This is a genomic window from Metallosphaera sedula DSM 5348 (assembly GCF_000016605.1).
GTDB classification, from domain to species: Archaea; Thermoproteota; Thermoprotei_A; order Sulfolobales; family Sulfolobaceae; genus Metallosphaera; species Metallosphaera sedula.
Genome location: NC_009440.1, coordinates 621,540 through 676,955 on the forward strand (window position 1 = coordinate 621,540; position 55,416 = coordinate 676,955).

At 46.8% G+C, this 55,416-nt stretch carries 66 protein-coding genes (2 of these 66 running past the window's edge); 32 read left to right on the forward strand and 34 right to left on the reverse strand.

Annotated features, from left to right (window positions below; genetic code table 11):
- Both MSED_RS03450 and MSED_RS03455 read right to left on the reverse strand, forming a co-directional pair.
- Positions 1-331: the 5' portion of an HAD-IIA family hydrolase gene (locus MSED_RS03450; RefSeq protein WP_012020640.1), read on the reverse strand. 461 nt of this gene lie to the left of the window's left edge; only the first 331 of its 792 coding nucleotides appear in the window; it begins with the start codon at positions 329-331; its stop codon lies beyond the left edge, outside the window.
- Positions 322-606: a hypothetical protein gene (locus MSED_RS03455; protein WP_012020641.1), complete on the reverse strand. Its 285-nt coding sequence runs from the start codon at positions 604-606 to the stop codon at positions 322-324. The genes MSED_RS03450 and MSED_RS03455 overlap by 10 nt, the downstream gene beginning before the upstream one ends.
- 29 nt (positions 607-635) lie before the next feature.
- Between MSED_RS03455 and MSED_RS03460 the strand changes: the two genes are divergently transcribed.
- Positions 636-2,237, forward strand: coding sequence for a DUF2070 family protein (locus tag MSED_RS03460; protein ID WP_012020642.1), 1,602 nt, complete (start codon positions 636-638; stop codon positions 2,235-2,237).
- Here the strand turns inward: MSED_RS03460 and MSED_RS03465 are convergent.
- Both MSED_RS03465 and MSED_RS03470 read right to left on the reverse strand, forming a co-directional pair.
- The gene (locus MSED_RS03465; protein ID WP_012020643.1) at positions 2,208-3,569 is read right to left on the reverse strand and encodes a digeranylgeranylglycerophospholipid reductase; all 1,362 of its coding nucleotides are present in this window, start codon (positions 3,567-3,569) and stop codon (positions 2,208-2,210) included. The genes MSED_RS03460 and MSED_RS03465 overlap by 30 nt on opposite strands.
- A 40-nt stretch (positions 3,570-3,609) precedes the next feature.
- Positions 3,610-3,987, reverse strand: coding sequence for a DUF5751 family protein (locus MSED_RS03470; protein WP_012020644.1), 378 nt, complete (start codon positions 3,985-3,987; stop codon positions 3,610-3,612).
- Positions 3,988-4,073: 86 nt separating this feature from the next.
- Between MSED_RS03470 and MSED_RS03475 the strand changes: the two genes are divergently transcribed.
- Complete coding sequence (locus MSED_RS03475; protein ID WP_235579887.1) at positions 4,074-4,328, forward strand: hypothetical protein; 255 nt, start codon at positions 4,074-4,076, stop codon at positions 4,326-4,328.
- On the opposite strand, the gene MSED_RS03480 is transcribed toward MSED_RS03475, so the two are convergent.
- Positions 4,318-4,857: a phosphoesterase gene (locus tag MSED_RS03480; RefSeq protein ID WP_012020646.1), complete on the reverse strand. Its 540-nt coding sequence runs from the start codon at positions 4,855-4,857 to the stop codon at positions 4,318-4,320. The genes MSED_RS03475 and MSED_RS03480 overlap by 11 nt on opposite strands.
- Entirely contained in the window at positions 4,854-5,669 is an 816-nt protein-coding gene (locus tag MSED_RS03485; RefSeq protein ID WP_012020647.1) for an isoaspartyl peptidase/L-asparaginase, read from the reverse strand. The genes MSED_RS03480 and MSED_RS03485 overlap by 4 nt, the downstream gene beginning before the upstream one ends.
- A 58-nt stretch (positions 5,670-5,727) precedes the next feature.
- On the opposite strand from MSED_RS03485, the gene MSED_RS03490 reads away from it, so the two are divergent.
- From MSED_RS03490 to MSED_RS03520, 7 genes are read left to right on the forward strand one after another with little or no spacing between them, the layout of a single operon-like run.
- Positions 5,728-6,228, forward strand: coding sequence for a hypothetical protein (locus MSED_RS03490; RefSeq protein WP_012020648.1), 501 nt, complete (start codon positions 5,728-5,730; stop codon positions 6,226-6,228).
- Between the two features lie 9 nt (positions 6,229-6,237).
- The gene (locus tag MSED_RS03495) at positions 6,238-7,227 is read left to right on the forward strand and encodes an NAD(P)/FAD-dependent oxidoreductase (protein WP_012020649.1); all 990 of its coding nucleotides are present in this window, start codon (positions 6,238-6,240) and stop codon (positions 7,225-7,227) included.
- Entirely contained in the window at positions 7,224-7,691 is a 468-nt protein-coding gene (locus MSED_RS03500) for an Lrp/AsnC family transcriptional regulator (RefSeq protein WP_012020650.1), read from the forward strand. The genes MSED_RS03495 and MSED_RS03500 overlap by 4 nt, the downstream gene beginning before the upstream one ends.
- A 33-nt stretch (positions 7,692-7,724) precedes the next feature.
- Positions 7,725-8,534: an S-methyl-5'-thioadenosine phosphorylase gene (locus MSED_RS03505; RefSeq protein ID WP_012020651.1), complete on the forward strand. Its 810-nt coding sequence runs from the start codon at positions 7,725-7,727 to the stop codon at positions 8,532-8,534.
- Positions 8,504-9,274, forward strand: a complete 771-nt coding sequence (locus MSED_RS03510) for a hypothetical protein (protein WP_144418733.1) — start codon at positions 8,504-8,506, stop codon at positions 9,272-9,274. Before MSED_RS03505 ends, MSED_RS03510 begins: the two co-directional genes overlap by 31 nt.
- Before the next feature lie 6 nt (positions 9,275-9,280).
- Complete coding sequence (gene gdS-2 / locus MSED_RS03515; protein ID WP_048059993.1) at positions 9,281-10,129, forward strand: hexaprenyl pyrophosphate synthase; 849 nt, start codon at positions 9,281-9,283, stop codon at positions 10,127-10,129.
- A 24-nt stretch (positions 10,130-10,153) separates the two neighbouring features.
- The gene (locus MSED_RS03520) at positions 10,154-11,044 is read left to right on the forward strand and encodes a RimK family alpha-L-glutamate ligase (protein WP_012020654.1); all 891 of its coding nucleotides are present in this window, start codon (positions 10,154-10,156) and stop codon (positions 11,042-11,044) included.
- A gap of 192 nt (positions 11,045-11,236) precedes the next feature.
- Here the strand turns inward: MSED_RS03520 and MSED_RS03525 are convergent, their stop codons facing one another.
- The 4 genes from MSED_RS03525 to MSED_RS03540 are packed head-to-tail and all read right to left on the reverse strand — an operon-like array spanning position 11,237 to position 14,651.
- Entirely contained in the window at positions 11,237-11,755 is a 519-nt protein-coding gene (locus tag MSED_RS03525) for an SAM-dependent methyltransferase (RefSeq protein WP_012020655.1), read from the reverse strand.
- A complete protein-coding gene (locus tag MSED_RS03530; protein WP_012020656.1) occupies positions 11,752-12,495 on the reverse strand; it encodes a cobalt-precorrin-4/precorrin-4 C(11)-methyltransferase in 744 nt (247 codons plus the stop codon). Before MSED_RS03530 ends, MSED_RS03525 begins: the two co-directional genes overlap by 4 nt.
- Positions 12,492-13,304 (reverse strand): slipin family protein, encoded by an 813-nt coding sequence (locus tag MSED_RS03535; RefSeq protein WP_012020657.1) that lies wholly within the window; start codon positions 13,302-13,304, stop codon positions 12,492-12,494. Before MSED_RS03535 ends, MSED_RS03530 begins: the two co-directional genes overlap by 4 nt.
- A gap of 54 nt (positions 13,305-13,358) precedes the next feature.
- The gene (locus MSED_RS03540; RefSeq protein ID WP_012020658.1) at positions 13,359-14,651 is read right to left on the reverse strand and encodes a thermopsin family protease; all 1,293 of its coding nucleotides are present in this window, start codon (positions 14,649-14,651) and stop codon (positions 13,359-13,361) included.
- A 32-nt stretch (positions 14,652-14,683) separates the two neighbouring features.
- On the opposite strand from MSED_RS03540, the gene MSED_RS03545 reads away from it, so the two are divergent.
- The 3 genes from MSED_RS03545 to MSED_RS03555 are packed head-to-tail and all read left to right on the forward strand — an operon-like array spanning position 14,684 to position 16,117.
- Positions 14,684-15,049, forward strand: coding sequence for an NfeD family protein (locus MSED_RS03545; RefSeq protein ID WP_048060259.1), 366 nt, complete (start codon positions 14,684-14,686; stop codon positions 15,047-15,049).
- Positions 15,033-15,308: a hypothetical protein gene (locus MSED_RS03550; protein WP_012020660.1), complete on the forward strand. Its 276-nt coding sequence runs from the start codon at positions 15,033-15,035 to the stop codon at positions 15,306-15,308. Before MSED_RS03545 ends, MSED_RS03550 begins: the two co-directional genes overlap by 17 nt.
- Positions 15,309-15,310: 2 nt before the next feature.
- On the forward strand, positions 15,311-16,117 hold the full coding sequence (locus tag MSED_RS03555) for a gamma-glutamylcyclotransferase (RefSeq protein ID WP_012020661.1): 807 nt from the start codon (positions 15,311-15,313) through the stop codon (positions 16,115-16,117).
- 62 nt (positions 16,118-16,179) lie between these two features.
- Here MSED_RS03555 and MSED_RS03560 read toward each other — a convergent pair whose 3' ends face one another.
- Positions 16,180-16,470: a 4a-hydroxytetrahydrobiopterin dehydratase gene (locus MSED_RS03560; RefSeq protein WP_012020662.1), complete on the reverse strand. Its 291-nt coding sequence runs from the start codon at positions 16,468-16,470 to the stop codon at positions 16,180-16,182.
- Positions 16,471-16,905: 435 nt separating this feature from the next.
- Here MSED_RS03560 and MSED_RS03565 point away from each other — a divergent pair, with 435 nt between their 5' ends.
- Positions 16,906-18,138, forward strand: a complete 1,233-nt coding sequence (locus tag MSED_RS03565; protein ID WP_012020663.1) for a Cdc6/Cdc18 family protein — start codon at positions 16,906-16,908, stop codon at positions 18,136-18,138.
- A complete protein-coding gene (locus MSED_RS03570) occupies positions 18,101-18,439 on the forward strand; it encodes a hypothetical protein (protein WP_144418734.1) in 339 nt (112 codons plus the stop codon). Before MSED_RS03565 ends, MSED_RS03570 begins: the two co-directional genes overlap by 38 nt.
- On the opposite strand, the gene MSED_RS03575 is transcribed toward MSED_RS03570, so the two are convergent.
- Positions 18,436-19,671, reverse strand: a complete 1,236-nt coding sequence (locus tag MSED_RS03575; protein ID WP_048059994.1) for an NADP-dependent isocitrate dehydrogenase — start codon at positions 19,669-19,671, stop codon at positions 18,436-18,438. The two genes, MSED_RS03570 and MSED_RS03575, sit on opposite strands and share 4 nt — an antisense overlap.
- Before the next feature lie 78 nt (positions 19,672-19,749).
- Positions 19,750-20,262, reverse strand: coding sequence for a class I SAM-dependent methyltransferase (locus MSED_RS03580; RefSeq protein ID WP_012020666.1), 513 nt, complete (start codon positions 20,260-20,262; stop codon positions 19,750-19,752).
- A 132-nt stretch (positions 20,263-20,394) separates the two neighbouring features.
- On the opposite strand from MSED_RS03580, the gene MSED_RS03585 reads away from it, so the two are divergent.
- Positions 20,395-23,613 (forward strand): S53 family peptidase, encoded by a 3,219-nt coding sequence (locus tag MSED_RS03585; protein ID WP_012020667.1) that lies wholly within the window; start codon positions 20,395-20,397, stop codon positions 23,611-23,613.
- 96 nt (positions 23,614-23,709) lie between these two features.
- Here MSED_RS03585 and MSED_RS03590 read toward each other — a convergent pair whose 3' ends face one another.
- From MSED_RS03590 to ilvD, 6 genes are all read right to left on the reverse strand, one after another.
- Complete coding sequence (locus tag MSED_RS03590; RefSeq protein ID WP_012020668.1) at positions 23,710-24,063, reverse strand: hypothetical protein; 354 nt, start codon at positions 24,061-24,063, stop codon at positions 23,710-23,712.
- A 40-nt stretch (positions 24,064-24,103) separates the two neighbouring features.
- Complete coding sequence (locus MSED_RS03595) at positions 24,104-25,453, reverse strand: coiled-coil domain-containing protein (protein ID WP_012020669.1); 1,350 nt, start codon at positions 25,451-25,453, stop codon at positions 24,104-24,106.
- A gap of 53 nt (positions 25,454-25,506) precedes the next feature.
- Positions 25,507-26,292 carry a hypothetical protein gene (locus MSED_RS03600; RefSeq protein ID WP_012020670.1) on the reverse strand — a complete coding sequence of 262 codons (786 nt, stop codon included), beginning with the start codon at positions 26,290-26,292 and terminating at the stop codon, positions 25,507-25,509.
- A 34-nt stretch (positions 26,293-26,326) separates the two neighbouring features.
- Positions 26,327-27,400: an aspartate-semialdehyde dehydrogenase gene (asd, locus tag MSED_RS03605; RefSeq protein WP_012020671.1), complete on the reverse strand. Its 1,074-nt coding sequence runs from the start codon at positions 27,398-27,400 to the stop codon at positions 26,327-26,329.
- A gap of 65 nt (positions 27,401-27,465) precedes the next feature.
- Positions 27,466-27,984, reverse strand: coding sequence for a hypothetical protein (locus MSED_RS03610; protein ID WP_012020672.1), 519 nt, complete (start codon positions 27,982-27,984; stop codon positions 27,466-27,468).
- Positions 27,985-28,068: 84 nt separating this feature from the next.
- Positions 28,069-29,742, reverse strand: coding sequence for a dihydroxy-acid dehydratase (ilvD, locus tag MSED_RS03615; protein WP_012020673.1), 1,674 nt, complete (start codon positions 29,740-29,742; stop codon positions 28,069-28,071).
- A gap of 205 nt (positions 29,743-29,947) precedes the next feature.
- Between ilvD and msrA the strand changes: the two genes are divergently transcribed.
- Complete coding sequence (gene msrA, locus MSED_RS03620) at positions 29,948-30,487, forward strand: peptide-methionine (S)-S-oxide reductase MsrA (RefSeq protein WP_012020674.1); 540 nt, start codon at positions 29,948-29,950, stop codon at positions 30,485-30,487.
- On the opposite strand, the gene MSED_RS03625 is transcribed toward msrA, so the two are convergent.
- Together MSED_RS03625 and MSED_RS03630 are read right to left on the reverse strand one after the other, a co-directional pair.
- Positions 30,484-31,014, reverse strand: coding sequence for a hypothetical protein (locus tag MSED_RS03625; RefSeq protein WP_012020675.1), 531 nt, complete (start codon positions 31,012-31,014; stop codon positions 30,484-30,486). The genes msrA and MSED_RS03625 overlap by 4 nt on opposite strands.
- On the reverse strand, positions 31,011-31,709 hold the full coding sequence (locus tag MSED_RS03630; protein WP_048059995.1) for a hypothetical protein: 699 nt from the start codon (positions 31,707-31,709) through the stop codon (positions 31,011-31,013). Before MSED_RS03630 ends, MSED_RS03625 begins: the two co-directional genes overlap by 4 nt.
- A gap of 436 nt (positions 31,710-32,145) precedes the next feature.
- On the opposite strand from MSED_RS03630, the gene MSED_RS03635 reads away from it, so the two are divergent.
- The 5 genes from MSED_RS03635 (at position 32,146) to MSED_RS03660 (ending at position 35,800) form a co-directional block, all read left to right on the forward strand.
- Positions 32,146-32,505, forward strand: coding sequence for a PadR family transcriptional regulator (locus tag MSED_RS03635; protein ID WP_012020677.1), 360 nt, complete (start codon positions 32,146-32,148; stop codon positions 32,503-32,505).
- 26 nt (positions 32,506-32,531) lie between these two features.
- The gene (locus MSED_RS03640; protein ID WP_012020678.1) at positions 32,532-33,326 is read left to right on the forward strand and encodes an NAD+ synthase; all 795 of its coding nucleotides are present in this window, start codon (positions 32,532-32,534) and stop codon (positions 33,324-33,326) included.
- Between the two features lie 453 nt (positions 33,327-33,779).
- Positions 33,780-34,025 (forward strand): ArsR/SmtB family transcription factor, encoded by a 246-nt coding sequence (locus MSED_RS03650; RefSeq protein WP_012020679.1) that lies wholly within the window; start codon positions 33,780-33,782, stop codon positions 34,023-34,025.
- 46 nt (positions 34,026-34,071) lie between these two features.
- Positions 34,072-34,920 carry a lysine exporter LysO family protein gene (locus MSED_RS03655; protein WP_012020680.1) on the forward strand — a complete coding sequence of 283 codons (849 nt, stop codon included), beginning with the start codon at positions 34,072-34,074 and terminating at the stop codon, positions 34,918-34,920.
- A 136-nt stretch (positions 34,921-35,056) separates the two neighbouring features.
- Entirely contained in the window at positions 35,057-35,800 is a 744-nt protein-coding gene (locus MSED_RS03660) for a class I SAM-dependent methyltransferase (RefSeq protein ID WP_012020681.1), read from the forward strand.
- Here the strand turns inward: MSED_RS03660 and MSED_RS03665 are convergent.
- Together MSED_RS03665 and MSED_RS03670 are read right to left on the reverse strand one after the other, a co-directional pair.
- Positions 35,797-36,450, reverse strand: coding sequence for a uracil-DNA glycosylase (locus MSED_RS03665; RefSeq protein ID WP_012020682.1), 654 nt, complete (start codon positions 36,448-36,450; stop codon positions 35,797-35,799). The two genes, MSED_RS03660 and MSED_RS03665, sit on opposite strands and share 4 nt — an antisense overlap.
- Complete coding sequence (locus tag MSED_RS03670; protein WP_012020683.1) at positions 36,401-36,943, reverse strand: nucleoside-triphosphatase; 543 nt, start codon at positions 36,941-36,943, stop codon at positions 36,401-36,403. Before MSED_RS03670 ends, MSED_RS03665 begins: the two co-directional genes overlap by 50 nt.
- Before the next feature lie 81 nt (positions 36,944-37,024).
- Between MSED_RS03670 and MSED_RS03675 the strand changes: the two genes are divergently transcribed.
- Together MSED_RS03675 and MSED_RS03680 are read left to right on the forward strand one after the other, a co-directional pair.
- Complete coding sequence (locus tag MSED_RS03675) at positions 37,025-38,266, forward strand: hypothetical protein (protein ID WP_048059998.1); 1,242 nt, start codon at positions 37,025-37,027, stop codon at positions 38,264-38,266.
- Positions 38,267-38,273: 7 nt separating this feature from the next.
- Positions 38,274-38,921: a chlorite dismutase family protein gene (locus MSED_RS03680; RefSeq protein WP_012020685.1), complete on the forward strand. Its 648-nt coding sequence runs from the start codon at positions 38,274-38,276 to the stop codon at positions 38,919-38,921.
- On the opposite strand, the gene MSED_RS03685 is transcribed toward MSED_RS03680, so the two are convergent.
- On the reverse strand, positions 38,893-39,402 hold the full coding sequence (locus tag MSED_RS03685) for an NUDIX hydrolase (RefSeq protein ID WP_012020686.1): 510 nt from the start codon (positions 39,400-39,402) through the stop codon (positions 38,893-38,895). The genes MSED_RS03680 and MSED_RS03685 overlap by 29 nt on opposite strands.
- Positions 39,399-40,001, reverse strand: a complete 603-nt coding sequence (locus tag MSED_RS03690; RefSeq protein ID WP_012020687.1) for a hypothetical protein — start codon at positions 39,999-40,001, stop codon at positions 39,399-39,401. Before MSED_RS03690 ends, MSED_RS03685 begins: the two co-directional genes overlap by 4 nt.
- Before the next feature lie 54 nt (positions 40,002-40,055).
- On the opposite strand from MSED_RS03690, the gene MSED_RS03695 reads away from it, so the two are divergent.
- The 6 genes from MSED_RS03695 (at position 40,056) to MSED_RS03720 (ending at position 46,986) form a co-directional block, all read left to right on the forward strand.
- A complete protein-coding gene (locus tag MSED_RS03695) occupies positions 40,056-40,274 on the forward strand; it encodes a hypothetical protein (RefSeq protein WP_048059999.1) in 219 nt (72 codons plus the stop codon).
- Positions 40,275-40,381: 107 nt separating this feature from the next.
- Entirely contained in the window at positions 40,382-40,819 is a 438-nt protein-coding gene (locus MSED_RS03700) for an HIT family protein (protein ID WP_012020688.1), read from the forward strand.
- Between the two features lie 10 nt (positions 40,820-40,829).
- Complete coding sequence (locus MSED_RS03705) at positions 40,830-43,799, forward strand: FAD-binding protein (RefSeq protein WP_012020689.1); 2,970 nt, start codon at positions 40,830-40,832, stop codon at positions 43,797-43,799.
- A gap of 54 nt (positions 43,800-43,853) precedes the next feature.
- Entirely contained in the window at positions 43,854-45,338 is a 1,485-nt protein-coding gene (locus MSED_RS03710) for a M61 family metallopeptidase (RefSeq protein WP_012020690.1), read from the forward strand.
- 144 nt (positions 45,339-45,482) lie between these two features.
- On the forward strand, positions 45,483-46,313 hold the full coding sequence (locus MSED_RS03715) for a TIM barrel protein (protein WP_012020691.1): 831 nt from the start codon (positions 45,483-45,485) through the stop codon (positions 46,311-46,313).
- A gap of 64 nt (positions 46,314-46,377) precedes the next feature.
- On the forward strand, positions 46,378-46,986 hold the full coding sequence (locus tag MSED_RS03720; RefSeq protein WP_080512786.1) for an HAD family hydrolase: 609 nt from the start codon (positions 46,378-46,380) through the stop codon (positions 46,984-46,986).
- Here MSED_RS03720 and MSED_RS11945 read toward each other — a convergent pair.
- From MSED_RS11945 to cobT, 5 genes are read right to left on the reverse strand one after another with little or no spacing between them, the layout of a single operon-like run.
- Positions 46,948-47,526: an METTL5 family protein gene (locus MSED_RS11945; protein ID WP_012020693.1), complete on the reverse strand. Its 579-nt coding sequence runs from the start codon at positions 47,524-47,526 to the stop codon at positions 46,948-46,950. The genes MSED_RS03720 and MSED_RS11945 overlap by 39 nt on opposite strands.
- Positions 47,526-48,191, reverse strand: a complete 666-nt coding sequence (locus MSED_RS03730) for an HAD family hydrolase (protein WP_048060001.1) — start codon at positions 48,189-48,191, stop codon at positions 47,526-47,528. The genes MSED_RS11945 and MSED_RS03730 overlap by 1 nt, the downstream gene beginning before the upstream one ends.
- 1 nt (position 48,192) lies before the next feature.
- Positions 48,193-48,507 (reverse strand): transcriptional regulator, encoded by a 315-nt coding sequence (locus MSED_RS03735; RefSeq protein WP_048060002.1) that lies wholly within the window; start codon positions 48,505-48,507, stop codon positions 48,193-48,195.
- Positions 48,458-49,237, reverse strand: a complete 780-nt coding sequence (locus tag MSED_RS03740) for a sugar nucleotide-binding protein (RefSeq protein ID WP_012020696.1) — start codon at positions 49,235-49,237, stop codon at positions 48,458-48,460. Before MSED_RS03740 ends, MSED_RS03735 begins: the two co-directional genes overlap by 50 nt.
- Positions 49,238-49,246: 9 nt before the next feature.
- Positions 49,247-50,278, reverse strand: a complete 1,032-nt coding sequence (gene cobT / locus MSED_RS03745; protein ID WP_012020697.1) for a nicotinate mononucleotide-dependent phosphoribosyltransferase CobT — start codon at positions 50,276-50,278, stop codon at positions 49,247-49,249.
- 40 nt (positions 50,279-50,318) lie between these two features.
- On the opposite strand from cobT, the gene MSED_RS03750 reads away from it, so the two are divergent.
- The gene (locus tag MSED_RS03750; protein WP_225938874.1) at positions 50,319-50,666 is read left to right on the forward strand and encodes a hypothetical protein; all 348 of its coding nucleotides are present in this window, start codon (positions 50,319-50,321) and stop codon (positions 50,664-50,666) included.
- Here the strand turns inward: MSED_RS03750 and MSED_RS03755 are convergent.
- On the reverse strand, positions 50,647-51,753 hold the full coding sequence (locus tag MSED_RS03755; RefSeq protein WP_012020699.1) for an aminotransferase class V-fold PLP-dependent enzyme: 1,107 nt from the start codon (positions 51,751-51,753) through the stop codon (positions 50,647-50,649). The genes MSED_RS03750 and MSED_RS03755 overlap by 20 nt on opposite strands.
- Positions 51,754-51,922: 169 nt before the next feature.
- On the opposite strand from MSED_RS03755, the gene MSED_RS03760 reads away from it, so the two are divergent.
- Complete coding sequence (locus MSED_RS03760; RefSeq protein WP_048060003.1) at positions 51,923-52,816, forward strand: hypothetical protein; 894 nt, start codon at positions 51,923-51,925, stop codon at positions 52,814-52,816.
- 6 nt (positions 52,817-52,822) lie between these two features.
- Here MSED_RS03760 and MSED_RS03765 read toward each other — a convergent pair whose 3' ends face one another.
- Both MSED_RS03765 and MSED_RS03770 read right to left on the reverse strand, forming a co-directional pair.
- Positions 52,823-53,308: an NOB1 family endonuclease gene (locus tag MSED_RS03765; protein WP_225938907.1), complete on the reverse strand. Its 486-nt coding sequence runs from the start codon at positions 53,306-53,308 to the stop codon at positions 52,823-52,825.
- The gene (locus MSED_RS03770; protein WP_012020702.1) at positions 53,305-54,045 is read right to left on the reverse strand and encodes an NAD(+)/NADH kinase; all 741 of its coding nucleotides are present in this window, start codon (positions 54,043-54,045) and stop codon (positions 53,305-53,307) included. The genes MSED_RS03765 and MSED_RS03770 overlap by 4 nt, the downstream gene beginning before the upstream one ends.
- 53 nt (positions 54,046-54,098) lie before the next feature.
- Here MSED_RS03770 and MSED_RS03775 point away from each other — a divergent pair, with 53 nt between their 5' ends.
- On the forward strand, positions 54,099-55,166 hold the full coding sequence (locus tag MSED_RS03775) for an MFS transporter (protein WP_012020703.1): 1,068 nt from the start codon (positions 54,099-54,101) through the stop codon (positions 55,164-55,166).
- Here the strand turns inward: MSED_RS03775 and MSED_RS03780 are convergent.
- Positions 55,150-55,416, reverse strand: the 3' portion of a protein-coding gene (locus MSED_RS03780) for a hypothetical protein (RefSeq protein WP_225938873.1). 81 nt of this gene lie beyond the right edge of the window; only the last 267 of its 348 coding nucleotides appear in the window; the start codon falls outside the window, past its right edge — the gene reads right to left on this strand; its stop codon occupies positions 55,150-55,152. The two genes, MSED_RS03775 and MSED_RS03780, sit on opposite strands and share 17 nt — an antisense overlap.

Below are 55,416 nucleotides of genomic sequence, written 5' to 3' on the forward strand. Positions count from 1 at the left end.
TCAATACCTCGTATCCTGCATTTCTAATCTCCTCCACAAGACCTTCCTCGCCAATAACGAAAACCTTCTTCACGTCCCAACTCTTTTTCATGTAAAGTACTGCAGCTAATCCGCTGGTAATTATATCCTTAGGCTCTATTGGTAACCCTAGGTAGTTGAGTTGCCTTGAGAGAAGAACTCTGCTGAACCCAGAGTTGTTGGTCACTAGGATAACTTTCTTTCCATGTTCAATCATTTGCCTGAGCGAATTTATGTTGTCCCAGATGGGATCACCTTCCATGAGGATAACGCCATCAACGTCGCTTATTATTAGATCATAATCTAGTACCATTTTGCAATCATCTCCATCTTGTTCCTTATTGCATCAGAGGTTATACCCTGACCGAGATCAAAGAGGAAGAGTCCTTGAGGGTTGTAAAGGGCGGATTCACATGACCATTTCCCGGGAAAGGGCCTCATGATCTTTACGTAATTGACTCTCCCTTCGAACGCGAACAACAGAAATTCACCAAGATCCTTAACATCAACGTAAAACATGGTACACTCTCCCAAATTATTCCTGATCACTTTCTGTGGACTTATTCCACCTAGATCGATTTCAATCATTTTTTTATCCACTCCTCTCGTGTAAACTCGTGGATTCGGAAAAACTAACTAGGAATTACTATTCCAAGCTCATAAGGTTACCATCAACAGAGGCCCTTTCAATCTGGGTGGGAGCGGAAGTAGGTCTATCCTTTCTGAGGTCGCTATCTGACGGATTCACGTATTTGACAGGCTTCCTAGTGTACTTGTCCTTGTCCCTAATATCCCTTCACAGAAGAGTTAGAACTTTCCTTGCAATGGCGGGAATGTTTGGTATTATCTACTTGATAATCTCGTTCTTTCCTTTGGTAATACCCCTCTCCTTTGGCCTCTTTATTCCCCTTATGACTTACGTTATGTTAATAGATTACGGGGATTTCACTTCGCCGGGCCTAACCACGCTAATAGGCCTGATCTCGGCACTTTCCACGTTTCCAAGGAATATTGAACTAGTTATTGCCTTCTACTTGATCGTGGGGCTATTTTCCTACTTATACTTGATCCTTGTTAACAGAAAAGGGAAAAGCGTCACAGGCATTCCATCTCTGAACATTGTTAGACCTTTCCTGAAGGCTATGAGCTACAGGAGGGACGAGGAAGTTGAAAACTTCCTGGAAAAGATATCTACCGAATTTCACTCAAGCACACTTGTACTGAAACTTGGAGACGTTCTTCTAGTTTTACCCAGAATACACTTTGGTATGTACGGAAAGGTGGGGAGTTCCCTATTTCCCTATCAGCTGGAGGAGTTAGTGAACAACAAGGTAATGGTATTTCACGGTCCTGGAAGCCACGAGATAGATCTGGCCTCAAGCAAGGAGTCACGTAAGCTTGCACAGATAATCTCCTCGAAGATCAGGGAGGGGAATTGGAAGGAGTTAAGGTTTGAGGGGATAAAGTTCCTATCTGAGGACAGGTTTAGGATGACCTCCCTCGTGTTCGACCATATAACGCTGAACTTCAGCGAGAGACCGGGCTACGGAATAGATGATCTTCCTGGAGGGTTATGGGACGAATCACTGAAGACAGGTAATTTCCTAGTTGATTGCCACAACGAGTCTCTAAAGGAGGAAATAGGGCACAGGGATGAAAGAGCCTTAAGGGAATTCGTATCCAAGAAGATTCCAGCTACCGAGGAGAGACCTCTCCTAGTGGGATACGGTGAGTCTGAAATTAACTCAACATGTGAGGGGATCTGTAGTCGTAAAGTTAAGGCACTTATAGTTGGAGATGGGGACAAAAAGATAGTAATTGCCTACGTGTTTGCCAATAACGCCAATGAGGAGACTGGGAAGTTATTACGCGAGAAGTTTGGTAACCTTTACGAGAAGGTCATCCTCGTCACACCTGACGATCATTCATGTACAGGAACATCCTTTGGAAACCTCTACACTCCAGCAGAGCCTTGCCCACAGATACTGGAAGCCCTGGAGAAAGCGATCAAAAATGCTGAAGCAAACCTCAAGAAAGTAGAGGCAAGCTACATGATAGTGGATGCGAAAGTGAAGGTAATTGGAAAATTTATTTCGTTGATGGTGGAGGGGCTGGAGCAGGTAGGGAGCTTTGCTATGAGAACGTTCTGGATCCCTGTGATCTTTCCATACGTAGCCCTTATAATTCTTCTACTTGGAAATTACCTTGTCAAATTCTAAGATGAGTTGCTTTACTTGCCCTTTCCACTTTGGTAGCTGATCTGGACCTGCTGGGTAAGCTCTGTAGAGAGCCTTTATCTCCTTCATATACTCCGCCACATTCTTGAGTTTGTATAGCAGAGAAGGTCTTCCTAAACCTGCAATTACCCTCATTGCCTTATCCGCTACGGATAGCTGAAGGTCTCCGGTCATACTTGCCTCTAGAAGATCCTCCTCCCTAATGACTTTCTTCCTCATTCCATAATTTATGTCGTCATCTGACAGCTTCTGAAGGAACCTTCGGAAGAGCTCTAAGCTAGCCTGTTTTGCACCATAACGCTCGTTATAACATAGGTTAGTTTCCCAGAGGGATTGCGCCGAGAAGTCTCCCTTCTCAAAGGAGTTAAGCGTCGCCCTAGCTGCGCAGAAGCCTGATATCATTGCCGATCCTTTCCCGCCTCCGTGGACTGGGTTGGCCGTGTATCCAGAATCGCCTATGACTATTATACCGTTCCAAACCAGGGTGTCCAGGGGCCTCCTGGTGGGCACAAGGGCTCCTCCCTTTACTATCATTCTGTTCCTGTCTACGTCAGCACCATATTCTTTCCAATATTTCTCATAGAAGGTGTAGATGCTGGGGTAGCCCATTCCTCCCTGTATTCCCAGTCCTATGTTTACCTTATCCTTCCCCTTTGGGAAATACCACCAATATCCTCCAGGTGAGGTGGTCTGGTTGATGAAGATTTTCAAGTATCCAGGTTCATCTATGTCCTCCCTAGTATAGGCCACTTCCCTATAGGCGATGTCCGCGTCCCTCTCATCCATGTCCTCAGAGACGGGGATTTCCTGAGGGAGTTTGCTCCTGAAGCTTCTTGAGTATCCAGTAGCCTCTATGACCATCTTGGCCCTTACCTCTATCTGTTCCTCCTTCCTCCTGTCAAATATCACCGCACCTTTTACGAAGCCGTCCTCTAGAATAGGCTTCATGGCAGTGGTTAAGTCCATCACTTCAACTCCCCTGTCCCTGGCTTCCCTCAATATCCTCTGCGTATAGGCTGGGGCATTTATCTCAAATCCTTCGCCCTTAACGGTCCACTCTGTGGACATATCGGGGCTATATAACTTGATTCCATCGATCTTCTGTTCAAGTTGTTCTCCCTCTGGGTAGGGCATACCAAGGTTGTCAAAGTGTTCCTTGCTAACTGCGTCTCCGCAAGGCTTGTCCCCAATTCTATTCCACGGCTTACTGTCTATTAGAAGTATCTTAAGTCCCTTATTCGCCAGGTGCCATGCCGCGGTGGAACCTGCGAATCCTCCACCAATTATTAATACATCGTAGGTTAGTTGTTTCAAAAATATCCCCTGCCAGCTTTTCTCCGTCTAAAATAAAAATCTACTTACAATTATCCTTTATCATGGAGATCTTTAGAGAATCTGGGAGAGATGACATTAACTTGCTCATGGAGTACTTATTATCCTCATCACAATACGTCATTAGACCGTCAACGCTGAGCTGAGAGGCTTTCTCAAACATCTTCTTTACGTCCTCCGGTTTCCAGGTATAGACTTCAAGACCTAGGTCAATGTTGTCCAGTATAGCTTCCCTAGCGCTAGCGAGTACCTGCCAATGGGGAAGAGGCGATATAACGTTGATGATGACCTTCCTGAAGCCTGAAGTCCTTGCATCCTTCATGAGTTTCCTGAAAACCTCAGCGAGGGTCTCCTCCCTAACCTGCACAAGAACTAGGACTGCCTTATTTCTCAAGTCCATGGGTTATTCCTGTTTGGCTCAGTTAATATTAGTAATGTGGCCCAGTCCGAGGTGATACTAAAAACCCCATTCCTTTGTTTTTTAACTTGAGGGAACAATATAATATTGTGATAGTCCAGATAATTTACAGAAAGTTTACCCCTGAGATCAAAAAACTCGTGAATAGGCTGAGAAGGATAAGGGCAGTTGAGGACATTATTTTCAGTAAGGGAGAGAGAAACATGTTAATAGTCGACGGGCTAGTCGCATGGAAGGAAGGAGACGGCGATCCCATGGAGGGGTTTTATGACATTAGAATAATTAAAAGCATGTTAGAAATAAATCCTGAGGTCAGTGCGTGAGACTTCTAGTGTAATGGGAGGAGTCCGTGATAACAACGTATCCGCGACTCTCTGGGGGGAACTCCCTGGTTATACCCCCAGCATAAATCACCCTGGCCAGCTTGTCCACTTCTAGTCTTTTATGCTGGCCAATCACGAGCCAGTCCCAGGGTCCTGCCCCCACAGTTTTTCTCAGCTGATCAATGTCACCCTGATGCCCGTGAATGATGTAGTATTTTATCGAAGATGCGTCCGCTATATACATTGTCGTTCCTATGATCTCCTCCCTGTACCTAGGTTCAGCCATGATACACTTCAGCGCGTGGGGATCCATGTCTCCCTGTATATACACGAGCTGTGCCCATGGAGCAATACTCCTTATAACGTAAAGTACGTCTATAACCCTAGGGCACTCGTAGTCCCAGTAACACTGGGTTGTGTCACCGTTCAGGACTATGACCTCTGGTTCCTCCTTCTTTATCACGTTTGACAGTACGCTCTCTATGTGGGGCTCAGGGAACCTAATGTTACTGAGAACTAGTATCTTCATAGCTGATCTACCTCATCAAAGAACACTTTCTCTCCTCCGTTCCACATTATTCCTCTTGGCATTGCGCCGGTATTAAATGATGCTGAGGCGTAACCCTGATGGTCGAGTGCGATCAAACCGAGGTTGTCCTTACCGAAGGTTTCAGTGAACTTTCCCATGACAGCCCTAACAGATTCCTCCAGTGGATATCCCATGGCCCTTAACATGTCTATTTCCTTTGCTGGAAGTAGTTTGAGGATGAGCTCCCCTATTCCAGTACAGGAAACAGCTACCCTGGCCGTGGCGTAGAATCCAGCCCCGGGTATTGGTGAGTCGCCCACTCGTCCTGGCAATTTACCCCTTATTCCACCGGTGCTGGTTCCAGCGGAGAGATTTCCCTGTTCATCCAACGCTACGGCCCCCACGGTATCCCCATCCCTGGAGCTATCTCCCTCCTCCGTTTCCTCCCAAACAGTCCTGACCATGAGAACGTGTCTTCCCTGTTTCAGAACCTCATAGGCTCTCCTTATGGGGTTTCTGGCCCTAATGGAGGCCACAGATCCCACGGACATGGTCTTACCGTGCATCAGTCCAGCATCCATCTCCACTCCTCCCTCTGCGTTCTTCACGCTCCCCCTTCCAGCGTTGAATACTCCGCTATCTTCCATGGAAGCTATGGCCTCCACCACGGCCTCTAAGGAGCTCCCGGTCCTGAATTCCCTATATCCCCTCTCCAAGGACTCCCTCAAGGCCTTCAGAGCCCTATCCCTCTCCATGTTTTTCCAAGAGCCCGCTCCTCCGTGAATGACAAGAACTGGCGAATTGTATCTCATTGAGTCAATGTTACCATTAGATATTTTTATCTTTGATAACAGGTTTAAGATGGTTCAAATGAAGGACTGGCAAGTTGCTGGCGTCTCCCTGGTACTTATCCTGTTACCTGTGTTGCCTGCGTTGGCCAATAATTTTCCAGCTTTCCTGGGAGCATCCATCGTGGGCTTTGCCATGGTACTCTACCTTTTCTGGACTTACAAGCCGTGGAGCGGAAAGGACAACGCGGTGGTCTCCCTCTATTTCACTGGGATATTCTCCTTCGGCCTAGCCCTGGGAGTCTTCTTCGTGTTACCCCTCCAACCTAGGTTGTACGGTGTCGTATCCGTCGTGGAATCAATACCCTTCTTCATCTCGTTCTTCTTTGCCACTAGGGAAATATGGAGGGCACTCTTTAAGAAGGATATCCTCTATCTCGCTGACGGTTATTTCGCCTTTGTGCTCACGGTCTTGATAGGGGCGATCATAGGCAGATTTCTTCACAACTTCTACGAGTTAATTGTCCTTTATACAGGGTTTCTTACAATGGGCTTTATACTGATGCTCTACTTTAGAAAGTAAGGTGTTTACATGAAGGTGGCCGTGGTAGGAGGGGGCCCGGCTGGAATATCACTGGGATGGTTCTTAAGGGGAACCAAGATTGACGTCACGGTTTATGAAGGACTGGATGATGTGGGGAAGAAACCATGTGCGTGGGGAGTTCTCAAGGGGATAGAGAACTACTTGGACATCCCAAAGGAGGCAATCTACAGTGAGATAAAGGGGTTCAGGATCTACCTAGACAACAAGCTCATCTCAGAGGTTAGGGAGAGGGAGAGGCTTGGGTATATCGTGGATAAGCCACTCCTACTAAGGAAACTGGGGGAGAAGATTGATCTGAGACTTAACTCCAAGGTAGTCCTGAACAAGGGCAAGCTCGTGGTGAACGGGAAGGAGGAGGAGGCTGACAAGGTGATAATTGCCACTGGCCACTATTCCCTCTCCAAGGATGTCACAATTCCCGCACTCCAATACATTACTGACCTAAATTACGATCCAGAAATGGTGGACATGTACTTCTACTCTGACCTCCTTGGATATGGATGGATATTCCCTGATCCAAAGGGGGCTAAGATTGGGGTAGGGGGTTATGCTTCCGTGGACTTCATAAGGGAGAAACTAAAGACCATCACGTCAGGTAGGATCATAACCCAACATGGAGCGAGAGTCGCTGACTACGGAGTTTTCGAGGATAGATTGAACGGCTCATACATTGGCGAGGCCTTGGGAACAGTGTACGCGGTCACGGGGGAGGGGATAAGGCCATCAATCATCTCCTCAAGGATTATGGCAGACTCCCTCTTGGAGGGGAAGGACTTCTCTAGGGAGTTCAAGAGGAGCAAGCTTCACTGGACCCTTCAGGTGCACGCGGAAGTGATAAAGAGAGCTAAGGCATCCAACTCGGTAAAAGGATTGGAGAGGGTATTACTAAGGGCAGATCCAAAACTGGTTGTGAAGTTCGCCATGGGCGATTTCGGAAAGTTAGACCTTATTAAACTGTTCGGGAGTGCTATATTATGACAGATTATTATTACCTAGATAACGTGGACAGGAAAATTCTAAACATATTGCAGAGGGATTCGAGGACTCCCTTCTCTAGACTGGCAAAGATGCTTGACTTAAGCGAGTCCACAATACATATGCGTGTAAAGAGACTTGTAAAGGAAGGCGTCATCAAGAACTTTGGAATAGAGATCGACCTGGATAGGATAGGCCTAAACGTCTTGGCCTTCGTCCTCATTAAGGCAGAGCCTAAAAAGTACGAGGAAATACTCAAGAAGCTAGTGGAGATGAATGAGATCTACGATATATACGACGTGACTGGGGAGTACTATGCCCTGCTGAAGGTCAGGGTTAGGTCCAGGGAAGAGCTGGCCAAGGTTTTGGACTATATAGGCAAGCTTGAGGGCGTTACCTCAACCTACACAATGGTGGCCCTGAGAACCATAAAGGAGAAAAAGTACCTAGACGAGGAAGATCAATAAATACTTTTTAACGCTCCCCGCTTTTTATGTCCGATGAGCTCGGAAAATAGGGCACAGATTGCAGTAATAGGAGGGTCGGGCCTATACGATCCCGGAATCTTCTCAAACACGAGGGAGATCAAGGTTTACACGCCGTATGGAGAGCCCAGCGATTTGATCACGTTGGGGGAACTGGAGGGGAAGGTAGTCGCGTTCCTCCCAAGGCATGGGAGAAGGCACAGGATCCCTCCGCACAAGATTAACTACAGGGCGAACATATGGGCGTTGAAGGAACTAGGGGTAAAATGGGTAATTTCAGTCTCAGCAGTGGGGAGCCTTAACCTGGGATATAAGCCGGGCGAATTCGTCATACCGGATCAGTTCATTGACATGACCAAGAGAAGGGAATACACCTTCTATGACGGTCCAGTTGTGGCCCACGTATCCATGGCAGAGCCGTTCTGCAACTCCCTTAGGAAAGTGATTATAGAGAGCGCCAAGAGACTGAACATAACAACGCATCCCAAGGGAACTTACATCTGCATCGAGGGACCTAGATTCTCAACGAGGGCCGAAAGCTTGGTCTGGAAGGATGTTTTCAAGGCAGACATAATTGGTATGACCCTCGTCCCTGAAGTTAATCTAGCTTGTGAGGCAGAGATGTGTTACTCCACAATAGCAATGATCACGGATTACGACGTGTTCGCGGAGGTTCCTGTGACAGCCGAGGAGGTTACCAAGGTAATGTCGGAGAACACGGCTAAGGCGAAGGCCCTGCTAAGGGAAGTAATAAGGTCGCTTCCTGAGAAGCCTGACGAGAGAGAGTGTTCCTGTTGTCACTCCCTGAAGACAGCTCTAGTGTGATAGGCCTTCTTAGGCCCCCCAAAATCTCCTTGCCTACCTTCTCCACGATAGTTTACGGGTACGGGATGGAGCTACCAGCGTTCACCCTGGCCAGGGGATACGTGGCGTTTTCAGGAGAGCCTGTGAAGCTCCTGGGGGTGTACGACTTCACCTTCCTTGACTCTCCCTACACCGAGGACAGCGAGGTCGTGTTCTTCGTGAACGATGAGGCTGAGCTGAAGGACCTTGAGAACGTGGTTAAGACCCTCGGTATCAGAGGAACTCTCCTGACCTGTGGGGGCAAGAAGTTTCCCTTAAGGACTCAGGTATTCGAGGGGGATCTATGCGAGGTCAACCTTGCCCTTTCAACCCTATCCTGGCTAACCAAGTTTTCTTCGCCTAGATCTAAGCATATTTCAGAGGAGCTTGATACGTCTGACCTGAAGGATTGGATATCTAGCAAGCTCCAGGATGTGGATCCCTCCCTGGATCTGGTTATCTCTCCTGTGCTTCTACCTTCCATAACCCTGCTGAAACAAAACCTGGGAAAGAAAGTAAAACCATTTTACGAAAAGGACTTTTCCGACTCTAACGTAGTATATACTGGTGTTGACTCCTTGATTGGGAAAAGAGTGGCGTACCAGTTGAGAAATCAAGGCAAGAGGGTGAAGGAGGTCCTCCTTGACACTGACCCGCTAACGGCTCCCATATATTTAAGTATAATGTCTTACATTTTTAAGATAAGAACTAAAGGAAGCTGATCGAGATTGGACCTGATGGAATTCTGGTTTAGGAGCAGGGCCGTCATTGACGAGCTTGTGGAGAAATTCCTCGACGAGTCGAAGGAATGGGAAACCATGGAGATGTCGAAGTACATAATGAGGGATGGTAAAAGATTCAGAGGAACTCTCATGTTTCTCTTCAATGGAGCCCTAGGAGGGGAGGAGAAGGATGCTTATCCTGGTGCCCTCGCAACTGAAATTCTCCACTCCGCCTCCCTAGCCCTGGATGACATAGTGGATTATGACGAAATAAGGAGAGGAATGAAGGCTGCTTGGGCAGTCTACACGAACAGGAAGGTAATATTCGTGTCCAATTACCTTATTCCCACGGCCCTGAGCATAATCTCGGGCTACGGAGATAAGGCCCTGAGGATCAGCGTGGATCTGTGGAAAGACACTGCGGTGGGAGCCCTTAAGGATATGTACGGAAAAGACGAGGACTACGTGAGGACCATTGAACTCAAGACTGCCTCCCTCTTTAAACTTCCAACAATGCTCTCCTCCTTTTCTTCAGGAAGGAGCGAGTTCCTTGATACTCTCATGGAGGCTGGTAAGGACCTGGGTATAATATACCAGCTAATAGACGATTACGTGGATTGCGTTACGCAGGACAAGGACAAGCTAGTGGGGAGCGCGAGGCAACTATTTTCCTTGACCTCGGGGAAGTTCGAGTCCTTCGTTAGGATGAAGTATAGGGAATACAAGGAACATTACGAGACTCTCCTAAGATCGCTTCCAGTTAAGCACGATTACCTAGACCAGCTTGTTGCTCTCCCTGACTTTTTGGCCTTCGGTCTCATGGGGGAAGCCGGAATAAAGAATAAAATATTTTAGGATTACCCCCTTCAGGAGAGAAATTTGGCAAAAATAGCGGTTGTTCATGAATCACAGAAGGTTACTGAAGCCTCCAAACAACTGCTACTGGAAATAAAGGCGAGGGGTCATACGGCCTACTACATTAGGGTTTCCAGGATAAATTCGTCCATCGGTGGAGACCTTGGAATATCCTACGCTGGAAAGAAACTGGAATTAGATGGGGCCCTTATCAGGAACCTGGGCTTCCTCACAACCATAGAGCAGATGATAAGGAGAGTGGACGTGCTTAGGGAAATAGAGAGCCGTGGGGTTATTACCATGAATAATGTGGGGTCAATGTTGCTGGCTAGGGACAAGTACGCGAGCATTTCAAGGCTCCACAAGGCCGGAATTCCCGTTCCCTACACGGCTCTAGTTGAGGATCCCTTTGAGGTCATGAGACTTGTGGAGGAATGGGGAGAGGTCGTGATAAAGCCCCTTGTGGGGAGCTTAGGTTTGGGATCCGTGAAGGTATCAGACCCTGATATAGCCTTCAGGGTAGCTAAGTCTATCCTGTCAGTAAATCAGCCTGTTTACGTTCAAAAATACGTGAAAAAGCCCAATAGGGACATCAGGGCCTTCGTGGTCGGTGATAGACTGTTGGGGAGCATCTACAGGATATCCCAAGAAAACTGGAAAACAAACGTCGCACAGGGCGCACTGGTGCAGGCAATATCCTCAGCAGATCTCAGGGAGATCGAGGAAATTAGCGTAAAGGCCACTAAGGCACTGGGACTGGACTACTCGGGTGTAGACATAGTGGAGGATCTGGAGGGAGGTTACAAGGTGCTGGAGGTGAATGGAGCTCCCATGTGGAAGGGGTTCCAGACTGCAACCTCCCTAAATCCCGCAAAATACATTGTGAACCTTCTCCTTGAGAAGATCAGGAAATGAGGAGAAGCAAAACCGGCTGAACAGTGATGTTGAGCTCTCGCCCTGATCCTCTATAGATTATTGTCTATAGGTCCCCCTTGCAAACCCTTTTATTGGTAGTGGGGGTATAGACAATTAGAGGAGTCTGGAATGATGTATGTGAGATATTATAGGTCAACACTTGACCTGGACGAATACGTGACAATGTCTGCACTAACTTAACCTTTTTATGGAGACTGTGAAGTAGCCGTTTCCGCACCTTATGGGTGAGTCTGCCTCGCCCTTCATGAGTACCAGTGTGTCGGCCTTGAACTCGCTTACTGGCTCAGGTGATATTAAGACCTTCTCCTTCCCCAGTGCAATAGGGACTTTGTGAAGGGCGGAACACCACGAAAACGAAGTTATTCCAGGTACCACATCCCTAATCTCGGTGAACTGACCAAGCCTATACAGGGAGCTGTAGAAGGCCGGATCCCCCAAGGTTACGTATACCACGTTATTGTAGGACTTGATCTGGTCCAGCAAGCTCTGGTAGGCAGACCTGTCCCTTCTGACGGGTAGTGGAAACTGTAATACGTCCTTTCCCTGCACATGTGGTAAAACAGCGTTAAGGGTTAACCTCTTTGAGGAAGTGGGAATCACTACCAGGTCTGCCTCCCTGATCAGCCTGAGGGCCTTGAGGGTGAGCAGTTCCGGGTCGCCAGGGCCTACTCCAACTCCGTAAAGGTTCATTTCGATCCCCTATATGAGTGAACGAAGTCCGGGGAGTAGAGGTTGCTTCTCCTGTCCCCACGGAACCTAAGGCATTCGCTCACCACGATAAGTGCAGTCTTCGTTATCCTACTCTCCTTGACCATTCGTTCTAGCTCCTCAAGTTTACCGCGAAGGATTAACTGGTCTCTCCAACCTGCCCTATACACCACTGCAACCGGTTGGTCGGGAGGAAACACCTTGAGTAGCTCCTCCTGAACCAGGTTTATCAAGTGGATTGACAGGAATATGACCACGGTCGAGTTCCTGTCCAGGACCATCCGTCTCTCATATGACGTTCTATACGGCAATCGCGTGATTATGATTGACTGAGGACCTCCAGGGCACGTTAGCTCTATCCCAAGGAGGGATGCAGAGAGTTGAAAGGAACTTATCCCAGGTATTATCTCGGCGTTTATTCCCTCCCTCTCCAGAAAGGAGATCTCCTCGCTGATGGCCCCGTAAATTGAGGGATCGCCGTCGTGGGCTATGCACACCTTCTTACCCTGTTCAACTTCCTCCTTCACTTTCCTGACTATCTCCTCCATGGTCATGGTAGCTGTATCGTAAGTTGTCTTATCCTGAAAAAGTTTCTTCACGTCCTCACTAATCAGGGAACCTGTGTAAAAAACGATATCACATTCCCTTAACCTGTTCAATGCCTTGAGGGTGAGCAGTTCCGGGTCGCCAGGGCCTACTCCCAAGATCGTGACGCTAGTCAACTTCCTCCCTTACTGGTACCGCTCTCCATTTTTTTAAGGCTGTTTACTAGGGCAAGCGAAGTCGAGAGAGTTGGATATATCTCCTTCTCTGCCGGGACAACCACTATCAGTCCTCCCCTCTGAGATATGTCTGACAGGGTTTCAAGGAACCTCAGCTGAAGGGCCATGGGATTACTCTGATAAGACTTCGAGGCCTCTGCCAATATCGTGGAGGCCTGTCTCTCACCCTCGCTGAGAATGACCTTGGCCCTCCTTAACCTCTCTGCCTCAGCCTGCTTGGCAATCGCTGTTAACAGGTCTGGGGACAGCTTTATGTCCCTCACGGTGACAGCTGTGACCTTGACTCCCCAAGCCTCGGTATAGGAATCTAATATTTCTTGTAACTTTTTGTTTATTTCCTCCCTCTTGCTCAGGACCTCGTCTAACTCCATTTGTCCTATTATATCCCTCAAGGAGGTCTGGGAAATGTTTAGGACTGCCATATTGTAGTTGGCAACCATGGAGACAGCCTTCATGGGGTCCACAACTTTGTAGTAAACCACCGCGTCTATGGATACGGTAACGTTATCCCGCGTAATTGTGGTCTGCGGTGGAATATCCACAGTTCTAACCCTAAGATCCACAACTATTGGCTTATCCACGAAGGGTATCAGGAAAATTATCCCTGGCCCCTTCATTGCGAGGATTCTACCTAGCCTAAGGACAACTGCCCTTTCCCATTCCCTGACTATCCTGAAGGAGAGAGCAACGAAGATCAGGATAATAATCAGGAGAAAGACTATTCCAACTACGTCTGCTATCAGAGACATGTGATATATGGGAGTTACAAAGTTAAAAACATTGGTTTCAAATATTTTCTACGATTAAGTGTACTTCCTAACCAGGAACGCTGATATCAGAATTCCCGCTGTCAGTCCCCCTATCACCTCTAGCAGGAGGTAGTTCACGGAGGTTTCCCCGTGATACTTGATGTGATTGAAGTCAGAACTTAGAGCCTTCTTAAAGTTGTAAGTCTCAAGGAAATGAACCAGGGAGTCGAAGGTGGACGTTGTCACGTTAATCAAGTGGTTCAATTGAGGGGATGACAGGGCATAGGACTGCGAGAGGGAGTAATTTCCAGGAAAATACACTTCATAAAATGATTGGGTAACATTGGTGAAGGTAACCTCTCCAGAGGAGTTGGTTACACCACGACTTAGGGTGACTAAGTTCAGACCTTTCAACACCTTTATCTCAACTTCCTGCCCCGAGAAGGTGTAATTTCCATAGTATAGCTTCACGTGAACGGTACTGTTCACCTGTGTAACGTTTATATTTGGTGGAACGGGCCAAAGAACAGATGGAGTATTAACTCCCCGGTTAATGTCAGCGAAAGGTTTCTTGATGTTTTCCAGATTTGTGGACGAGGCCACCCCGTAGGCCGACTCGGCGGTGTCTAGCCCCACAGAGAGCGCAGAGGGAACTATGGTTAAGTTGTTACCCTGAAGGAAGTAGAGCTCCTCGGATCCCTGGGCTATCATGTCCACAACGCTTCCTCCATCTGGGCCACCCCATACCATCTCTAGATCGTTGGGAAGTCCGTTCACGGAGAGGCCACCTAACTTGAACAGGCCGTGGAAGGGCAAGGTCAGGTACACCCTCTTTACCCCGTTAATTGAGTACCCGAACTGAAGATGCTGGGAGGAATTCATGAATAGGGACAGCGAGACTGGTAAAGTGATGTTGAAGGTTGGTCCCTGATAACAGTAAACCCCAAGGCCGTCGAAGGTGGTTGTGTTTTGAACCAGGGAGACGAAGGGACCTGTGAGGTTCCAGAAGTTAATCACCATGTAAACCTGGAAGGTCCTGTTATTGATTTCGTGGAAAAGCATAACGTCCTGGGCCCAATAAGTACCGTTCAACATAGCGTTGAGCTGGAGGGATGCATTTCCGTACTCAAAGGGCTGACCGGATATGTAGGACCTCCCAATTTGAAGGGATGAAAGGTTCATGACTCCCATTACGTATGGCGTGTAATAGGTGGAGAAGAGCGAGAAGAAGCTGATTCCCACGGGAAAAGAGATTCCTGTCTGTGCTGTGGTCACTAGTTCAAGGGGTGAGATCAAGGAGAGAGCTAGAAGCAGTAAAATACTCACGGAAACGTAATACATGAACATGTTTTATAATGCCCGACATCAATAAAATTTTTGTGGCTCATGGTTATGTAATTCCGGTTATAATTATCCTTGTTCTAATTATAGCGTTGATTCTCACAGGGTACATCTACGATCCCATCGTGGTTGTGCCCTCCGTGGCTATCATAGGGTTCCTCTCCTACAGGATAGTCTACGTGATTGCAAAGACGAGGAAGAGGAACCTTTACACTTACAAGGGTAAGATAGGAAAGGCGATAGAGGACATTCCCAAGGGAAAGATGGGCTATGTCCTCGTAGAGGGCGAGTACTGGGAGGCGGTAGCACTCGAGGACATTAAGAAGGATGAAACTGTGGTTGTAGAGGACATGAGGGATTTAAAGCTTCTAGTCAAGAAGAATATCAATGAAACTATCGTTTGAAACAGTGAGGAGGCTAGAGGACTCTGGAAAGTACAAGATAGTGGAGAGCGATGGAGAGATCCATCTTGTGTACTATCCTCCTTCTGTGGAGGAGGCCTCTGGTGAAAGCGCTGACATTGTGAGGACGATGGAGATTAGGCTGAGGAAAGTGGAGGACGGATACGAGATACTTGGGGGAGAGGTAAAGGAAAATGGTGAGGTTTTAAGGGAGATCAAGCTAGATGAGTTGGAACTCTGGTTCCAATTCCTTGAGGGATGAACATGTACATCATGGCCTACGGGAGCCTAAGGTATGGGTTTGAACTTCATCATTACCTGAGGAAAGCTAGGTTTGTTGGCCTTGGCTACGCGGAGAATTACGACATGTATGATCTGGGCGGTTACCCAGGCGTGGTGAAGGGTGAAGGCAGAATATGGGGTGAAGTTTATGAGATCGATAGGGCCACACTTAACGTTCTGGATCAAGTTGAGGACTATAAGGGAGAGGAGGACGACCTATACATTAGGGAAAAGACGACAGTTTACTTTGACGAGAAGAGGCTCCACAGACTAGATGGGGTATACATATACAGGTACAATCAAAGCATCAAGGATAGGGAGCTCATCCCATCGGGGGATTACTCCCGCTGGATAGGGATGCCGGTCATAACGAATCTATTTGCCTACGCCGAGAACACAAACTATGACGTACTAAGTGAGAGGGGAGTTAAGGAGATACTTAGGGAGGTTAATGGGATACTCAAGGGTTATAGGATGGTATTCAATGTACCGTGTAAGTACGGCCTGTGCGCTAATCTTAGGGAGGATCCAAATGGGAAAGTGTGCGGTTATGTTTACACGCTTCTAGAGGATTACCTTAACACGCTGGATAAGGCAGAGGGCCATCTCATAAGATACGTGAGGAGAACCTTGAAGGTGGTGGATGAACAGGAAAGGGAATACTTTGCTGTGGCATATGTGGCTGATCTAGACAAGGGGGAGGGGAATCCCACAGAAGAGTATAAAAATATCATTTTGAAAGGCCTAAGCAGAAGATGGAAGTCCGGCTGTGTTAGCACGGGCCTATGATGATTACTTCCCAGGCCTATTGGTGACGAGTCCTTTAAGTGCTGAGGGGTTTAACCCCCCGGTTAATGCACCATCTTCTCGAGCTCATCCAGCTTTTGGGCCAGTTTTAGATCCAGATCTGTGACCCCGCCCTCATCATGGGTAGTAAGGTGAACTATTACCCTGTTATAATACACGCAAAGGTCAGGGTGATGATCTAGGGAGTCAGCAACTGGCTGAACCATGTTCAAGAACCTGATGGATGAATCGAAGTCCGCGAACTTGAATTCCTTGACCAATTCCCCGTTCTCAAATCTCCAGTTACGTAAACCCTTAAGGGCCTGATCTATTTCTTGGACAGAGAGTCTAGGCATGTCCGTCTATAGCACCGGAAGTTCTTATGTCTTAGTATTGAACGGAGTTACAGTATAGATGCAATGTTTCATTCCTTGATATTCCCTAAAATTCCACAAGCGAGTAATTAACTGAACGATAGTTTTCTATACGTTCAAGGATAATACCATCGAGAATGGTATTATTTGAATGTGTGACTGTCACTGTGAAAATGCAATGTTTCTCAAGAGAAAGTTCTTGTTCTTCTACTTCACGTGTTTGGCTAATTTATAACTAAAACTGATCGTTAGGGGTGAATTGAATAAACGGAAGAAACTCTGCACACTCGCAGTCTCTCTACACGTTAAATTCACGATTAGGGTAAGCAGATAATGGAAACACTGCACATATACTGTAAAGCCTTCATCCCTGTTTTGCACGGTAATAACATCGTGACACTTAAACGCGATAATACTATGCCACAAAGTGAAACTCAATTTAACTATGGAAACTTAGGAAACTCTGTGATCAGAGAGGCACTAAAGGGGGGTAAGGGTGAGGTAATTAAGAACCCTAAGGTCTTCATTGACCCCCTGTCTGTCTTCACGGATATCCCTTTTAGGGAGGATATAATTAGGGAGACCGCGATAGCGGTCAGGTACTTCGTGAAGAACGACGTTAAGTTTTCGAACCTATTTCTAGGTTTAACTGGGACCGGGAAAACCTTTGTGGTCAAGTACATCTATAACGAGATTGAGGAGGTCAAGAAGGAGGATCCAGATTACAGTGGGGTAAAACAGGTTTACCTGAACTCAAGGGAGGTTGGGGGAACCCCTCAAGCGGTCCTTTCAGTGATAGCTGAAAAGCTCACAAATAGCCTCGTTCCAAGACACGGAGTTAATCTGGGCGAGTATATTGACAAGATAAAGAGCGTCCTAAGAGGAAAGAAGGCCATCATCTACCTCGACGAGGTTGATACCCTCGTGAAAAGAAGGGGAGGAGATATTGTGCTCTATCAGCTGTTGAGGGCAGACGCGGACGTGTCAGTGATCATGATCAGTAACGATATCAACGTCAGGGATTACATGGAGCCCAGGGTTTTATCGTCGCTAGGTCCGTCGGTCATTTTCAAGCCCTATGACGCTGTACAGCTAAAGGAGATCCTCGCGAAGTATGCGGAGTATGGCTTGATTGACGGAACTTTCAATGACGAGATCCTCTCCTATATTGCTGCTATATCGGCGAGGGAACATGGGGATGCGAGAAAGGCGGTCAATCTTCTCTTCAGATCGGCCCAATTAGCCTCAGGGATAGGTTTCATTAAGAAGGAGCATGTGGATAAGGCCATCGTAGAGTATGAGCAGGAGAGGTTGTTTGAGGCCGTCAAGTCGCTCCCCTTCCACTATAAGCTCGCATTAAGGGCCATAGTTACGACGGAGGATGTGGTCACGGCGCACAAGGTTTACTCTAAGTATTGCGACAAGCTCAAGCAGAAGCCCCTATCCTACAGGAGGTTCTCGGACATTGTGTCGGAGCTTGATATGTTTGGAATAGTGAAGATAAAGATCATGAACAGGGGAAGGGCAGGGGGAATAAGGAAGTACGTGGAGGTTCATGACAAGGAAAAGATAATGAAAGCACTTGACGAGAACCTAGCGGAAGAGATGGGTTATGAGTACGACGAAGGGTCCGATGTGGAAACGAGTTAAGGAACTTGAGGACAGGCTACTGCAACTGGAGGAACGGAGGAAAAATATAGAGGCGGAATTGAACGCGTTACCAAACGGTCACCTTGAGTCCAAGATCATCAACGGCAACGTGTATTACTACCTTAGGTACTGGGAGGAAGGGAAGCTAAAGAGCAGGTATTTGGGGAGGGAGGCCACCAAGATCAAGGAACAGGTGGAGAGGGCCTCAGAGCTAAAGAGGGAGCTCTCAATGCTCAAGGAGGAGGAGAGAAGAATAAGAAAAGTCTTGGACAGAATATCTCTAGCCCTAGGCATAGATTAGAGGGTGTCCATGATATTGATAAGTTCCTTTGTGAACTCAGTGGTACTCAAGGCCTTAACTCCCATAAACCTAGCAAGATCCTGAGTAACCCTCTTGGCGGAGACGGCCCTCAACACGGACTTCTCCACTAGATCTGCAGCCTCGTTCCACCCCATGAATCTTAACATAAGTTCGCATCCCTTAATTATTCCCGTGGGATTCGCCATGTTCTTTCCTGCGTACTTGGGGGCAGTGCCGTGTATTGCCTCAAACATTCCACCCGAGTCGCCTATGTTGGCCCCGCCAAGCATACCAATGTTTCCTATAAGAGCTCCGGCCGCGTCGGATATGTAATCTCCATTAAGGTTGGGAGCTAGAATGACGTCGTACTCATCTGGTCTCGTGATAATCTGTTGGAACATGTTGTCAGCTATCCTGTCATTCACCACTATTTTTCCCTCAGGAGCTTTACCGTTGTAGTCCTTCATGATTTCCTCCTCCGTCACTACCTTGTCCCTGTACTCTCTCTTGATAAGGTCGTAGGCCCAATCCCTAAAAGCTCCCTCAGTGTACTTGAGCACGTTCCCCTTGTGCATTATGGTTAACTTTCTCCTTCCGTGTTCAATGGCGTAATTCATGGCCATCCTCGTGATCCTCTCGGTCTTGAACTTGCTTATTACCTTGATACCAATTCCAGTATCGTCCTCTACATCAACGTGTAACTCGTTCTTAAGGAATGACCTTATCTTCTTGGCCTCCTCGCTGTCGTATGTGTACTCTATACCCCTATATAGGTCGTCTGTGTTTTCCCTGAAAATGATCATGTCCACCTTGTTTGGTTCCTTTAGCGGAGACTCGAGTCCATCTATATACTTCACCGGCCTAATGTTTGCGTAAAGGTCCAGCATGAGCCTGATGGCCACGTTCACGGATTTCCATCCCTTTCCAATGGGAGTCTCGAGGGGACCCTTAACCACTACCCTGTAGTTCAGGAGCATCTCCTGGGTCTCCTTGGGAAACCTATCCCCTGTCTTCGCGAAGGCCTTATCGCCAGCTAGTACCTCAACCCACTTGATCTCCCTCTTGGAGCCATAGGCCTTTTCCACAGCCTTGTCCACTACTTGTCTCGCAGAGGTCACAATCTCGGGTCCTATACCGTCTCCCTCGATATAGAGAATGACAGGTTTGTTGGGAACTATCCATCTCCCGTTTTGGAACGAGATTTTTTCACCATCGTCCGGGACATGCGACATGAAAGTTAGGTAGTTCGAACAACTTTTAACTTTTTGGATGATGAGGGGTTCGGACATTAACCGGGGAGTTAAAACAGCTCACTCCTTTCTAGCTAGGTAGTAGAAGAGTGCGTTCTCCTCCCTGTAGGAGACCTCCTTGAAGCCCTTTAGCTCCGTCCTCTCCCTCCTCACTATGACCGGGTCCACGAGGAGGAACAATCCCCCGTCTCTTAACACCCTCCTGATCTCGGTAAAGAGGGCCTCCCTCTCATGTTTCCTAAGGTTATAAACGAACATCACGGAGTAGACGAAGGAGAAAGAAGAATCAGGAAACGGTAACTTCAGGGTCGGCCTCTCTATCTTTAGGAACTCCACGTCAGCCCCCTCCTCCTTAGCGTTTTTGATTGCCGTCTCAAGGGGGAATTCGTCCCATATATCAAGGGCAACTATCTTTCTGTTCCAAGCCTTAGACAACTGAATGGGAATGAGCGAGTTACCGCACCCCACGTCTAGCACTTCCCCTTCTACCTTGAGCTGTGCTAGTCTCCTTAGAATGAAGTTCTGTTCGTCTAGGGTAATGCCCATTCTTCTTACTGGGTAGTAAGTTGGCATATTACGATCCTAAGTTAAGAGGAAATGTTAATATTTAAAGATAAATATTAAAAGAGTCTCAAGATAGGGCAGGCCTAAAAATCAAAAACTATCACGAAAAAGTTTTTGATATTACACGTTCATGGAGAACCTATGATTAAGGAACTTCTGCTCATAGCACTTATCTTAAGCCAAGGAATACCGCTGTTTCACATGGGACAGGATCAGGTATCAACCCTTCCTCCCTCTCAACTGGTTACCGTGTCGATAGTCGAAAAACCGCAGAACTTGGCGTTACTCCAGTTATACGTACAGGAACACAAGGTACTCACCAAGGATCAGGTTGAGTCACTCTTTGTCCCAACCGAGAAAATACAACAGCTAGTAAACTACCTACACGGGTACGGGATTGCCACCAGCGTATCACTGAACGTTATCACCGCAACGGGCACAGTTTCTCAGTTCGAGAAGGCGTTAGGTGGCTCCTTTTACGTTGAAAAGTTTCACAACCTAACCTTTTATCAGTACGTTGACGTAAGCTCGCCCCTAGTTTCCAACGCATTGGTGTTTTCAACCAACGTTACTACCTCGCTCCTTCAGAGGCCAAGCACTCTCATCAATGTGACCCAGGCTGTCGCGTTCTCCCAGGTAACTCCATCACAACTTAGGTATGCCTACAATGTAACCCCCCTCCTTCATAAGGGAATAAACGGGACTAACGTAACCATTGGGATAGTGGACTTCTATGGGGATCCCTACATTCAGCAACAACTGCAGGAGTTTGACTCGAACTATAACATAAGTAACCCCCCGTTCTTTAAGGTCGAGAGCATAGGGGCCTATAACCCAAATGACGGGATCTCCAGCGGATGGGCACTTGAGATTTCACTTGACGTGGAGTACGCCCACGTGCTAGCTCCAGGCGCTGGAATAATACTGTACGTAGCTAACCCCAACGCCTCCCTTCCGCAGGTCATTGCTTACATAGACCAACAGGATCAGGTCTCAGTGGTTTCACAGAGCTTTGGCATCCCTGAGTTATATGTGGCCCTAGGATTGATACCCCTGTCCATGGTACAATCCCTCACCTACGAGTATTGGTTAGGCGAGGTTGAGGGAATCACGTTCGTGGCCAGTAGCGGTGACGCGGGAGGGAACGGGTATAATTTCTACCTTTCTCCCCTTGGTAACCTGGTGCTCCCCGCCTCTGACCCCTATGTGCTCGCTGTTGGAGGCACATCGGTGTACTACTCCAATGGAAGCGTCAAGCAGACTGCATGGAGTGGCGAAAGCTTGTTCGGGGCGTCCACTGGTGGATACAGCGTGATATTCCCCAGTCCGTGGTATCAGGGCTCTCACGGTTTTAGGATGGTACCAGACGTGGCTGCTGACGCCAATCCGTATACGGGAGTTCCAGTCACATACTATTACAATATCTCTGAACTGGTAGGGGGGACCTCAGTTGCCTCACCTCTAGTAGCTGGAATTCTAGCTCTAGCTGTTCAAGTTCACGGCAAACTTGGCTTCATAAACCCACTGATCTACTCACTGAACGGTACTAAGGCCATTTCTCCAGTTGAGTACGGATATAACACCCCATACATCGTGAATGGAACTCCAAACCCTGTTACTGGGCTAGGTTACATAAACGCAGGTTACTTCGTGTCCATGATAGAGCCAGGGAATGGGATATCTGTGGCTGTCCAGAACACCACCTACCTAGATGGTCAGGAGGTTAATGTTGTGGTGAAGGCACCCCCATCACCTCAACCGGTGGCTCAAATCTACAATGGATCTGCAATCGTGGGACAGGTTCCCCTCACGTACAACGGGACTTACTGGGTTGGTCACTTCCAGGCTACAGGATCGGGAGTCGAGGAAGTAATAGTGACACAGGGCAACCTGGTGTCGGGTTCCTATTTCACCGTAGGTCTACAGGCTCAGTACCTCCTTCCACAGGTAGCACTCTACCCGAGCCCAGGAAACTTGCCGGTCCTGGTTCACTTGACATATCCCAACGGGACTACTGCACATCCCAACTCCCAATTTTCTGCAAACCTATACAGCTATAACCCTGAGACGGGACAGGAGAGACTGATCTCCACGATACAGCTTAGCCATCCTCTTGTCCTCAACTTCAGCCAGTACGGGATTACCATAACTAACGCATCCGATTACGTGTTTGGAACCTTCCCGTTGAATTCCTCCATGGTGAGCGGAATATACCTCGTTAAGGTCCCAGGTACTTATGGGTTCGACGAGATAGTTGCAGGAATTTATGTTGTCCCCTACATAGTTCCTGGGATAGCCACAGAACCGCTAGTGGTTACCCCAGGCGAGAACTTTACACTTGCTGTGTTCGCGGAGACCCTGGGTTCGCCCAATATAACGGTGAGCTTCGTTAAGGACGGAGTGTCCTACTTTAACACAACCGTAAACTCCGTGGAGACATCGCTGGGACAGTTCTACGTTCAGGAGATCTCCCTGCCCAAGGGAATACCCGCCGGGTACTACGACGTCGTGGCGTATGCCAGTTACAATTTCAGCAATTACACGGCGTCTGGGATTGGCTTGACGCAAATTTACGTTTCCCCTTCCCCTGTGCAGGTTACGCTGAGCGGTCTACAGGAGACCATGCTCCAGAACTCCACGCTGGTTATAAACGCCTCCGTAACCTATCCCAACGGAACTCCTGTGAAGTACGGCACCTTCACAGCCATCGTTATTCCCTCGTATATGCAGGGCTCCTTCGATACACTTGCGATCTCCAACGCAGTTCCCCTGGAATACAGGAACGGGTCGTGGATAGGTTACTTCAACCTTCCCTCAGGTGGGGGTTCCAACGGATTGGGTCTATCACCCTATGGACTGGCAGGTTCCTGGCAGATATATATCGACGGGGTAACCTATGACGGGCATCCCACTGCCCTTAAGTCTTCGCTTGACTACAGCACGCTTACGGTAACGCCTCAACCCTACACTAACTTCGTTCTCCTACCCTACGTTCTAACTCCGACCTTTAATGGGACCTCCGGGTACAACCTTTACATACTTAACGCCACCATAATAAACCATAACGCAACCCTGGTAAACTCGGTTATCTACAATCTAACTGCCGTGAATGCAACAGTAAGCTTGATAAATAGCCAGGTCTTCCATTACACGCTAACCAACAGCACCCTCCTCAATAACACCGCAATAACTCCTGTTCAAATCCTGACCACCAGTGTGGGTCACCACAGTGTCGTAATTCCCTCCACAGTTACGAAGAACGTTACATCAACATCTTCTCAAAGCGGAACAGCTATGGTAGCGTTGGTAATCCTCGCGTTTGGCCTCGTCCTAGCTGTGTATGTATGGAGAAGAAAATAGCATGTCGGAAGCCTTTGTCAGGAATTAAGATAACTCTTTACCACATCCTCACGAACCAAAGGAGAAGAACTAGCCAAGTAAAACCTCTCATAGATTTCAAGAGATCTCAGTGATCATTCCAACCCATCCTTCTTGGTCATACATTATGTACTGGACCCTCACCTGAATCCTCTTTACCCCCGCCTTGGTTCTAACCCTTAGGTTGTAGGTGAAATAATATATGTTGCCGTCTGTCTCAACCTCTGCCTTCTTGGGAAACTCGATCACGTAATCGTATTTCTCTGAAAGCTCCTGGATCTTCGTGGTTAACCTCGTTATTATGTCCTTTACAGAATCTCCATAAATGGGTTCAAAGGTTATGGCCCTTAACTCCTCCTTGAAGGCTGAAATACTTTCGGTCATTCTTATCTTTCTTGTTTTTCCTCTAGTTTTTGCATCCACGGTATTCATTGTGTTGCTCGGGAATAAAAATGTCCCTGGTTCGTTCGGACTAGAAATAGAAGTCCTCAAACAATTTCCTAACCTTCCAGCCCTCCTCATCTAACCAGTCTATTCCCCTCTCTATCTCATGCCTGAGCCCCCTCACGTTGTCCCGTAGGTCCACGCTGGGAATTGAGAATGAGGTCATCCTCTCCTCGTCAATGATGGAGTACATGTTATCCAATCTGCTACCTAACCCTAGCAAAGACCTATTCCTCCCCCTATACATGAGCGGTGAAACCACCTGGGTGAAGCCGTAATCATCTTTTACCACAAGGAAAGGAATTATTACCTCGAGTTTCTCGTCAATGTAGATGGTTCTTCTGGCTAGGGAAGATAACTCATTAAGCTCCCTCTTCTTTAACTCCTTTACGCTTTCCAACGCGGATTTAACCTCATTCACGATCTTCCTAGAGGCCTCCAGTTTACTATCCACCTGAGCAAGTTCTTGGTTCTTCTTCGCAACAAGTGAGTCTATCTTCTCCCTGTAAACTCTCACCTCGGCCCTATAAGGCTCGAGGACCTGATTCACCTGAGCCTCAAGGTCTTTCATTAGCTTATCCTTTGCAGACTCAAGGGAGGAAATCTGCTTCTGGGACACGGATCCACCCTCCAAATCCAATCGGGTCTTGGCTATAACCCCATAAATCTCCGAGAGCCTAGGAGCGAATTCAGATACCTTCTTTTTAACTTCCTCGTAGGCAATCGGCTTCCTTTGTTTCAGTAGTTGTTCCATCTCCGCCTTAGTTTTCTCTATTTCCTGGTCGTATAGGGACTCTATCCTCCGCCTTTCCTCCGCTATTTTTCCGATGAAAGTATCCGATATTGCAATGAAGCTCTTAACGTATTCATCTATCTTGTTTAGCTCAGAGTTTACAATTTCCTGGAGTCTCTTCCACTCCTCAACCTCTAGGGAAGCCACATCCTCCGTAATCCTTCTCTCAAGGATATACACAGGCAAGGACATGGAAGGATTCTTTAAAAGCGAGGTAATGTCGTCACTTATTACTCCCTTAAGCCTAACGCTCTCCTTCCCCCTGGGCTCAGTCCAGGGAATCCTTTTAACCAGGTTCAGAAATTCATCTGGGGAGGTAATCTTTGAAAAGGAATTGAGGTAATGCTCGTAGTCAGCTAGAACTGTCCTATTAAACGTGCTATCTATCCTCCCAGTTTCGTCAAAGAGAAGGTAACCGCCCGAATCCTCCATTCTCATCAGGAGGATGGGCCAGCCCACTAGGGTAATGGAGTTAACTCTGGTCCTCTTGGAGAGGGCCTTAGAGATAGCCACGGCCAGCTGTTTCTCGGGAGAGAGAGGAGAACCGTTGGCATCCACCACTAGGGCGAGTTGAACAGTCTTCATGTGGGAACTTTAAAGTAACTCACAACTATAACTCTTTAAGCTTATGACCAACACTAAACGTAGTTGGAGACCTCAAGCACCATTTTCTTGACTTTCTCGACGCTCTCCACGAAATCTGGATCCAGTTCCTCAAGATGACCAAGTAACTTCACAGTTCCAGAAATTCCCTTTTCCACTAGGAGTCTGTCGATGTGAAGGTTCCTCTGGCCCATTAGTATGACAAGCCTTGACTCCTCAGCCTTAAGGAATTCCTCCAATTTTCCCGCCAAACCCAGGGCCTTGAGAGAGTCCTCCCGGTTAACAGTTTTTGCCCACGGATACTTCCTCCTTACCTCCTCCAAGGCCTCACTCTCGTATGCTATGTCGTTCAGAACCTCAACAATGTTCTTGGAGTCGTCCTCCTTTCTCTTCCTCACAAGGTCAGTGATGAAGGGGAAGAAGTCCTGAGTTATTTTAACTTCTCCCTCTTCAGGGAAAGGGTAAATCGAATTCTCCATTGCATCGTCCTTAATTGCTGAGAATGCCTCCTCTATATCCCCCCTAGTTAATTCTAAGGGAAGAGGCCTGTTCAAGATCATGGATGACATTCCGATGATGGATATCACATCCAGGCCAATCAGTAGTTGTACAGCCTCCCTGTAGCCAGGTTCAGCCAGTTTTGGGTAGAACTTCCTTCTTAGATAGAGGTTGGGCCAGTTCATTAAGTTATAGAGTATGGGAGACTTGGAGTAGTAGATTTTCATGTAATAACCGCCATTAAGTCTCCTGTACACGTACACTGCCTTGTCCTTCTCAATTCCAGCTCTAACTGCAAGCTCGATAAAATCCAAGATTATCAAGAGAAAAAGAACGCATGGATTAAAAAGTAGAGCTTCATCTCTTGTCTATGTAGCCCTTCTCCACTAAGAGCTCAGCTGTCAGCACACCGCCTCCAGCTGCTCCCCTAACTGTGTTATGGATTAGCGAAACGAACCTTATGGTCCTTGGGTTAACCTGCTTTAGCCTTCCCACAACAACGCTCATTCCGGGCGGATTTCCAGCCCACCTATCGAAGAATACCTGTGGTCTAGCGTCCTGTGTCGTAACTATGATTGGCTTCTCTGGTGCTGTTGGTAACTTCAGGTCCTGGGGTTCTCCCTTGAAGGACTCCATCGACTCCATTACCTTTCTAACGTCTGTGTCCTCCTTGAAGGTTACGTATGCTACCTCGTAGTGACCGTGAATTGTTGCAATTCTATGGGTAGTAGCATCCAGGGTTATCTCGTTGACGCCGGGCTCCTGAACGTTCCTCTTAACCTCTGATAGTATTCTTGTTATCTCCTTCACGGTCTTGGCGTCGTACCCATCTCCCAGGGGGAGAGCGTTGTCCACAATATCCAGGGAAGCGATTCCCGGATAGCCAGCACCTGACAAGGATTGCATTGTGGTTATCATTACACCGCTCATCTTGAAGTTCTGATAAATGGGCGTTAGGGGTATTGCAGCTCCCTGGGCCGTGCATAAGGGAGTGGTAACTATGAATCCCTTCCAGTCCCTCCTCTTCCTTTGCTCGTCAATTAAGGTCACGGTATGCGGATTGACCTCCGGTATTATCATGGGAACGTCCATATCAAACCTGTGATCCGGAGAATTGCTGATCACGTTGAAGCCTAGCTTTGCGAACTGCTCCTCGACAGGTCCCGCTGCGCCCTGCGGTAGCGGAGAGAAAATTATGTCAACGTCATCCATTAGCTTCGGATCCGTTGGTTTTACCTCTTGGTTGGCTACCTCTTTGGGCACGTTCCCAACTGTTTGCCATCTAACTATTTCGCCATAGGGCTTTCCCACGGAACCCTTTCCTGCAAGATATGTTGGCTTGATGTAGGGATGATCAGCTAACATTCTCACGTATTCTATTCCAACCAGACCTGTGGCCCCGAGAATTGCGGCCTTTAGCGTTCTCCTCATAAGTATCACTAACTATTCTACACTTGTAGAATATAAACTTACTTTAACCGTATAAGTTCTACAGTTTATACTCCTATAGAAATAAAAAATGCCTCAACGAATCCGCTAACCATTAGGGTAACGGCCACTAACCCTATTACAAGGGCGTAATTGGGAAGTTCCTTCCTCCAGTTACCGTCGAGAATGGCCTTAGTCATGAAGTAACTCTCGGTCATCATTGCTGAATAGGAAGCGAATTCCATCCAGAAAAATGGTAGAAACGCCTCTAGCGTTGGAAGCGATACCCCAGGGATTCCCTCAAAGGAACCTATAGCCGAGAAAGCGTAACCTGTATCGGCCATGATGAACAATCCCACGGGTATACCGACGAAGGGAAGGGACATGAACAGGGAGAGCAAGAAGTTATGTCCTGCAATGGAGGTCCCCATTCCCACTAGGCCTTGGCTGGGGGAAACGGTTGAGTTAAGCGAGTTCATTATCTGCTGGCCCACCTGTGGAGAGCTTGGAAGCGCAGCCACAACGAAGAGGAGCGTGACATTGACTATTAGTAGTATAAAGTAAATCTTTATCCTGGTGATGTTCATAAAAGTAGTTTGTCTTTGAGGGAAAAAAGACTTTTCAATAGTTAACTAAACCCTTCGTTCAGCTAAGTGCACCCACGGGCAGGGTTAAACTAGAACGGCTCCCCTCGCCGATGAGGTAACTAATTTGGCGTACTGCGCCAAGAGACCGGTCTTGTACCTAGGTTCTGGGGGTGTCCAATCCTTGGCCCTACTCTTAAGTTCCTGGTCTGAGAGTTCCACATCAAGTCTACCCTTCTCGCCATCTATCACAATGGTGTCGCCATCCCTGATAAGCGCTATGGGACCGCCGACCGCCGCCTCAGGGGCTACGTGACCTACCATGAGACCCCTGGTTGCTCCCGAGAACCTACCGTCAGTGACCAGGGCAACCTTCTCTCCTAGTCCCTGTCCCACTATTGCGCTAGTGACTGCAAGCATTTCCCTCATACCTGGACCTCCCTTTGGACCCTCATACCTTATTACCACGACATCTCCCTCGTTTATCTTCTTCTTCAGAACTGTCTCAAATGCCTCCTCCTCTGAGTTGAACACCCTGGCCGGTCCCCTATGGTACTTGATCTTTGAAGCGGACAGTTTCACCACAGAACCTTCTGGTGCTAAACTACCCTTCAGAATCCTTATTCCGCCTGAAGGAAGGAAGGGATTGGAGAGGTCTCTGACTATATGGTCGTGTTTAAACTCAGGTATCTTGTACTCGGACAAGTTTTGGGCCATAGTCTTTCCAGTTACCGTGATAGTGTCACCGTGAAGTAGTCCGCGATCCAATAGCTTCTTCAGGATAACGGGAGTTCCTCCAACCCTGTAGAGGTCAGCCATAACGTAGTCCCCTCCAGGCTTCATGTTAACTATCTCTGGAACCTTCTTGCTTATTCTATCAAAGTCGTCCAGGGTTAGGGACACGCCTGCCTCATGGGCAATGGCCAAAAGGTGGAGAACTCCGTTTGTGGAACCTCCACTGGCCATGAGTAGGGCAATCCCGTTCTCAAAGGCCTCAAAGGTTAGGATGTCCCTAGGCTTGAGACCAATCTCCATAACCTTCATCAACGTTCTGCCTGTCTCCTTGGCGAATTTGGTTCTATCGGAGCTTACTGCTGGAGGGGCTGAGCTTCCGGGAAGTGAAAGTCCGAGGGCCTCAGATAGCATAGCCATTGTGTTAGCTGTGTATAACCCTCCACAGGCTCCAGGCCCGGGAATAGCGTTGTCTTCCATGATCCTAAGATCTTCCGCGGTTATCTTCCCAGCAGAGAAAGCTCCCACTGCCTCATACACGTCTCCAATCGCTATATCCCTACCCCTGAAATTCCCTGGCAAGGTAGTTCCTCCATACATGTAAACCGAGGGTATATTCAGTCTGGCCATTGACATCATGAGGCCTGGTTGGGTCTTGTCACATCCGCCCAGTGCCACGAACCCGTCGTAGCCGTGCCCATTCACAGTTAACTCCACAGTGTTCGCAATCACTTCCCTGCTCACCAGAGAGTACTTCATGCTCTCGCTTCCCATGGCTATTCCATCTATTAGGACAGGGGCCGTGAAAGTCCTGGGGGTACCGCCAAGTTCCCTTATGCCCTCCTTCACTACCTGAGACAGGCCTAGGAGATGTATATTACAAGGGCCGGCCTCATTCCAGGCCACTGCAACTCCCACCAGCGGTTTAGAAATATCATCGTCCGTTAGGCCCATTGCCTTAAGGAAGGCCCTATTGGGTGCCTTTTCGTAACCACCGTAAACCTTGTTAGATCTTGATTTGTCGTACATACGGGATAGGATAATGTTTTAAAGGTATTTAACAGTTGATTCTGTGCAAATGATTTGATTGGTCTTTACTGAAGGGTGACGAATGCACGTCAGGATGATCTCTCCTTTAGATGAAGGGCCCGTGAACTTTAGGCCTCTCAATTGGATTATGGCGACGAGAATTCTGAACACGTCTTTAAAACGGATCGCCATAACATGAAATGAATTGACTGAGTTAGCCACTCTTGGAGGCGGATGTTTCTGGTGCACCGAGGCGGTGTTCTCTAGGGTCAAGGGGGTTGTGAAGGTAGAACCAGGTTACGCAGGCGGATGGGTTCCCAACCCCACTTACGAACAGGTGTGTTCTGATACCACGGGTCATGCAGAGGTTGTTCAGATCGAGTTTGATCCAAACGTGATCACCTACAGGGAACTACTTGAAATCTTCTTTGAAATACACGATCCCACCACCAAGGATAGGCAAGGAAACGACGTCGGTAGCCAGTATAGATCCATAATTCTGTACCACAACGAACAACAAAGAAGGATTGCCCTCGAGGTGATAGACGAACTAAACAGGACCAGGTTCAATGGAAGGATCGTGACCGAGGTGGTTCCCTACACAGCTTTCTATAGGGCTGAGGACTACCACTTCAGGTTTTACGACAGAAACAAGGACTATCCCTACTGCAGGTATGTAATCAGCCCGAAGGTGAAGAAGTTAATGGAGCATTTCCCCTCAATGGTGAAAATGAGGGAGAGTTAGTGAATGGTTCTACCAGCCTCCTCAACGAAGGGCAACACCAGCTTATCGTTGGCCTTCCCTGACACTATTAAACTAAGCTTGTCCAACACTGGTTCGCTTGATAACTCCCCGTTAAAGAGGAACCCATTGAAGGGCACAACTACAACGTGATCAAATTCCGGAACTAGGGACTTTATCTGTTCCAGTTGTTGAATGAACTTGTCAGGGAACGGGTTGGCCTTATTTATCACGAGTATCTTCTTATTGGGCCAGTTCCATGTCTCGAGCCTAATGAAGGGGAACTCTATGACCAATATGGTCATGTCCTGTGAGCCGTCTATGGCTGACGACTTTATATCGTAGATAACGTAGTGAGGTTTTGGATCTCTCCTGAATCCTATTTTCTTAAGGAAGGTCCCTCCTATCCCGTTCTCGGAAAGGTCCTTGAACTCAACCCTGAATCCCATTAGCTTCAACTTATACATGAGATAAAGTGCGACGATGGTCTTACCAGTTCCTCCTTTTCTACCAGTCACATACACCTTCATCTGACTTCACCGAAGTACTTCATGCAATCCAGGGGAAAATGACCACTCCTCATCTTGAGGCCAATCATCACGTTGAACATCTCCCGCTTATTCACAGGCACGAAAACCGAACCCAAGGGTCTGCAGAACAGCTCCCACGAGTTAACCGTTACTTCTCTTTTCTCCACCTCCTTGATCCTAACAACTGCCATGTCGGTCATCCACTTGTTGGGCCTAATCAAATATTCCTCGTCCCTTATCTCTCCGTTCACCTCTCCCACCGACAAGGTTTCCTTCTGATACTTGAATTGAACATAGGTAGTCTTCTTTAGGAAATAGGCCAAAACTCCGGTTCTAGGATCTGTTATGGGGAAATCGCGTCCTATTATGAACTGGCCCTCCTTGGGTTCGTTGGCTTGACCAAGGCTGACCATTGTATCCATGTTCCAAGTAGGCTCCCTGGGATCCCAGATTAACGCAACGTTGGGCAAGTCCATGGCTTCCTCCCTCCTAACCCTAGGTTCAACCGAGAAAGGGTATCCCTCAATGGAAGTCCTGATCCCGCTCTCCCTCAGTGCACCACCCACTTCCAACGTTTCCTTAAGGGTGGTGGGTAATGGGTAGAGGGTTACCTCCCTGAAAGATCTTAGTTTGCTAAGAACTATGGAAGTGTCGTTTACGTCCATTACAACCTCGATTTTTTGTCCAAGCTCCAAGTTGAGACTCTACTAAGCTCTGACGCGTATTTTTTATTTAGCATCTTTGACATTTATTTTACTCTCAACCCTTATATGCTTTGTTAATAGTTTCTTCTTTAGGATATCTTTATCTCATTGCCTCCAATGTGTCCTCGTCAATTTTTGTTGATGATTCCTTGAACTGGCTAACTTTACAAGTTAATTAACCTGGTCAAGGAACTGGCGGTACTTAACTGCTCCCAAAGTTCCTACCTGAACACGAGAGACTCAACTAAGTCCATTGAAAACCTGACGGTTTCACGCCCATCTAGCCCATTTAACCTAGTGTCAGGAAGCGTAAAATACACAAAGATACTCACATGACCCGAGTTAAATGAATTTTTAGAAGTTCTTCCTTTTTAACTATATAATAGGTTTATAATTTTAAATGTGGCAAACTATGTGACGTGGTAGTATGCCCTACAAGGAAACACCGAAAATGATGATAATACGAGGGCTACTGCAAGTCATCGTGGTCTATATTCTTTGCAGGTATGGCGACATGTACGGATATCAAATCAAACTTCACATTGAAAAACTTCACAAGAGGAAGATCCCCCACGGAGTAATGTATACCACCCTTAAGAGGATGGTGAGGAACGGATTATTGACGTCCTATACAAAGGAAGGAAAAACCTTTTACAAGGTAACTCCCGACGGGAGAGATTTTCTCAGGAATCACCTTTACATTCTAGACAACGTTAATGAAATAATAAGGGAGATCCTTGGTTATTGTTCAGTCACATTTGAAAAACAGGATTTAGGAAAAGAATAAATAAATCCATTAGTCATAAACAAATCATGATATCAAATCCAACTCTCAAGAATTACCTGGATTTAGATTACGGTAAAGTAACGGATTATCTAGTTAACAAACTTAGGGACTACATTCGCGATTCCGGAAAGAAAGGAGGAGTAGTAGGAGTTAGCGGTGGAATTGACTCCGCCGTCACTGCCACATTGCTTTCAAGGGCAACTCAAAACTTCTACTTTCTAATTATGCCCTCAAATAGCACCCCACAACAGGATCTCGAGGACGCATTACACCTAACCGAGATGCTAAACGGAAAAGACAAGAGAACCATTATCTCAATTGATAACATTGTAGAAAACTTTTCCAATGTCGTGAATACCCGAGACAAACTCATCGTGGGAAACATAAAGGCCAGGACTAGAATGATCCTTCTTTACGCGTTTGCGCAGAAGATGGACTACCTAGTAATAGGAACAGGGGACAAATCTGAGCTCCTCCTGGGGTATTTCACAAAGTATGGTGATGGGGGAGTGGATGTCTTGCCCATAGGGGATCTATTTAAGACTCAAGTGAGGAAACTGGGGGAATACCTCAAGCTACCCTCTAGGATCGTCAGTAAACCTAGCTCGCCTGCCTTGTGGGAAGGTCAGACTGCAGAGGGAGAACTTGGCGTGTCCTATGAGGTTGTCGATCCCATACTTTACCTGCTAGAGAAGGGGAAGGGCGACCTGGAGATAACCTCAGAGCTAGGAGTAAACCTCAACCTCGTTAGAAGGATCCGAACAATGGTTGAGAGATCCAGACACAAGAGATTACCCCCTGAGATCTTCAAGTTGCCTTGAGCATGGGTGCTCGTTCGCTTAGTGAACTGAAATCTTTAAATTCCATTAACGCACAATAATGTTGTGATTTCACAGAAAAGCGATATTTTCCGTTTCCTGGTTCTCATTTTGATAATCATCCTATTGCTGGTATCACTTGTGTTTCCTCTAGCTATATTTGGTGCAATCCTTCTCTCTAGTTTTGGTCTGTTTCTAAGTAAGACTTTCATTCCTATTACACTATTTATGCTCATGTTGTTAGCATTACATGGCGACTTTTATTTGATAGGTATTATTCTTATTATAGGCTTTTTAGTATTAAACTTTTTAAAATACTTTCAGAGAAATCCATTCTAATTTCATCTTATACTCTAGTTTAATTAACGGGATTTTCTTGTATTTTAATGCTGTTCTATAGGATTTAATATCTTTTCTAATGCTTAGGATTAAGATATACATCACCAAGTTATGCTTATGATGAGGAAATTAGACGAGGTAATGAGTGGAAAAGGTTGGGATACAAGAAGAAAAATACTAGAGGAATTATATATGAGACCAACTACTGCATACAGTTTAGCTAAAAAACTAGAATTAAATTACTCAACGGTAAGATATCACCTGGATCTCCTAGAAAGGAGCGGTTTGGTAAACCATCAGAAGAGGGGATCAAGGCAAGTCTACGTTGCAACTAAGAACGTTGAGGTACTGAAAATAATTTAAGCTACTCGAAACTGAACCATTTTTTGTGGACTTCTCCATAACGTTTATGCTGATTTATGTTGTTGCGCTGGGGCTAGGGAAGGTACTTGGGAAGTCCTTCCCGAAGCTGGGCGATGCTGTAGTCCTAGTTCTGATTTTCTCAATAGCTTTGTGGGGAGGCTCACAGGTCATATCTGGAAGTACCTTGTCTGGGATTGTATTTGATTCGGTAATTCTCTCAGTCTTTGTTGTATTGATCACTTTTGCCGTGGGATTGACGTTCAATAAGAAGGTTAATGTTAAGGGCAAAATTAGCCTAGTCTACACACAATTGAAGTACGGAGTGCCCTTAGTACTGGGGCTATCTCTGGGGTTCTTGGTTAAACCTTCCCTTGACTACTCCGAGATTATAGTGTATGAGCTTTACATCCTAGCATTGGTGATCGGATTCAACATAGGAAGTGAGATAAAATTCAGGGCAATTTTACACGTGACTAGGGAGGCTCTTGTTACTACCTTAGTGGTAATTATAGGGGCAGTGGTTTGTGCCCTAGCCTCCTTTGGACTGGGCCTATTACCTAACCTAAAGTTGGCCCTGGTGATGTTTTTGGGAGCAGGTTGGTACAGCTATACGGGCCCTATCGTTTCCACTTATTACGGTCCAGTTTACGGGGTAATTGCTTTCCTAACAAATTTTTTCAGGGAACAGCTGGCCTTTCTAGTGGTTCCGGTTCTGGTCAAGGCGAGGCCTAACCCCTATTCTGCTATTGCCATAGGAGGGGCGACTTCCATGGATACAACTCTAGGCCTATATTCCTCCATCTTTACGGGAGAGTACTCTGTAAGTGCAATGATGAGCGGTGCCCTACTTACCTTGATTATTCCCGTCATGTTACCCTTGGTTCTTGCCCTTTGATGGCATCGGGACGTCAAACAATATTTTAATCTATGATTATAATTCATTAACCATGAGTTATGTTGTAGTTTCAGGATCAAGCTGTACGTTTTCAAGTGCGTTGGATTACCCTACGATGGGGTGCGAGGTGTAGAGAATGGAGACTCGGAACGAAACCGTTCTTAGGATCTTTGAGTCCGACTTTTACATTAACGAGATGGTAAAGGTCTGGGAGGAGGGAAAGAAGTGGGCTGATTGGATAGCAGAACTCACTAACCGTTACGGTCTAGGCAAAAGGGTTCTTGATGTTCCCTGTGGGGTAGGTAGGGTAAGTTCGTATCTGGTCTCACAGAAATTCGAGGTTACTGGGGTTGATATCTCCGACAGGATGTTAGAAATTGCCAAAAGGAATGTTCCTAACGCGAGATTTATCAAGGGTGATATGAGAAAGCTCAGCGAGATTTTAGGGAATGAGAAGTATGACATTGTCGTAAACCTGTTTAACAGTCTAGGTTATTACAACGAAGAGGACGACATGGACATTCTCTTCTCTATCAAGTCAGTAACCAAGGGGATGGCAGTACTCAATCTAGATAACAGGGACTACGTCATTTTTAACATGCCCGAGATCAGATATTCCTATGTCCCGCCTTACATGGTTGTTGACACCTCCAGGTTTGAGCCCACAACCTCCAGAGTTGAGGTGATAAGGAAGTATCTGGATAGCAAGGGTAATGAGGTAGGATCGCTGGAATACAGTCAAAGGTACTACAGCCTCCACGAAGTCGTCAAGATGGCCAAAAGGGCTGGATTTAGGGTGGTGGACGTGCTCTCAGGTTACTCATGGAAGCCCTTCGAGATAGGAGATCCGCAGATGACACTTGTGTTATCTACTTCCTAGTTTGCAAGCTCCCATGAGTATCTGAGAACGCGTAACCATTCCTCCCAGGTTAGCCTTCCTGTTCTGGTGTTTAGGGGGCTAGGGTGATAACTTCCCACGAGGTAAATTCCCCTTTTGGACGTTACCTTGAGGTGGGCGAAGTTTTCCTTAACACCTAGGACTAGGGAAACAGACCTGAAGGCCACACTACCGAGGGCTAGAATTACCTTAAGCTCCCTTAGCAGTTCCACTGTCTCTTTGAGATGAGTGGAGCAGTTTACTATCTCCTGAGTTCTCACCATGTTCTTGGGAGGGGCACAACTCACGGCATTGGTGAGGAATACCCCCTTCAGGACCAGTCCATCATCTCTGCTTACGCCTTCCCTTAGGTTGGATAGACCAAGTTCGTAAAGTCCTCCGATGACCCATTTCCCCGTTTCATCCCCTGTGAATGGTCTCCCCGTTCTGTTTCCTCCATGGGCAGCAGGAGCCAATCCCACGATAAGTAGTTTGGCCCTGGGGTCTCCAAATCCTGGAACGGGTTTTCCCCAGTATTCTTGGTTAAACCTTCTTCTATTGAGGGCAACGTCCTCGGCAAAAGCCCTTAACCTCGGGCAAAGATTACAGGCTAAAAGTGTCCTGTTTAGTTCCGAAATATCTGCGTATTTCATTCAGGATATCTTCCCTCACTCTGTCCCTATTAACTGGTGTTAGTTCATACCTTTTGCCCTCTATATTCATGGACCTATGAACTGAGGCAACTACAGGTTTATTCGAGGACAGGACACCTTGTATTAGTTTCCAAAGATCTCCTATTTTCTTCTCCATGGGCCCTATTTCGTCCATTATTACAAGGTCAGCTACCTCTAGCCTTTGCTTAACCTGCGGTAAAAGAGTAAGTGAATCTACTACGAAATATCTACCCACCCTCTCCTTTCCGATGGGTTTGGTTGAGGCTAGGGGACACGAACCGTCCCCTATTACTACGAACAAGAATCCAGTTCTTTCTCCCCTCTCCCTTACCTCCTCTGTGTAGAAACCAGCTATTTTTAGTTCCCTCAACTCGCTCACCAGACCTTTGATAAGGGTAGTTTTCCCCACTCCCGGCCTACCCGTAATGAATAACCTTAGGGGATTTTCTTTGAACCAAGGGCTATTTTGCATTTTTCTCTAGTCTAAGAGTATTCTGCGGAAAAGGTTTTTGTACCTATGTCCTAGATATGATATTTAATCAAGGTAGGGAAATTGAGTATTTTACAGGTAATCTCAGATCCGAAGGTGCCCAAAGTAAAGTGCTCGTTAATAGACTCCACAGGAACTGAAAGGAGCATTATGACGATCTTCCTTCAGGACAATGGAATTCACGTTCACAAGGAACTTGAAAATGATCACTATATTATCCCTCCTGTTCCCCAGATAGGCGCACTGATCAGGGAAGTTATAGAGGAGGTAGCCGAGGAGCTCAACGCCAATGCCATTGTTTTTAGGTATGGGGATGAAGAGGCCGAGGAGGTAGACGATCTAGTTCTCAGTGATGCCTGGTACGATATTGAGCGCCTAGCCCTGGCAGCTTCGAAACATGCTGCCCTTTCTGAGGAAATAGATGCGAAAGTCATTCTGGGAATCATTAAGTTCTCGTCCTTCATCTACGCTGCTACAGCCATCAGGAAAGAGGATACCTTTCCCCTTCTTCAGATCTATATGGATGCGTCAACTGACCTTCCCCTAATAAAAATTTACAACGAACTAGGGCAATTAGTGGAGGAAAGAAGGGAAAAGGTAGAGGACTTTGAAACCTACGTGAAGTCCCTAGTTTCCTCCGAGGATATGACCGTGATCTACAGGGAATCGGCGATGGATATCCCTTCCCCCAAAGAAATCACCACGGAGGATGGTTCTAAGTATTATGTGGCCGTCCTATTCAAGTACTTCTTAGGTTTTCTGCCCTCCTCTTCCGTCACTGAGGTGACAAGCAGAAAGATCCCTGTTAAGGGTAAGAGAAAACTGGTAAAAACCTTGAGGGCCCTCCTTTACCTTGAAAAATTAAGTGAGGAAGGTGGGGTAGAGATAGTTATTGGCAGTCATGCTGTTCCTTTAAATCAACTCCTTGATGAGCTGAGCAAGCTTTCCGAGAGAGCCAAGGCAACACTAACTAGAAGGAAACTCATGTACGAGCCAGAAAAGGTTTTTGAGGAACCGCTAGTTAGGGAGCTAAGGAATTACAAGCCAGAGTATTCTTCAGGAGACGTCTACCTAGGAATAAGGGTAATTCCTGTGGGTTTCATAGTGGTGGCGAGGAACAAGGAGGAATTTGATCACGCCATCCAGAGGATATCTAATGGGCCAACCTCGGACGGATACGAGATACTGGATGAGCTAGTGAAGAAGTCCGTATCAGGATACTTCATTGGCTACCTCATGACCCTTGAAGAAGCGTTAATAATCTACACTGATATTACATCTGAGCTGATGAGAAGTGACAAATGAGGTTTTCATGCAGGTTTTATCCATAAGGTTTCTCCCCCAATGGTGGTCCCTAAGTAAAGGGGAGAGGGCGAAGATCCTCGGATTGGTCAAGGAAGTTGAGGAGCAGGAGGGCAAGAACTTCATTTCCATTAGGAGATATGCCTCCATAAACCGTTCCTCTTCCTTGGTTTACTGGTTGTCCAGTGAAACCACCACCCCTCTTGTGAAGTTCAGGTCATCCCTTCTCTCTGCCCTCAGAGGGTATGCTGACGAGGACGTGTTACTTTTCTCGGTGTTCAGGCCATCCCCTTACACTAGGGGTAACTTCAACCCCAAGGACGTGCTTAACTCTCCTCCCCTGAAGTACTTCGTCGCCTACCCCATGAAAAAGGACGTTGAATGGTACCTAATTCCCTTCCAAGAGAGGGAGGAGATCATGAGGGAGCACATAAAGGTCGCTAGGGAGCATCCAGGGAACAAGGGGATAAGATCCTACACAACTTACTCCTTTGGAATAGCGGACTACGAGTTTGTGGTGATTTACGAAATCCCGTCCCTGCCTGAGTGGATACAGGTCGTCGAGGCACTTAGGGAAGTTAGAGCTAGGAAGTGGATAACCAAGGAGGAACCCCTAGTAACTGGGGAACTCATGGGCCTAGAATTCCTTTACTCTTGAGGTAGTATATCCCTATCAACGTCTTAGCGTCCTGTATAGCTCCCTCGTTCATCAATTTCTCGACTTGACTAAACTCCATAGGTCTTACCTCAATCACCTCGTAATCCTCTGGCTTGGCCCCCACGTACCTCAAATCTCTGGCTAGGTATAGTCTCATCACTTCGGTGGTTATACCTGGTGATGGGTAAAAGGACATCACCTCAGTAATGGATTCTGCCTCATAGCCTGTCTCCTCGACTAGTTCTCTCTTCGCGGTAGATAGTGGATCCTCTCCCTCCTCGACAGAGCCTGCAGGCAATTCGTAAATCCACTTCCCGATCACTGGTCTATATTGATAGATCATGACGATCTTGTCCTCAAGTAGCGGGAGGAGAACCACCGACCCCCTGTGTTTAATATACTCCAGTTGTCTCTCCCGTCCGTTTGGTAGGGGCACCTTCTCTACATACACCTCAAATTTCTTTCCCGAGAAAATTCTCATGGGTTAGTCCACGATCTCTGTCTAAAGTATCTTTCTACCCTAAGGTAGAGTTTTTCCCAGTCAATCTTGAATAGTACGACTCCCAATATCACGAAAATCACGGATGAGATCACACCGAGCTCCACAGGAGATATCTTGGTAATTTTGCCAATCTGAAGCAAGCCTTCAGCCTCAATCCCTATTTCCAACGAGCTTTTGAGGACCTTCGACGGAATCGTTATCTCCAGCATCTTGAGAAGAGATGCCTTTCCAGCCCCACCTATCAGAAAGACGAAATCATCAAATGGAAAGAACGGCATTACTGAAGTGATGAAGATTGCTAAATAGAAGGACCTCCCCTTAATTATTCTGTGAAAGAAACTCACATTCCTGTTATCCTTGAGTTTAGTTCCCACTCCGTACCCTATCCCATACATGACGCTCTTTGCTATCCCTGCACCTATACCGGACGCGACAACAACTTCCGCAAAGTTCAGGGGGGTTAGTCCAAATTTTAGAAGAATAGTGGAAGATATTACAGTATAGGGAGCACCAAAGAATGGGGTGGCATTGGAGGCGAAGGAGATGGCAAAGATTAGAGCTAGATAGTAATATTCCATAGATAACACGGGGGTAGTCGCCTTATTTACCTTATGGAAACAAATAATTAACTAATGAAGCTTGTCGTCAACATGGATCCAGACATGTTAAATTCCAAGCTCATTGCCTTAAATGTAGACGGTAAACCTATAATGGACTTTCAGCATACTGTATATGGAGAGAAGGATAAGAAAATAATCCTAGAGATAGGTGGTCTTTATAGTAAGGGTGAACATACTCTAGAACTACTCTTAGAGAAGGGGTTATACAAGAGATACAAGTTTGTCCTATAAACTATTGATGTATTCAAGGAGTATATAGGTTTTAACTTGTTCTTGAAGTGACCTAGATGTTGGATTCGTCGAAAAGGTTTAAATGAAGAATTAGACTTTTTTCATGCATGTGTCTATTCTGTAGTATTATCTCAGGGGCTGAACATGGATATTTTGTCTACAGGGACAATGAAATTTCAGCCATTCTGGACAAATATCCCTCGGCACCTGGTCACACTTTAGTCATGCCAAATAGGCACTATAATGACCTACTAGTTACCGATCCGGCTCTTTTAACACCTATTGTACAAAAGACCGTCCTAATAGCGAAGGCAATAAAGGAAGTATTAAACGCCTCTGGCGTCAGAATATTGACCAATATTGGAAGAAGTGCAGGCCAAGTTATATTTCACACTCATATACATATCATTCCAAGTTGGGAGGTCACCCCATCGGTATTTTCTAACTTTGAGCCAAGAAGAGTTCAAGACCAATCATACTATGAGTCATTGCAAAAAGTTATAAGTCAATATATCAAAACTAGCATTGAGAAGGAAATTAATTAAGGTGAAACCTTTGGGTATTAGAGAAGAGCTAGAGGGTCGATTTGGCGATAGTTTCTCTGACTCCTTGGTGGAACGTCTCTCCCATACAGCGGATATGGGTTTTGTGCCCCAATTAGTTTGGACTGGAATGAAAATTAACATTATCCCCGACTACGTGGTATATCCCAGAAATGTCGAAGATCTAATTGACCTAGTTAGGATAGCCAACAAGTATAACATACCCATAACCCCATATGGCAGGGGTACTAACAGGTATGGAAATGCCATACCTGCAGATGGCGGTATAGTAGTTGATTTCTCTAAACTGGACAAAATACAAATAGATGACGTTAATAAGATCGCCGTGATTGAGGCAGGGGCCACATGGAAGTTCGTGGATATAGCTGCTCAGGCCAAGGGACTTCAGCTTAGAACGTTCCCATCCTCTTACGACTCCACAGTGGGAGGAGGAGTAGCGGGCGATGCCTTAGGAGTTGGATCTTATCAATACGGGTATATCTGCGACAACGTAGCGTTTGTAGAGATGGTAAATCCCAAGGGAGAGCTAGTTAGACTCGAGGGGAAAGATCTAGCCCTTGTATGTGGAGCCGAGGGTACGACAGGTCTAATTTATAGGGTTGGAATGAGGTTAAGGCCGTTTTCGCCCACAGAATCCCTAGTCCTATCTTATGATAATTTTGAACAGGCATATAGGGGTATAGGAGAGTTCTATAGGGAATCCATCCCTGCCTGGCACATCCAGGTTAGAGGACCCGCAATATCCACTTACATTGCGGAGAACTTCAAGGCTTCCCTGGCCCCGGAAAAATGGAATATGGTTGTCCTTTATCCATCTAATGTTTCCTCAATAGTTGAGCCAAAACTGTATAAGGTTGCCCAAAATACTGGGGCCAAGACCTTTGAGGGCGAATGGACCGGTTGGTGGTCCTTTAACCACGGTGTCAATGCTGCCCTCAGAACTAAGGGGCTCCTAATTCATCAACATGGTCTCATTCATTACACTAAGATAAAGGAGTTAGTTGATGGCATCCAGGACAATTTGGGCAAACTAGGGGATCTTACTCCCGACGGAGGGTTTGACCTAGATATAGACTTGGAGAGAAGGGAAACTCTCCTGGTAAACGCCTTCACGCAGGTTTCCCTTACTCCGACAGATAAGAAGATTCTCTTTGAGCTGGCAAAGAATACGCTAATGATGGAGCAATACATCAAGGTCGGAGGGTCCATGCTATCTGTGGGGATATTCGTTCACAAGTACGCTAAGAATAGGCTAACTGCAATGGGTAAAGTATTCCAAGAAATGGGCGTTGATAGATATGAGGTAATGAAAAAGTATAAGCAAGAGATGGATCCCAATGAGATATTTAATCCTGGTAAGGTCTTTGAGCCAACCAAGAGGGCCAAGGAAGTTTTGGACATAGTGAGAAAGCAGAACGAGGCCATGAGATATAGGTTTGGAATAGGTTTCGCGAAGAGGATATCACCTGGTGGGGAGATACAGGGGTATAAGGTAACCAAGAAGTATCTTGATGTATTCACAGATTATGCCATAAAATGCATAGACTGTGCCATGTGCGTCACAGTTTGTCCACAGTATAGGCTTATTCCTCAATGGCCCTATGCCCCTAAGGGCATGTTTGATTTCACTAAAGGTCTAATTTCCATGTTCGAGCTCTATGGTAGGATTGATGTTCCCGATAGCGCCATTGCTGAGATCTCAGGATGTCATAAGTGCGGTCTATGTGATGGTGTTTGTCCAGCGAGAATTCCCATCTCATCAATGTTGATCAAACTAAGCTCCATGGTAGCTAGGAAGACCCCAGATGAGACAGTTACCGAGATCCCAATTCCCGAGAAGTATAAGGACATTATATCAGATGACGCAGAGATTGGAGTGTGGCTAGGCAAATATCTAGCAGAGAATCCCTCAACAATGTTTGCCACCTTAGAGATGTTCAAGAAGCTAGGGCTTAAAGTTAAGGTATTCGGTACATCTATGGACAGCGGGTTTAATGACTATATTAGCGGAAACGGTAATGAATTGATCGAAAAGATAAAGAAAAATTCTGAGCATATAAATGTGGTCGAGCTTATCACAGTGTCTCCCGAAGATTACAAGACCTTTACTGAAGGATATCAGGAGTACTCGAGGCTAAGCGGAGTTAACCAGACCTTCGAGGTAGTACCACTAGATTTGAGGTTGCTGAAGTCCATGCAGATAGAAGGAAACGAGGAGTTAAACCTTCACGTTGCGTGCTTCTCCAACACCTATGCAGATGAGATATTGAAGAGACTCCGGGAGAAAGGGTTTAAGGTAAGGAAGGTTGAGGGGTGCTCTGGCGCAACATTGGAGAAGAACGTAGGAAAGAGGGCAGACATGATGGCAAAGGCTCTAGGCGAAAGGTATGGAACCTTGGTAACCCTATGTCCCCTAGCTGCAGTTAAGTTCAGGAGCGTAGGTGTAAACGCTAAAACACTCGTGGAATTCCTTGCAGAGAAGGTGGGAGCGGGAGTTAAGGTGGAACAAAAGATAGTAAAGATCCCTGACGCTGATAAAAATGCCATAATAAATGTATTGGTTCAGTCGCTAACAGAAAGTCTAAAGAAGCGTGCGTCAGTGATAGCGGATACCGTGTCTTTCATGTCCTCAGGAATGGATGAGTACAAAAAGATAATAGAGCCCATAGTGACAGAGGCGATTGACGAGGCAACACCCTCCGTCAAGAACGCTATAGTCTCCATGGCCTCCAGCAAGTATACAGGTAACGATCCCTCAGAGAAGGCACTTGTTCTGAATCAGTATTATAGGGAGTTCAATAGCATTCTAATGTCGTTAACCCTGGATACGGTTGTCTCTAGTGTTGTGTCCGAGGTAAAGTCAAAGTCTGTGGATGAGTTCTCGGAGAGAGATCTAGGACTAGTCCTCCTGGAGCTATTGAGGGAGAAAATGGAGAGGATAAGGACAAACGTAGTACAATGAAGATTTTTACCCGTGAACAGTAGGTTATAATTATCTTTAATCCCTTTTCTCAACATGCTTTTCACTGTAAAGCCTAGGCCCAGATATCTAGAAATAGAGGCTCATGGAAGAGAAGGAATTGTAATATTTCCCACGTACCTACCTGGTTCCTACGTAGTCAGGGAGCTAGAAAGAAACATTGTCGAGATCGATGGGGTTAGGATTTCAAAGAATCGTTTTTACGTCAAGGAAAACTTTAGATATCTAGTTTACGCATCCAGTAAGGACCAGAGAGAGGCCATCTCCTCCACCGATTATCTTTTTATAAATCCCCCTGCCGTGTTTCCCTTTCAGGATTGGAACGAGAGGTACTGTGTCAAGTTGGACTTGAGATGGCCCGTTAGCACGACGCTGAGGAGAGAAGGGGAGTATCTATGTGCAGATGACTATGAAACTTTTGTGGACTCGCCAATCCAAGCAAGTCCAAACCTGAAAACCCTTGTTATAGACGACCACCATGAGATAACCACAGTAGATGATCTTGATCTGACGGGAGTAGCCATGGCAATCAAGGAAATAGACAAGGAGATGGGTACACCAGATAGGTACACCTTCTTCTTCAGGAGGTCAGACAGAAACTACGGAGGCATTGAGCACTATAACTCCTCCGCAATCGTGGTAAACTGGGAAAGATCTGACCTAGTCATGCTAATGGCTCACGAGTATTTTCATAGCTGGAACGTGAAAAGGTACAGGCCAAAGGATCTCGAACTAGACTTGGAAAAGGAGACCCACTCGGATCTACTTTGGTTTGCTGAGGGGGTGACGGATTACGTGGCTTGGCTAGCTTCCACGAGAAGCGGTGCAGTGAAGAGTGAGGACACTGGAAAATACATGGCTAACGCTATCTCCAAGTTCACCTTTCCTGGGGCAAAGAGAATGTCGTTGGCTGAGTCCTCTAGAACCACATGGATAAAGTATTACAGGCAAGACGAGAACTTCCTGAATTCCTCAGTTTCCTATTATGACGGAGGACTATTACTGGGGCTGATACTTGACGCGAGGCTTAGGAGAAGCGGTGAGAACATATTTAGCATATTCAAGAACATACCTTTCAGGTATACGTTTAGCGATATTGACAATTACCTGAAATCAAGGGGCATAGATGACCTAGAGGAGATGGCGTACTCCCCGTCCTCTATCCTCCTAGAGAAACTTAAGGAGGTAGCCGAGCTTCAATTTCTGGATGGGGGAAATCCTTACCTCGGAATCATGATGGACGGTAACAAAGTGACTTATGTGGAGGACGGTTCCCCTGCTGATATGGCGGGCTTGATGCCCCAAGATATCATTCTAGCAACGGACAACGTGGTAAGACCTGTTGAAGTGAAGGCGCAGGTGGAACTCCTAGTAAATAGGGAGGGAAGGGTGAAGAGGGTGTTGGTCACGGCAGGAAGGAACCCAGGACACAGGGTGAAGTTCACGATCAAGGGGGACATTGCGAAGCAGTTGTTGGGGATGGATTCCTTGGATGGAACTTCATCCATAAGCTTGATCTAGGTTATCTGGCCTGAACCTTATGAAGTTCCGAGAATTGGTCAAGGTAAAGTTAAGCGGTCTCCCTACGTGACAATCATGAGGATAAGGTGCCCCTGTGACGTCCTCTGGAGTTACTTATAAGCGGAACGAACTATATACCAAGTGATGGTCAAAATATTTCTCGGTCCAGCAGGGATTCCCCTATCTACCAGGGGAAAGGGAAGCATTGAGGGGGTTAAAAGAGTTAAGGAACTAGGACTGAACGCCATGGAGGTGGAATTCGTTCAGGGGGTCAAGATGTCCGTGGATACGGCTAAGGAACTTGGTGGTGTTGCACAGGAGTTGGGAGTGAGGTTATCCGTTCATGCCCCCTACTTTATTAACCTCTGTTCCTCCGACCAGGAGAAAGTAATGGCTTCACAGAAAAGGATCTTGGACACGGCCGAGAGGGCAAGTGCCATGGGCGCAGACGCCATAGCCATACACGTGGGATTCTACGGTGATTATACGCCTGAGCAGTGCTATTCCCTTGTGAAGGATTCCCTTCTAGTGGTGAGGGACAAGATGAAGGAGAATTCCATAGACTCCGTTAAGTTGGGGGTGGAGACCATGGCCAAGGAAACAGCCTTTGGTACCTTGGATGAGGTAATTTCAATTTCAAAGGAGGTTCCAGGGGTGATCCCCTACATTGACTGGGCCCATACGTTCGCCAGGCAGGGCGGCAACATAGACTACGACGAGATTCTAGACAGGCTGACCAGGGAACTTGGGCTGACTCACATAAACTCCCACTTCGAGTCACTTCAGGTCAGAAAGGGAAAGTATGTCGACGTTCATGAACCAATCAGTAAGAACGCTCCACCCTTCGAGCCATTGGCTAAGGCCCTCCTTAAAAGGGACATCTCCATCACCCTTATATGTGAGAGTCCGAAACTTGAGGAAGATGCCTTGATAATGAAGGGAGTCCTAGAATCCCTGGGGTATAAGCTGGGTTGAGAGCTTGTGGATTGTTGCCTCAGATTTCGATAGAACTCTTTCTCACGAGGATGACTCCTTCGTAATGAGGAAGGAGGTTGCAAGCAAAATAAACCACTTTAGTACCATTCACAGGTTTTTCGTGGTCACAGGACGGGAGGAGAGGTACATGAGGGTTTTAGCCCCCGATCTTAGGCCCACAGGCTGGGTCCTGGAGAATGGGGCTCTCCTTATCCTGGGAGACAGGAGAATACTGAACGTCCCTGAAGACTGGTTCGAAACTAGGAAAATTATAGGAGAAAAACTCACAAAATTTGGTATATCCTATTCCCTTGGAGACGTGATCATTTACGTGAATTCTTGGAACGGAAAACTGGATCTTGGACCTGAGGTGAGAATTGAAAGGAACAGAGAAGACGCCATGATTCTTCCAGGAAATGTGGATAAGGGAACTGGACTAAGGAGGGCGATTCAGGAGATGCACCTTGAGGGTAAAATTGTAGCTGTGGGCGATGCGGAGAACGACGAATCCCTCTTCAAGGTAGCTGACGTGAAGGTGGCGGTGGCCAACGCCATCCCCCCCATAAAGCGAATGGCCGATCTGGTAATGGAAAAGGAGGATGGGGAAGGAGTTGTCGAGCTCCTTGATATGATACTATCCGGTAGATTTCCTAAAAACGTAGATGTCAACTAGAAACCTATGTACCCTTTCCCTGTGCCATGGGTAGTAGGGAGTCATGGGGTATGAAAGCGGAACCACATCCACGGAGAAACCGTGAGCTCGAGCCTCCCTGAAGATCAGGTCCCTGGACTCGGGATTGCTCTTGTGAATGGAGTAGACCACCTCCGCTATCTTCAGGGCGGTTCTCAGGAACTTCAAGTCCATCCCCCTCTTCGCCTGACCAAAGGGCGGATTCTGTACGACCGTATGAAATCTTCCGTGAAACTCAGAACAATCAGCCTCTACGAAATCAGCCTCCAGTTCCAGTTCCCTTAGTGCGTCTTTACCAATCTCAAGCGATTCCCTGTCTACATCGACGCATGTACACTCACCGCTTAAAGCCGCGACTCCAGCGCAGAGCCGACCGGTTCCACAACCCAGGTCAGCGACCTTCCTTCCCTCTATGGCACCCTGTAGAAAGGCGGTCCACACTAATGTAGAGGCTATGGGAGAGGGGGTAAGATACTGCTCTAACTCCCACTTGGGACTAGGGTGGGGCGGTATCTGTTCCATCAAAATTTCAATTTTTCTTTTATTAACTCTAGAGCCTGATATAGATCGCTCACCTTGTTCTCCTTTACCTCCGGGTAAAATCCAAACCTGTCCACGAGGATAGCGTTCAGGTAAGCTCTCCTTGCACCCACGTAGTCGATCTCATACACGTCGCCTATGTGTATCCCTTCCTCCCCAGCCTCCTTAATGGCGTGATAGAATATCTTGGGATTGGGTTTCATCACACCCACATCACAGGATGCTATAACTCCGTCTAGGTACCTGTAAAGATCTAGGGTTTTCAGTATGGTATGAACTTTCCTCGTGGTATTGGTAACGAGGATCACCTTAAATCCCATGGCCTTAACCTCCCTCAAGAAGGGTAAGGCATCCTCGTAGAGCTCAAAGTGTTCTGAAAGATAGTTTCTCGACGACAGCCTCTTCACTACCTGAGGATCTGCTGGTTTTCCCATCTCATATAGTATATCATAAAAATCGAGTTGCGAGAGTCCATCATGATCCGGATGCGGAAAGTTTGCCTTCCCCATGTGCTTCATGAGAGCCCTGTAAACCTCCCTTTCGTTAACCTCTAATCCCTCCTCTGCCATTGCCTTGGCAATGCTCTCGTGCATCCTGGGAACGAACTTGACCAGGGTATCTCCCATATCCACGAAAATCGCTGTCATATCAGACCTCATCCCTTCCCCTTATTAAAAACTTGGGCTGTGAAATCCTCTCGGACTTACACCTGGGACATCTGCTCGGCCTTTTAGGTTTCTCAAGTGATATCTCAGCACCGCATGATTCGCACCTAGGAGGGTAAAGTATTACCACATAATCCTTCCTCTTTGAGGAGAGGGCAATGTGATATATATGATCGTAAACCTCCTGCTCCCTTCTTATCCCTGTAGCTTGCATAATATCCCTAGCTGTTAGGGGCTCCACAGATGACCTAAGTAACAACAGTATTCTCTCCCTCGTTGTAAGATATTCCTCCGGCAAATGGCTCCCTTAATTCATTTCTCGGGGACAATTTTATACCAAATGATCTGAGGAGCCAATCGTCGAGGGAGAAATCGAAGTGCTTTCCATCCTTCTCTACGACCTGACCTGGGAAATATTTGGTCATCTCCTCCACCACCTCACACTCGCTAACCCTGTTACCCACGTTTATGACCCCTGTGGCACCCTTCTTAAGGAGGAGGGAAACAACTCTGCCTATGCCCCTTGTGGATATAATGGAAAGGTAAAAATTCCTATTACAGACTGCCCTTCCCCTCAACACGAGGCTCCTAAGGTGATTGTAGAGTAACCCCCTGTAGGAGAGGGAGAAGGGAAAACCCAGCCTAAGGACCAGGTAGTTACCAAGGGACGCAATTCCAATCTCACCTGCTAACTTTGTCACTCCGTAATAGTTCAAGGGATCTGGGGTAGAGGTTTCCCCATAAAATCCCCTTCTGCCGTTGAATATCATGGACGAGGAAAGGTAGACGTTGAGAGCCCCTATCTTGTGGTCAGCCTTGCCCATGTTTATGGCTAGCCAAGTGTTTACGTTCCAAGCTCTAGCCCTATCCCAATTGGCCTCCTGATATGGAACTTCATAGGTATGTATCACTATGTCAGGCCTCTCCTGAAGGACTCGATAGGGTGAGTCAGTTACCAATACCTCCCCTGGAAGGTCCTTCGCTATCTCCCTAGCTATTTCCCCTTCGTCGGTCACTATAATTTTCATTCACTTGAATTAACGTTGAGCGTTAATAAGATCGGAGTAAAACGCGTCTATCTTCTTTACTAGATTCTCTGATGTGACACCGTTGGCCATGGCTAGGGCCATTGCTCCCCCTGCACCCACTCCTTCCTTGACAAACCCCCTTTCGTAAACCCTCAGTCCCTCGTGTTGACTCTGGGAAAGATCTAGGTTTGCATGGGATAGCTTAACTCCAAGGGTTTTGACCAACTCCATGAGCCTAGCTGTAGTGTCGTTGATTATCCACTTGGTGGTGATTATTCCAACACTATTCAGTTTCTCGGGTGAAAGTTCCTTTATCACGGCTGACACTGCAGCCATCTGTGTTCCCCCAGCAAGTATAGTCAGTCCCCTGAATCCCATGGCTAGCCCAGCTACAGCTAGAATTACAGGATCCGCTAGCCAGTAAATTCTCTCCGTCGTGTCCCTAGGGGCACTCCTCACTGCTTCCTCTACCACTTTTCGTTTTAGCTCCTTTGGATTGTTTGGGGATGAGGAACTCACAATCTCAACCCCGTTAAAACCTAGCCCAGTGAGCACAGCTGCAGCTGTAGTTGTTCCAGCAGGAATGGATTCACCTACTACGAGGACCTCCTCTGACAGATTTTCGCCAAGGACTGTGGCATTGGCAATTATATTCTCTGCCACCTCCTTCCTCACTCCGCCCTTTCTTATATCTCTCCCTGGTTCCCCATGGAGATCCACAAAGGGGATCTTGGGAGTGACCCTGGCCCCCGCGTTAACAACAAGCTTGTTCACATTTATCAGCGAAAGGGAAGCCCTAGACAAGAGGGCCGGAGTGGGTATCCCGTCAGGAGTTACAGGTACCCCCTTGATTACCTTGCATGAGCCTGTTATGAGATACTCAGCGTCAGCTGCTGGAGTAAACATAGTAAGCTCTGGCGTTGCTCCAGCCACGGTTATCCCTGGTATAAGGCTCACGTCCGTTGTCCCTATAACCAACGCGAAGGTGCTTTTCTTTCCTTTTAATGCATCAGAAAGATTACCTATATGGTCCACTATCACGTGCTAAAATTTTTGAAATCCCTAATATCATTTATGTGGTGTGAGTTTCAGGGAGCATTATTCAGTTTTGGAGAGAGCCTCTAAGACTACACTGGAGGACTTCATGAGAGACGAGAGACTGAGAAACGATACGAGGAGAGCCATAGCGGAGCTTCTCAACGAACTGTATCTCTTGGGATCGAGGGTCGCTGACGGTAATGATGAAGACCTGATATGGAACCTGGCCAAGTCGGGTTTGATTCAGGCACCCCTCGCGCAGGAATTGGTAGACGTCATCTCCCTGTACAGATCCGGATCTGATGAGTTGATTTATGCCTCTCTAGTTAGAATAATGGAGGACATAGAGGAGGCCTATCATACTTTGAAGGCTAGGCTTGAAGGTTCTTGATCTCGCTTACGGCCCTATCTACTTCCTCCTCTTCGTTATAGAAGTGGGTAGATATTCTTACCCCAGACCCTCTAGGCGATACCACTATTCTCTTTGCGAGTAGTTCCTCTGCCACCTTCTTGGGATCCTTGGTTTTCACAATAACTATTCCAGCTCGTTTTTCCCTTGGGGTAACCACCTCAAGCCCCTTATCCTCTGCCAGGTCAATAACCCGAGCTGAGAGATCTAGTACCCTCCTCTCCACCTCATCTCGTATGGGGGTTAGCCTTTCCGCCACCTTAGTCATGGTTAGGTTGGCTGAAACGTCCATCGTCCCTATCTCGAACCTTCTGGGTCCCTCCTCCAGGGAAAACGACTCCGCGTTGAACTCCATGAAGGTGGAACTGGTTTTCCATCCATAAAAGGGAGGATCAGGAATTAACCCCTTTCTCACGTACATGAAACCTGAACCCTGGGGAGACATCATCCACTTATATCCTCCAGCCACAAGGAAATCAACTCCCATCTCTTTTACGTCGATCTTCATTGCCCCCGCTGACTGTATCGCATCAACCAGGAGAAGAGACCCGTTCTTCTTGGCCTTGTCGGCTATTCTCTTAACGTCTAGTCTAACCCCCGTGTTAAAGCTCACGTGGCTCAGTACTATGAGTCGTACACTGTCCGTGATCTGTTCCAGTATGGCATCTTCCAGTCTCTCGGGAGAGGATTTTACCATTCTTATCTCTACTCCTCGTTTAGCCAGCTTATATAGGGGATACACAGTTGCAGGAAACTCCAAGTTGTCCGTAAGAACTTGGTCTCCCCTAGTGAGTGATAGCCCGTGGACTATCATGTTTATTCCGTAGCTCGTGTTGGGAATGAAGGAGACCTCCTCGGGGTCAGAATTAATGAAATTTGAGATGGCCTTCCTCATGGAATAAAAGTCATCTTTCTCCACGCTATTCACGTGCAGGCTACCCCTACTGGAAACTCCATAGAGGTAACCAAAGCTTTCCATGAGGGCAAAAATGGGAGTTGGAGAGATAGCGGCGTGATTAAGATAGATGTAATCCCGAGTTACAGGTACCTGCTCCCTAAACTCTTTCATACTCTTTCATATCAAGCCAGGTCATAAAATGTTATGCACGATCCCTAACGTGTGAGAAAAGACAAGCTATTCTCTTTATAATCCAGTTTGTTGTCCTATTTTTGAGAAAGAATCCTATAAAACGAGGTAATACTAGAAAATCTTATGAAGAAGGAGATGTCATTATACCGTGTCAGCGAAAAACCAGCTTCTTGAGCTACTGACGAGGTACGGTGGCAATCCCAGGTGTCTAGCTAGCATCACCGGAGAGTCTTCTAGAGTCATCGCAAAGGAAATCTTGGAGATGCAGAGGAATCATCACTTAACCATCTTTCCCGCAGTGTTTTCTGAGGGACTTGGGCTGGGTAAGTACCTGATTCTAGCGCGCGATTGCCCCATAAAATACGAGACTGCGTCTAAGCTATTTCACCCTATAATGAACCTGTTCAGGGGAGACATGGAGAGTAACCTCTTCTCTATTACGCTCTTCGCAGAGGGCGAGACAGTTGACAACGTGTTGGAAGCCCTCAGGTCAATTTCCTGCTCCCTGGTGATTACGTCTACCATAAAGCAGACTAGGAAGTTCGTGAGGGATCCTAGATGTTACGATTTCAAGTTTCACAGATGGACTTGTGACGACAAACTGGAGATCAGACCGGGTGAAGTCCTAGAGAATCCTCATGAACAGGATATCATGGGTGTGGTTCAGCTACAGGTGAACCCGTTTACTGATATTAGATTAATTAATCATAGGAAACACGTTTTCAAGATAGTCACAGGTTTCATGTATTCGCTTGGAAAGTCCGATTTCGTTGTGCAGGTCATCTCCAAGGAAGATATTACAGAGGAATTCCCTGAAGTGATGTGGACGGCAATTGGAGAGAACATTTTCATCTCCGAGTTGCATGTTGACAGGAAAAGGTTAGAGGTAGTCATGGAGAAGGTAAGGGATAGAGCGATGGAGACCATTATTGCACCTAAGTCACCCTTGTATGCTCTGGGCTACTCCTTACCCTATGAGATTTTCAGAGAGGGAAGATGGGTGTATCCAAGGATTGAAGTGAGTAGGGCAAAAACTGGCTAGCCCTCGTCATTTCCCCCTTTGTTCAGTTCTCATTACGCTCTTTCTCACCTTACCACCACAGACAGGGCATTCCTGCTTAGGCTCCTTGAAGGTCCTACCACAGCCCTCACAGACATAACTGAACGTCTTGATTTCCTGTGCAGTTCTTCCAAGTCTCACTGCACTGAACTTGATACCTAGTTTCATTAACACGTTTTGGACAGCGAAATCGTCAGTAAAAACCACCGCTGGGGATAAATCTATAGCTAGAGCTATCACAGACTTGTCAGTCTTAGTTAAACTGTGATCGTTTATTTCCCTCAACACCTTTTCGACCGTCTTCATGGCCGAAGGTGAAGGCTCCATGGCAATAATTTTGTTGGTTATCATTGACAGGGACAGGTTCCCCATAGAGTGAAGATCTCTTACTTCCTCAATTACTAAAGGTGTCGTAAAAACCTTATCAAAGGAGTTCTGTAGACCGCTCAGGAAGCCTGCTGTATCAAATATCACTTTCTCCAAGGCGAGATACCTCTCAGGGGGTCTATCTTAAAAAACCTATACACGATCGCGTTCCTGGAAGGAGTGATCTCAACCACATCTCCAGGCTTAACATGTCCTATCACGTTTCCATCTGCCACGATTCTTGCCTTCTGATCGTAACCTTTGCTTTCCATTACCAGTTTAATCCTAGTTCTGGGAACTATTAAAGATTTTACTGCCGAGAGTATTGGGCTAACTAGCGAAATTTCAAGGGCGTTTGGAACACCAAGGTAAACTCCTGTGATGGACATGCTCCATCCAGTGGAGCCTTGAGGCGTGGAAACTAGAATTCCATCTCCCTCGGATGTGAAACTGGTCTCTTGGAAGTGGGCTGTTACGATGATGCTCTCAGGCTCGTCGTACAGTATTCCTGCCTCGTTGAACACTTCCTTGGCAATGTTCCCGTAACTCACTCTCAGGAGAGGGTACTCATAAACGTAATAGTCTCCCTCCTTAAGTCTCTTCAATACGTTCTCCATATCCTGCGGATCAACGTCCATAAGAAAACTTCTTCTTCCAGCCTTTACTGTAATAATCGGCTTCCCAAAGTCTATGGCTCTCAGAAGCGTTCCATCCCCTCCGATAGCAATTACAATATCTGGGTTTGTTTCGTCGATTATGTATCCCAGGGACTCAGCTATGCTCTTAGCCTTACTAACCAGTGGATAGACCTGCGGAGACTCCTTACTTATGATTTTAAGTTTCATTCCTGTAATGGTCACCAGCAACGCATAATAACTCTTTTTTGCCTACTGCGTATGTGAAAGGGACAACTATACTATTTTCAAGGACAGTGTATGCCATAAGCTGGTTCTACCTGGCCCCTGAAATACCTAGAATACTGGAGGAGTTTCACGAGTCAAGCTTTATCTCTGGGGTGATACCCCTTTCCTTCTTTCTGGGATCTGGTATCATGCAGATTCCCTCAGCCTACTTGGGAACCAAGATTGGTCAAAGGAATTCCCTAGTCCTAGGTCTCCTGATCATGTCTGCGTCAGCCTTTTTTGTGGCATTCTCAGATTCCTTTACCTTAATTCTCCTTTCGTACTTTCTGGGAGGCGTGGGGGCATCCATGTTCTTCTCATCAGGCGGGGCCATACTCTCTGACCTAAATAGGGAGAGATTGGGTTTTTCCCTGGGCCTGTATAACGCCCTCTTCTGTGTAGGGGGATTCCTGGGACTAAACTGGGCACTGGTTTACAATGTTGTGGGGTTTACCCTAGGCGCAGTCCTTGTGGGAGGCCTAACCTTTGTGTCAGCTCTATTGAATCTAAGGTTACCCAATCCCAGACCCTCTTGGAGAGCCATAAGGAATAGGAAAGTTATCATCCTTGGAGTGGCCACAGCGGGCATGTGGGGGGTTTATTATGCTGTTGGAGAGCTACTACCCTCCTTCATGGTATTTTATGAGCATCAGAGAGTCCTCACCAGTTCAGCTGTAACCAGTCTCCTGTTAGTATTTTCAGCTTTAGGCGGGGTCATGGGCTGGCTTGGTGACAGGATGAGCAAGATGAGACTAATGATAGCGAGTGCGGTCATAACTTCCCTTTCTCCGCTTCTCATCTATACACCCCTCTACCTATTGGCCCTAGTCATCCTTGGAATATTCAATGAGCTCGCCTTCTCCCTCCTATACTCCGTGACGGCGTTAGAGGGAGGGATAAGGAATTCCAGTATAACTTTGGCTGTAGTCAATTCCCTCAATATCAGCCTTGGAACATGGCTCGAATTTCTTTCAGGCTATCTTGGTTTCTATGCCTGGGTAGTTATCTCTATAATAAGTGTTGTTCCTCTACTACTTTTGATGGGCCTTAGGACTCGCACCTGACCAAAAGAGAGACCTGAAAGACTTTGCTTTCGTTCTTTACCTCCACTATTCCCCTTGTATTGAGTAGTCTCACCTTGAATATTCTCTGCGGAGGACCGCCGTTAACTCTCATGGTAACCCAGCTTGAAACTCCGTTGACTACAAGAACGCACTTTCCGTCAACTTTGAAGGTTATAGACTGGGAGGGCATAAGGTGTATGGAATTCTCGGTGTAACTGGTTCCCGGAAAGCTCAATGCCTCCAACATGAT

Excerpts from the sequence above, each read along its gene's own strand:
- MSED_RS03455 (WP_012020641.1), bottom strand. The coding sequence starts at position 606 with ATGATTGAAATCGATCTAGGTGGAATAAGTCCACAGAAAGTGATCAGG.
- MSED_RS03470 (WP_012020644.1), bottom strand. The coding sequence starts at position 3,987 with ATGGACTTGAGAAATAAGGCAGTCCTAGTTCTTGTGCAGGTTAGGGAG.
- MSED_RS03480 (WP_012020646.1), bottom strand. The coding sequence starts at position 4,857 with ATGAAGATACTAGTTCTCAGTAACATTAGGTTCCCTGAGCCCCACATA.
- MSED_RS03485 (WP_012020647.1), bottom strand. The coding sequence starts at position 5,669 with ATGAGATACAATTCGCCAGTTCTTGTCATTCACGGAGGAGCGGGCTCT.
- MSED_RS03490 (WP_012020648.1), top strand. The coding sequence starts at position 5,728 with ATGAAGGACTGGCAAGTTGCTGGCGTCTCCCTGGTACTTATCCTGTTA.
- MSED_RS03495 (WP_012020649.1), top strand. The coding sequence starts at position 6,238 with ATGAAGGTGGCCGTGGTAGGAGGGGGCCCGGCTGGAATATCACTGGGA.
- MSED_RS03500 (WP_012020650.1), top strand. The coding sequence starts at position 7,224 with ATGACAGATTATTATTACCTAGATAACGTGGACAGGAAAATTCTAAAC.
- MSED_RS03505 (WP_012020651.1), top strand. The coding sequence starts at position 7,725 with ATGAGCTCGGAAAATAGGGCACAGATTGCAGTAATAGGAGGGTCGGGC.
- MSED_RS03525 (WP_012020655.1), bottom strand. The coding sequence starts at position 11,755 with ATGAACCTTTACGGAGTTGGAGTAGGCCCTGGCGACCCGGAACTGCTC.
- MSED_RS03535 (WP_012020657.1), bottom strand. The coding sequence starts at position 13,304 with ATGTCTCTGATAGCAGACGTAGTTGGAATAGTCTTTCTCCTGATTATT.
- MSED_RS03540 (WP_012020658.1), bottom strand. The coding sequence starts at position 14,651 with ATGTTCATGTATTACGTTTCCGTGAGTATTTTACTGCTTCTAGCTCTC.
- MSED_RS03550 (WP_012020660.1), top strand. The coding sequence starts at position 15,033 with ATGAAACTATCGTTTGAAACAGTGAGGAGGCTAGAGGACTCTGGAAAG.
- MSED_RS03555 (WP_012020661.1), top strand. The coding sequence starts at position 15,311 with ATGTACATCATGGCCTACGGGAGCCTAAGGTATGGGTTTGAACTTCAT.
- MSED_RS03560 (WP_012020662.1), bottom strand. The coding sequence starts at position 16,470 with ATGCCTAGACTCTCTGTCCAAGAAATAGATCAGGCCCTTAAGGGTTTA.
- MSED_RS03565 (WP_012020663.1), top strand. The coding sequence starts at position 16,906 with ATGCCACAAAGTGAAACTCAATTTAACTATGGAAACTTAGGAAACTCT.
- MSED_RS03570 (WP_144418734.1), top strand. The coding sequence starts at position 18,101 with ATGAGTACGACGAAGGGTCCGATGTGGAAACGAGTTAAGGAACTTGAG.
- MSED_RS03575 (WP_048059994.1), bottom strand. The coding sequence starts at position 19,671 with ATGTCGCATGTCCCGGACGATGGTGAAAAAATCTCGTTCCAAAACGGG.
- MSED_RS03580 (WP_012020666.1), bottom strand. The coding sequence starts at position 20,262 with ATGCCAACTTACTACCCAGTAAGAAGAATGGGCATTACCCTAGACGAA.
- MSED_RS03585 (WP_012020667.1), top strand. The coding sequence starts at position 20,395 with ATGATTAAGGAACTTCTGCTCATAGCACTTATCTTAAGCCAAGGAATA.
- MSED_RS03590 (WP_012020668.1), bottom strand. The coding sequence starts at position 24,063 with ATGAATACCGTGGATGCAAAAACTAGAGGAAAAACAAGAAAGATAAGA.
- MSED_RS03595 (WP_012020669.1), bottom strand. The coding sequence starts at position 25,453 with ATGAAGACTGTTCAACTCGCCCTAGTGGTGGATGCCAACGGTTCTCCT.
- asd (WP_012020671.1), bottom strand. The coding sequence starts at position 27,400 with ATGAGGAGAACGCTAAAGGCCGCAATTCTCGGGGCCACAGGTCTGGTT.
- MSED_RS03610 (WP_012020672.1), bottom strand. The coding sequence starts at position 27,984 with ATGAACATCACCAGGATAAAGATTTACTTTATACTACTAATAGTCAAT.
- ilvD (WP_012020673.1), bottom strand. The coding sequence starts at position 29,742 with ATGTACGACAAATCAAGATCTAACAAGGTTTACGGTGGTTACGAAAAG.
- MSED_RS03625 (WP_012020675.1), bottom strand. The coding sequence starts at position 31,014 with ATGAAGGTGTATGTGACTGGTAGAAAAGGAGGAACTGGTAAGACCATC.
- MSED_RS03635 (WP_012020677.1), top strand. The coding sequence starts at position 32,146 with ATGCCCTACAAGGAAACACCGAAAATGATGATAATACGAGGGCTACTG.
- MSED_RS03640 (WP_012020678.1), top strand. The coding sequence starts at position 32,532 with ATGATATCAAATCCAACTCTCAAGAATTACCTGGATTTAGATTACGGT.
- MSED_RS03650 (WP_012020679.1), top strand. The coding sequence starts at position 33,780 with ATGATGAGGAAATTAGACGAGGTAATGAGTGGAAAAGGTTGGGATACA.
- MSED_RS03655 (WP_012020680.1), top strand. The coding sequence starts at position 34,072 with ATGCTGATTTATGTTGTTGCGCTGGGGCTAGGGAAGGTACTTGGGAAG.
- MSED_RS03660 (WP_012020681.1), top strand. The coding sequence starts at position 35,057 with ATGGAGACTCGGAACGAAACCGTTCTTAGGATCTTTGAGTCCGACTTT.
- MSED_RS03665 (WP_012020682.1), bottom strand. The coding sequence starts at position 36,450 with ATGAAATACGCAGATATTTCGGAACTAAACAGGACACTTTTAGCCTGT.
- MSED_RS03670 (WP_012020683.1), bottom strand. The coding sequence starts at position 36,943 with ATGCAAAATAGCCCTTGGTTCAAAGAAAATCCCCTAAGGTTATTCATT.
- MSED_RS03680 (WP_012020685.1), top strand. The coding sequence starts at position 38,274 with ATGCAGGTTTTATCCATAAGGTTTCTCCCCCAATGGTGGTCCCTAAGT.
- MSED_RS03685 (WP_012020686.1), bottom strand. The coding sequence starts at position 39,402 with ATGAGAATTTTCTCGGGAAAGAAATTTGAGGTGTATGTAGAGAAGGTG.
- MSED_RS03690 (WP_012020687.1), bottom strand. The coding sequence starts at position 40,001 with ATGGAATATTACTATCTAGCTCTAATCTTTGCCATCTCCTTCGCCTCC.
- MSED_RS03695 (WP_048059999.1), top strand. The coding sequence starts at position 40,056 with ATGAAGCTTGTCGTCAACATGGATCCAGACATGTTAAATTCCAAGCTC.
- MSED_RS03700 (WP_012020688.1), top strand. The coding sequence starts at position 40,382 with ATGTGTCTATTCTGTAGTATTATCTCAGGGGCTGAACATGGATATTTT.
- MSED_RS03710 (WP_012020690.1), top strand. The coding sequence starts at position 43,854 with ATGCTTTTCACTGTAAAGCCTAGGCCCAGATATCTAGAAATAGAGGCT.
- MSED_RS03715 (WP_012020691.1), top strand. The coding sequence starts at position 45,483 with ATGGTCAAAATATTTCTCGGTCCAGCAGGGATTCCCCTATCTACCAGG.
- MSED_RS03720 (WP_080512786.1), top strand. The coding sequence starts at position 46,378 with ATGAGGAAGGAGGTTGCAAGCAAAATAAACCACTTTAGTACCATTCAC.
- MSED_RS11945 (WP_012020693.1), bottom strand. The coding sequence starts at position 47,526 with ATGGAACAGATACCGCCCCACCCTAGTCCCAAGTGGGAGTTAGAGCAG.
- MSED_RS03730 (WP_048060001.1), bottom strand. The coding sequence starts at position 48,191 with ATGACAGCGATTTTCGTGGATATGGGAGATACCCTGGTCAAGTTCGTT.
- MSED_RS03740 (WP_012020696.1), bottom strand. The coding sequence starts at position 49,237 with ATGAAAATTATAGTGACCGACGAAGGGGAAATAGCTAGGGAGATAGCG.
- MSED_RS03755 (WP_012020699.1), bottom strand. The coding sequence starts at position 51,753 with ATGAAAGAGTTTAGGGAGCAGGTACCTGTAACTCGGGATTACATCTAT.
- MSED_RS03770 (WP_012020702.1), bottom strand. The coding sequence starts at position 54,045 with ATGAAACTTAAAATCATAAGTAAGGAGTCTCCGCAGGTCTATCCACTG.